The organism is Staphylococcus nepalensis (genome assembly GCF_014635045.1).
GTDB lineage: Bacteria > Bacillota > Bacilli > Staphylococcales > Staphylococcaceae > Staphylococcus > Staphylococcus nepalensis.
On the sequence record NZ_BMCF01000001.1, the window covers coordinates 461,371 to 519,041 of the forward strand.

The window sequence follows — 57,671 nt, forward strand, 5'->3', positions numbered from 1 at the left end:
AGAAAATAAAAGATACTACTTGAAACTTTTTAACTAAAACAAGTGTAACACAGACGTCCATACTTTAATTTCTGTGTTACGCTTGTTATTCTAGCTAATCAAACATATTTATTACGCTTTAAACATATAATAAAGACTTTCTTTGGTAAATGATAGATGTTGGTCATATGATCCACCACGATGGCCGTTCAAATCGATTAAATAGCCAATATTTAAATTCATTAACTGCGCAATTAATGTACGTACAAAATATTCTATTTTAACATCACGCATTTCACCTTGATCAATCAGTCGTTGAACCATTGGTTTTAAATTACTTACAAGACGTTTATTAAATATTTCAAGCACCACAGATTGAAATATTTCGCTCGTCATTGCTTCATTTAATATTACCTTCAGCAGTAACCTATTTTTATACATGAATTCAGAACGATTATCCACGAACGTGTTTATAAACGAACTCAAAGTATTTGTAGCTTTCAACTCATTCATAAATTCCATAGCGACAGTTGGGGCTATATTATCTTTGATTACAGGAAGCAACCCTGCATATAGAAGTGATTCTTTATTTTTAAATTGTTTATATACTGTACCTTCAGCTACACCTGCTCTTTTAGCGATATCACTTGTACTCGTCTTGTTATACCCTTTTTCACTAAAAAGTAAGAGTGCGCTTTCGATAACTGAACGTTGCTTTTCAGTTAAATGATTTAATTTAGGTACAATTTCTTCAACTATAGCTTTAATATTTCGATTCATGTTCATTCCCACCTATACTTAAACTTTTCTATACCGCTTCATACCTAGCACGTTTAAAATCAATAACAACACAAAAATGCCAAATAGTACGCATAAATGGATATAAATATCTTGTATTCCAAAGCCTTTAATCATTACATCTTGAATAGCTTGTCCTGTATAAAACAGCGGCATGACATGTGCGAAGTATTGTAACCCTATATTCATTGATGACACAGGTATTAACCCTGCAAATAGCACTTGAGGAACGATTACAAGTGGTATAAATTGGATCATTTGAAATTCTGAAGATGCGAACGTTGATAAGAGTATACCGAATGTTAATGCTACGAGCGCAGTTAATATAGTTGTAGCTAGCACTAACCAAACCGAGCCCTCTACAGCGATGTTTAATACATATATTGCATATATGACCACTACAAACGTTTGAATCACGCTAAACATGCCGTATCCCATAATATAGCCATAAATAATATGACTCCGTTTAATAGGTGAAGCTAATAAACGTTCTAAGGTGCCTGATGTTCGTTCTTTTAATAAACCAATACCAGAAATTAAAAAAGTAAAGAAGAACACAAAAAATCCTATTAAAATTGGGTTTATCATATCAAAATAAGTAGCATCGTCACTACCATATAAATAATGCGTATTCATTTCTATTGGCTTACCTACATTTTGTTCATTACCTGATAAACTTTGCGCCATTTCAGGGTTATTAGCTGCTTGTGATTTGATATGATTTAAAGCTTCTTTTAATGATTCTGTATTTTCTTTCATTTGATTCATATTATGATTCATAAGCCATTGTTGATTAGCTGAGCTCATTACGCCTCTATCTGTTGGATTATCATTTGCAAAGGTAACTTCTAACTGATCATTTTCCATATAAATAAACCCGGTTAAGTTATCTTCTTTAATTTTGTGTGCAATATTTTGGCTATTGTTAAATGATTCAGTAGTGATATCTTGCCCATGCAATTCATTCACCAGTGATTGCGGGACGTCATGCAGTCCTACCTTGACGCCATTTGTATTATCTGAAACCGTAAATATATAATATAATAGCGTTAATATTAAAAGTGGTGCTACAAGGAGTAACATTAGCGTACGCACATCCCTAATCGTCTGTTTAAAAATACGCTTAGCAATATAAAAGGCATTCATATTTAATCCTCCATTTTCAAGAATACTTCTTCAATCGTATCTGCTTGATATTGATCTTTAATATGCTGTGGTGTACCCATAGCAATAATTTCGCCGTGGTTCATAAGTAAAAGTTTGTCACAGCGCGTTGCTTCATCCAATACATGTGTAGTGACAAGAATACTTTTTCCTTCTAATTTTGCTGCGTTTAAATCTTCCCATACGGCTTGCCTTAGTTTAGGATCGATGCCTACTGTCGGTTCATCTAGAATCAATATCTTAGGATTTTGTAAAAAACTAATAGCTAAAGACAACCTACGTTTCATTCCACCAGAATAGGTTGAAACTTTTTTATCTAATGACGCTTGTAATTTCACCATATCACTACATATTTTCACACGCGCTTTAATGTCTTTTCTTTTTTTGATATAAATACTACCAAAGAATTCCAAATTCTCTCTTCCAGTTAAGTCTTCATAAAGCGCATCACTTTGTGCCATATAACCAATATCCATTAAAGTTTTCCTGTTTGGCATTTCAACACCATCTATTGTCACTCCGCCGCCATCTAGGTTTTCCATGCCCAACATACACTGAATTAAAGTTGTTTTACCAGTCCCAGATGGACCAATCAAACCAACAATTTCACCCTTTTCAAATGAAATATTTATATCTTTGAGCACTTTTTTATCACCAAAATTTTTACTTACGTGATTCACTTCAATCATCATCAACACCCCACTTCTTTCTTAGTGAGTAAACGCTCACTTTGAAAGCATCTTACCTCTTTTTTTACAAAGTGTCAAAATAGCAATGTTTTTCATGACGAATTTAGCATTGACTTTGACAATCAACGATATAATTGTTATTTTTAGATAGAACGGTCATTCTACTAAGAAAGTGTGAGATTATTGTCACAAAAAAGGCAAGATATATTATCAACTGCTGAACGTTTGTTTTATGAATATGGGTTTCGTGGCGTAGGCTTAAAACAAATTATTCAAGAAGCTAATGTCGCCACTATGACTTTATATAATCACTTTGATTCTAAGGACAATTTAGTCGAAGCAGTATTAAAACAACGTGAAGCTAGATATTGGTACTATTTAGACAGTTACGTAGAGAAGCAACCAAATCAGCCTTTTATCTCAGCAGTGAAAGCACATTGCGAATGGCTCAACGACCATTCATATAAGGGTGATATGTTTATGAGAGCGATTGAAGATTATGCATACACAGATAATGAAATCGAAAACATAGCTCGAGGGCATAAACAACGTTTATTAAATTATTTAGAAAAACTTGCGAATGATGCAGGCATCGTTAACGGTTTAGATCTAGCAATTCAATTTACACTATTACTTGAGGGCACAACGTCCATGACAGCCTTACTTGGCTCTAAAAAAGCAACATCACATGCTATAACAATGGCTGATTTATTACTTAACGAGGCTCATAAAGGCGTTTAATTTTTAAACGAGATCGAGAATAATTTATTTTATAACTCATCTCGTATTTTTTAAACCGGAAAATAGAATGAACATTCTATCTAATAAAGGAGGAATTTGTAATGAAGTTTTCTAAACTTGTGTTCCCTGGTATCGCTATGATAGCGACAACATATGGTTTAGGCCGTTTTAGTTTTGGGTTATTTCTACCAGAAGTCACTAATGATTTACATTTAACTGCTTCACAATCTGGTGTTATTTCATCTTTATTTTATTTAGCCTATTGTTTTACTATTATTTATTCTACGCTACAAACAGATAAAATTGGCCCTAAACGTATGATTATGCTTGCCGGTTTTTCTGTATTGATTGGTTTGGTCGGTATTGGATTTTCACCGAACGCAATCATTCTATCCATCGGCGTTATTTTTGCAGGTGCAAGTACAGGATTAATTTCCCCACCTTATGGTTATACCATTTCTTTATGGATTAAAGTCCATGAACAAGGGAAAGCGAATACTTGGATTAATTCAGGTACAAGTATTGGTTTGATGTTCACTGGTATTACAGCAATGTTTGCTTTTATAGATTGGAGACAAACTTACTTTGTTTACGCAATATTAGCGCTCGCTGTTTTAATTTGGAACTACCTTATTATTCCTTCATTAAAAGAAGATATAAATATTCATACCGGTTCATTTAATATACGGGATATATCAGCTAGTACACGTATCGTGATAACCTCCACGTTGTTAGGAATTTCAACAGCTACTTTTTGGACATTTTCTAAATCATTTGTGCAAAATACAGGAAATTATTCTGATTTCGCCCTTTCTATCTTTTGGATTCTAATTGGATTATTTGGCATGATAGGTGGTATATCTGGCGCAATAATTGATAAACGAGGTCTTCATTATGCGTTTAATTTAGGTGTCATTGCACTCGCAATTGCAACGATTGCGCTTGCTTTCACTCCAAACATTTGGTTAATTCCATTTGTATCTGCCTCTTTATTTGGAATGAGCTATATATTCTTAACGGGTGTACTTCTAGTTTGGGGTATTAAAATATTTGTTAAAAACGCTTCTCTTGGTATAGGTATCCCTTTTTTAATGTTAGCTGTTGGACAAGTTATTGGTGCCTCATTGGCAGGGTTATTAATTGATGCATTTAATTTTATGTATACTTTTATTATTTATGGTGTCATTGGATTTATTCCACTTTTCATTTATCCTAAAGTTAAATTAGAAGAAAACCAATTACCAAAAGGAGACTACAGCCAACTCCAACACCAAAACCCCGAAATTATAAACCATGAACATATAGAGGACAGTGAAACGCACCATACAGATCATCAATATTACTAATTAAGCATAACCCAGGAAATATTAATCAATAAATGGTTTTATGGGTCATAGATAACAATATTCTTGTTCCAAGCAACGCGCCTTCATTTGAAATGAAGGCGTATGTTTATATTTGAAACGCTTGATGGATATGTTACTTAGTTTAGTTGCTTGCGCAAAACTACAATCCGATCCTATTACCTGTCAATTTTCCGCTTTTTATGAATTCTGACTTTATGATATTTAATCATTTTTTGTAACATACTTTGAAATAGGCCCAAAATAATTCTTACTTTTTCAGTAAGGATACTTGAAATAGAAGAAGCCCTCTTGTATAGTGTTAATTATCAGAAAATTCAATTTTATAGGAGGACTTATATATGTCTCAAAATAATTGGCATTTAGACACTTTATCTATTCACGCTGGGCAAGAGGTAGATGACTTTTCAAAATCACGTGCAGTACCTATTTACCAGACTTCTAGTTATGTGTTTGATGATACAGAACATGCAAGAAAACTTTTTGCTTTAGAAGAACCAGGAAATATTTACACTAGAATTATGAATCCAACACAAAATGTTTTTGAGGAACGTATCGCCGCACTTGAAGGTGGTATTGGGGCTTTAGCTACCTCATCTGGCCAAGCCGCAATTCATTTAGCATTGCTCAACATTGTAGAAAATGGTGATGAAATTGTCGCATCTTCTAATCTATACGGCGGTACATATAACTTATTAAATGTCACTTTCAAAAAATTAGGGATTAAAGTACACTTCGTAGATCCTAGTAATCCAGATAATTTTAAATCGGCAATTACAGATAAAACTAAAGTTGTATATGCTGAAACAATTGGTAATCCTAGAATAGATGTTTTAGACATTGAGACAGTAGCTGATATCGCACATGCACATAACATTCCGTTAATTGTAGATAATACTTTCCCTACGCCATATTTATTACGTCCTTTTGAATATGGTGCAGATATCATTGTTCATTCTGCAACAAAATTTATAGGCGGTCACGGTACTTCAATTGGTGGCATTATTGTTGATAGTGGGAAGTTTAATTGGAACAATGGAAAATTCCCTGGTTTAGTTGAACCAGATCCAAGTTATCACGGTGTATCATATGCCAATGACGTGGGTGAAGCTGCTTATATCACAAAAGCACGCGTTCAATTATTACGCGATTTAGGTTCTGCAGTTTCGCCTTTTAATGTGCATGAATTTTTAATTGGTTTAGAAACATTACACCTTCGTCTCGAACGCCATTCAGAAAACGCACTTAAAGTAGCTCAATTTTTAGAAAACCATCCAAATGTCTCATGGGTCAATTACCCTGGTTTAGAAAGCAATGCGTACCACGACCTCGCTCAAAAATATTTACCGAATGGTCAAGGCGCTATTTTAACATTTGGTGTAGATGGTTCTGTTGAAGATATTGCTAAATTTGTAGAATCTTTACATTTATTCTCTCATCTAGCAAATGTAGGAGATTCAAAATCATTAGTAATCCATCCGGCGAGCACTACACATTTACAGTTATCACCAGAAGAACAACAAGCTTCTGGAGTACTACCAGAATTAGTCAGACTGTCAGTAGGTACAGAAAATATTGATGATATTATTTCAGATCTTGAACAAGGCTTGTCAGAAGCTCTTGGAAAATAATTTTTAAGTATCCTAATATTTAAAATAAATAGTGTTTAAATGAGGCGAGACATCAATGATGTCTCGCTCTCTTTTAGTATAAAGGCAGTATTTGTAAAGTATCGCCTTTAAATAACTACGTTTAAAGCGCTATTTTTCAAATTATTAGAACAGCCGTGTTTATGCATGAGCATATGCGCATGTTACCCATTTGCCATTATAGTTCTTATACAAAACTGCAACCCTTTCATTTTTTTCCTTATACGTGCGTGACAAGGGACTCTTTTCGAGAAATATTATGGCTATCCCACCTTTTAAGACGTCCTGGTAATATAACCTCACACAAACCGAAGACTACTGGCAGCGTAATATTTCTTATGTATATCTTTTCTGGTTTCTGAAAATTTCTCTTTGAAATTACATATTAATATTGCGATAATAACTATAATTATTTAATGAGTTGGAGGTGCCGTTTGGATAACTATAAAGATAAAGCAACCATGAATGTGATATTACTTGCAGGCAAAATCTTGTTATCTTCTGGAGCAGAGATCGCTCGTATAGAAGATACGATGAGACGTATAGCAATTTGTATGGGTTACTATAACAGTCAAGGATATGTAATTAACGTATTTATTAACTTTTCATTAAGTGAAGCACATGATACTCGCATTTTACGTATTGATAAGAACAGCACTAACTTACTTAAAATATTTCAAGTCAATGCCATTTCACGTAAACTTACAGGCAATCAACTTTCTATCGAAGAAGCGTTTCACTCACTTCAACATATTGATAGATCCAATTTAAGCATTCCTCTATGGAAAAAAGTCATTGCTGCAGGTATTATTTCATTAAGTTTTTTATACTTACAAGGTGGCACGTGGGCTGATGCGCTTACAACCATTGTTGCTGGTGCAGTAGGATTTTTGATAGTCGAATATATGCAAAGTAAATCTTTAACGATGTTTATACCTGAATTTATAGGTTCCTTTATTTTAGGGACGATAGTTATATTTGGCTCTGAATTATTTCATGTGAAGCAATCATTTGGCCCAGCTATGATTGCTTCTGTTATGCCCATCGTACCAGGCGTACTGATAACTACTGCTATTCAAGATTTATTTAGTAGGCATATGTTAATGTTTACTGCAAAATTCTTAGAAGCGTTAGTGATTGCTTTTGCAATTGGCTCTGGCATTGCAATCGCTTATTCCATTTTTTAAGGAGGCCGTATTTTGACGATTTTATTCACATTTTTATGTAGTTTTAGCGCATCCTATTTCTTTAATGTCATATACGACGCGCCTAAAAAATTATTTATTCCTGCTGGCTTTGCTGGTTCAATGGGTTACTTTGTCAGTTATATTTTAGAACAATCATTCGAAATAGATGCTATATATTCAAGTTTAGTTGGTAGTTTAACTTTAGGATTAATTGCGCAAATGATGAGCCGGATTTTTAAAGCGCCTGTTGTACTTTTTATGATTCCAGGCATTATCCCTCTAGTGCCAGGTAGTATTGCTTTTAGGGCTACACAACAACTTGTCACTTTAAATTTTACAGATGCAACAAATACCTTTATAAGAGCTATTTTAATCGCTGGTTCTATTGCCTTAGGCTTATTGCTTTCTGATCAATTATCTAAAACTTTAAATATTAGAAAATACATTTCAATTAAGCGAAATAGGTTATAGTTTTAGCGATTCAATACCACTACGATTCAAAAAAGCGAGACCCCAAAACCTTAATTAAAAATCAGTTGGGTTCTCGCTATCTATATTTAATAATAAGCTTATTTCTTATTGCGGATTAACAAAATAAAGCCCTGTTAATACATTTACTTTTAAATCACTTACTTTAATGTGAAATGGTTTCTTTTGGATTAAATGGTGCTTTTGTGTATAATCTTCAATCATTTCTTTATATGGTAATACACTTTGAGTCACCCCGCCACCAAGCACAATATGATAAACATTAAATATGTTATATAAGTTATTGCACAATTGTTGCGTTAATAATAATACTTCATCCATCATCCTCGTGATATTTTCATCTGCTTTATTCATGAAAATATCGATAGCTTCTCTCGTACTCACCTTTCTTTCTAATATATCACTCGCTTTTCGACTAATAGCTAATCCTGAAAGTTCATTTTCAACACAACCAAATTGATGACAAACAGGACATTGATAATTGCTGTCATTTTTTATAATCGTATGGCCAATCTCACCAAAATTGCCATCAACACCTGTGATAAGCTGGCCATTTCTGATATATGCCATCCCAATGCCAGTGCTTATCGTTAAATAGATGATATCTTTGGTCTCCGATTTGATGTATTGATATTCAGCTAATATAGCAGCATCTGTATCGTTTACAAAATGAGGTGTAAATTCACTGTGTTGTTTTATGTAATCTCCTGCGTTGAAGCCAATATAATCTTGCAAATTGGGTGGATTTAAAAATAATCCCTTCGTATAGTCACACGGCCCTGGCATAGCGATATTTAATGTATTTTGATCGATGTTTTTATAATTTTCTTTATATTTATTTGCGATACTCATAATTTCCGAAAACTCTGCTTCTGGATCATTTATATAGGTATCGAATTTTTGGCTTTCAATCACTACTAAATGTTCATCTATAAGTCCAACAATTGTTTTGGTACCACCTATATCTGTACAAATTTTTAACATTCAGAACAACTCCATCATTCATTTTATAATTTTAATTATGAATAAATAGAGGTGGAGTTAAAACTAATTTGCCTTAAACTAAATCAGTCTTTCCCACCTCTTCATTTTATACGTAACTTATAATCATTGTCATTTCACCGTTAAATATTATGGCTTGATCTGTTGCTGTTAAGATAAAATGGGTCCCCTTTTCTAAAGTATAAACGTCGTTATTGATACTTATCTCACCGTTTCCGTCCACAATTGATACAAGGCAATACGTGTTAGGCTTTTCATAAGTCAACTTACCGTTCATTACCCAACGCTCAACAGTAAAGAAACTGTTCGAAACAAATTGCGTGTAATTTTGACCTTGAATCACTTCGTGTTTAGGCGTTGTGTTAGGCGAATTAGTTGAAAGATTAATCACTGATTTACTTTGTTCTAAATGTAAATCACGTTTATTACCTGCTTTATCTGTACGATCATAATCATATATTCTATATGTTGTATCCGAAGATTGCTGCGTTTCTAATATTAAGATACCTTCTCCAATGGCATGAACTGTACCAGCAGGCACATAGAAAAAATCTCCTGGTTTGACTTTAACTCTATTAAACAACGCATCAAACTGTTGGTGGTCTATCATTTCATCTAATTCCTCTTGGTCTTTCGCATGAACACCGTAAATAATTTCAGCATCTTCTTTAGCATCTAATATATACCAGCATTCTGTCTTACCATATTCACCTTCATATTTTTGTGCGTAAGTATCATCTGGATGAACTTGTACTGATAATTTATCATTTGCATCTAATATTTTGGTTAACAATGGAAACTTTGCATCTCCTGATACACCAAATAACGATTTATCTTCATCCCATACTGCTTCTAACGTCTTCCCTTTATGTTTTCCATTTTCTATTATATTCGTACCATTTGGATGTGCCGAAATCGCCCAACACTCTCCTGTATTCTCATAGGGGATGTGATAATTGAATGCTTTTAGAGCTGTCCCACCCCATATGCGTTCTTGAAATACTGGTTTTAAAAATAATGGCATGTCAATGAACCTCCATCTAAATATCTTTTAATATATTATAAATCTGTTCCTTACGTGTCGCATTTATTAAACTCTGACGAATGTCATCGTCCATTAAGGCTCTTGATAGTCTTTGTAATAATTTTAAGTGTGTGTCACTACTATCACTTGGGACAGTGATTAAAAATATCATTTGTGGTGATGTACCATCTAAACTTTCCCACTCTACACCTTGCTTATTGTTCATCACTGCTACAATAGGTGCTTTAACCGCATCTGACTTGGCATGAGGAATCGCTACATTCATACCAATAGCTGTTGTTGATTCTGATTCTCGTTTTAAAACATCTGTTTTTAATTGTGCTTTATCAGTTATATAACCATGTTCATTTAAATTTTCTATCAGTTGATCAATCGCTTCGTCTCTAGACAATGATTGTTCAGAAATATGAATTACTTTTTCATTAAAGACGCTATTGGCTTCTGATGTTTGCTCCTCTTCTTCTAACTTGTCATCCTCTTTACCTTGAGTTGTTTTATCAGGACTAGCCATGCTTGTTTCTACATTATCAGCCTCAACTGCAAGTGTTGGTGTTTTTCTTCTTAAAATTAAAACTACACTCATTGTAACAATACTACCAATGATTACTGCGATAAAGAACCATAATATTTGATCGATGCCTCCTAAAACTGCAACGATCGGGCCACCGTGTGCCACTCTATCACCTACGCCGCCAATGGCAGCAACTACAGCAGCAACCATAGCACCAATCATATTGGCAGGTATCATTCTAAATGGGTCTTGTGCAGCAAAGGGAATTGCGCCTTCCGTAATACCAAATAATCCCATTGTAAATGAAGCTTTCCCCATTTCTATTTCACCTTGATTGAACTTATGTTTATTTACAAATGTAGCAAGTCCCAGACCAAGGGGCGGCGTACATACCGCTACTGCAACCATTCCCATAACTGCATAATTTCCTTCTGCAATTAAAGCTGAGCCAAATAAAAATGCTACTTTGTTGACTGGGCCGCCCATATCAAAGGCAATCATAGCACCAACAATTAAAGCTAAAATAACAATATTAGTTCCTTGCATACTTTTCAACCAAGTAGTCAGTCCTTCAAAAATACTTGCAATCGGCGCACCAATTAAGAAAATAAAAATCAGTCCGACAATTAATGACGAAATAATAGGTATGATAATGATAGGCATAATCGGCGCCATCGCTTTAGGTACTTTAATATTTTTAACCCACTTCGCAATATAACCTGCAATAAAACCAGCAACGATACCTCCCAAGAAGCCTGCACCTGCATCACTACCATAAAAACTACCATCTGCAGCAATCGCACCACCGATCATACCAGGCACTAAACCAGGCTTATCCGCAATACTAACCGCGATATAGCCTGCTAATATAGGAACCATAAAGCTAAATGCTAAGTTACCAATATTTTCAATAGATTTCCAAAATGAATCTTCTGGTATCACTAAACCTTTAGATGTTGCTTCTCCGCCTAACGTTAATGCAATAGCCATTAACAATCCACCTACTACGATGAAAGGCACCATAAAAGAGACACCATTCATTAAATGTTGATAAAACATTTGCATGCCACTTTTTTGTTCTTCATCTTCTTGATTCGTGTTCCCACTACGATCATGATGAATATGTCCATCTCTATCAATTATACGTTGGATTAATTCTTTTGGCTTATGAATACCTTCTCTCACGCTTTCGTTGATAATTAATTTCCCGTCAAAACGTGATAAATCCACTTGGCGATCTGCCGCTATAATAATACCATCCGCTTCTTTTATTTCTTTTGCTGTTAAAACATTTTCGGCCCCAACGCCGCCTTGGGTCTCTACTTTTATATTGACGCCCATCTCTTCAGCAGCCTGTTCTAGTTTTTCTTGCGCCATATAAGTATGCGCTATGCCGTTTGGACACGATGTAATTGCTAAAATTTTCATAATGTCATCCTCCTTACACCTCATTGTAAACGCTTGCTTATATAGATAAAAAAGCATAATTGCCGTTGCTAGTGGCAATTATGCTTTAATTAATTTTATAATATGTTGTTTTAACTTTTGTGTTTCCATCGTCATTATTTGATCGACATCATGTTCACTTAATTTCGCAATGAGGTGTATTAATTTTTTCATAACAGGCGCATCGTTTTCTGTTATTACTAAAAAGAATACTAATTTAACTTTATGTTGTTTCCATATAAATCCTTGAGGGTTTTTGAATATCAGCACATGAGACTTCATAACTTCTTTTGGATTACCATGTGGGATGCTGATGCCATTACCAATATATGTAGAAGAAAATTGTTCGCGTTCTATTGCGCTCTGCATATAAGTTTCAGTAATCGCATATTGTTGCGTTAAAAATTCCTGAGCCTTTTCAAAAACATGTGAGGCAGCAACTTCACTTGTAATCGTCTGAACATCAAATTGAATATCAGATATTTCACTTTGCTTTAATACAGGATTTCGCTTGTGATTTATAAACGTTTTAATTTCGTTGACGTCACCATCAGAAAGTAACGGAGACACTTCAATTACTTTTAGTGTGTCTGGTAAATTCGTAGTATCTATTGGATGTGTTGTGATAAGTGCATCTATATTTGAAAAATCGTATGTTGCTAGTAACTCCAATCTTAAAGTATCAATAATTTTAATATGATCATCCAGGTTTGCAATCTTCGCTTCTAACAAACTAGATATACCTAATCCGTAATAACATGTAATTACAATATTAATTTCCTCTCTATTATTCCGATCAATAGAGGATTGAAAATGTAAAGCTAAAAAAGCAATTTCATCTTCGACCAAGCTTAATTTTGAATCTTTTTCAAGGTGATAGACTGTTTCATACAAAGCATTAAAAACAAATGGATAATATTTCTTTATTTCGTCCGTTAGTGGGTTGTTGATATATACATTTTTAACAATACGCAAGTAAGTTCTGCTGAAATGTGCATAAACATTTTCTCTTAATATGTCATCGTTTGTAAAGTTAATACCGATATGCTGCTCCATTTGATAAATCATACGATCAATATAACTTTCAACAAAAATGGTTTCTAAACCTAAATCATATTTATTAAAATAATAGCTAATAAAAAATGAAAACAATTGGGCAGTTTCATTAGATAAACGATAGGCTAATTTATAATTGATATCTTTGATACATTGTTCAGCTATTTCTTGCGCCTCTTCATTTACAACCCACGATGTTTCACTTGCCCTTTCTCTTTTTATAATAATAATCAAATGAATGAGCAATTGCTCAATGCGTAAATCAGAAGTCTGAATATCATGTTGCTTTAAAGTTGCTTTAATAATATGGAATATTGTTTTAATATGTGCTTGTGGCATTTCATTAAATATAAGTGCTTCGACTGTTTTATTTTTCGTAGATAACTGATTCAAATGTAATATCGCATTTCTGACATCCATTTCGTTACCGATTATTGTAATACCTTTTTTCTTTTTAATATCTACTTCTATTCCAAATGAACGACACCATGCTTGTATTCTGTTCACATAATCATGAGCTTCTTTTTTGGTAATTGTAAATTCTGTTTCTATTTGTTCAATTGTAATAGGTTTTTGATACATCAATAGCTCATACCCAAGTTTCAATAATATCTCATTTTCCTGAGTCAAAAATGTCTGAATCAACGTTTCTAATGTTTCCTCGCTATAACGATTATAATTGATTTTATATCCTTTTCCTTTAACGCTTGTAATCAAACTATTGATGATTTCACTATTGATGTATTGTATATCGTTTCTCACAGTTCTATTAGAAACATTTAAATAACTTGCAATCTCATCCCCACTTAGATAATAATTTTTGTTACTCATAAACAACTGTATAAGTTTTGTATGTCTTTTTAACATATATACACCACACTTTTCTTTTACTACCTACGTCTTCTGTAGTGATTATCCCTTATAATATCAAGTCAATTGTAGTCATAACTTATCATTTAAGCAAGATATCTTGATATAATTTGGTTTTTAATGATGTATATAAAGACGGGAATATAACATTAAATTTAACGTTATATTCCCGCCCTATAAAAACATATCTTGTTATCGTACGAAACAAGACATTTTTTAAACTATGCTTTCTTTCTACGTACTATAATTACGTCTTCAAAAATTATTCACTTGCTTTAGCAATGGTTTGTTGAATGTATTGATGTGCTTCAGTTAGTTGTTCAAGTTCTACATCACTCAACTGAACTTCAAAACGTTGCTGAATACCATCACGAGTTACTAAAGTGGGTAAACTAAAGGCGCTTTCTGCCAATCCATATTCATTGCTAATTGAAGTTAATGGCATAATTGTTTTTTGGTTTAAATATATGGACTGAATAACATAATTGACTACTTTAGCAATCGCCGCATTCGTCCATCCTTTTTGATAAAAAACATCCATAGATACCTTATCAATAATTTCAATGATTTTCTCTTTATCAATGGGCGGTATACCAGCCAATTTTTCAAACTCATGTAATTCCATGCCATGCACCCTTACTTTACTCCATACTGGTACTGCGTGTACACCATGTTCGCCAATTACAAAAGCTTCAATATTTTTAGGGTCTACTTGATAATATTTTGATATTAACGTTTTAAAACGTGACGTTTCTAAAGCTGTTCCTGTCCCGATTATCTTATGTGTTGGATAATCTACTTGATTGCTTAAATAAGTCATTGTATCTACTGGGTTAGAAACTAAAATAATAATCGCGTCTTGTGTTACTTGACTAATTTGTTCCATGACTGCTTTTATCATTTTACGGTTTCCTTGCGCCAAAGCAACACGGTCACCTACTTCAGGGTCAGTCGGTACACTTGATGTGACTACAATAAATGCCGCGTCAGCTAATGTTTCATATCCTCCGGTATATATGTCAATATGATTGGAATTAGGTAAACCTTGTATATGTTCGTGGTCCAACGCTTCTCCACTCGCTCTTTGTTCATTTGTATCAATTAATACAATTTCTGAAAAAATATTTAAACTCTGCACATCTGTTAAAACTTGACTTCCAACTCTACCAAGTCCAATGATGCCTAATTTTGTCATATATCCTTGCCCCCTATGTCTTTATATCATATATTAATTATCTCACTCTTTGGTTATTTTTCATACGGAACCACATCTTGGTTATACTCTTTTTCAATAAATTGCTTCATATCGTCAGACTGTAAAATTTTCAATAATGTTTGATATTCCTCATCATCTTTATGACCTTTTTGAACTGCAATAATATTTGCAAATGGAGATGATTTCCCTTCAATTGCGATGGCATCTTTATGCGGTGTTAAACCGTTATCAATAGCATAATTCGAGTTCATAATAACAGCTGCGCCTTCTTTGCTCTTATATGTTTTAGGTAAAAATTCTGCGCCTTGCTTATTATTAAATTTAAGGTTCTTTTTATTCTCTACAATATCATCGAATTTAGCGTCTTCAATGTTGACGCCTTTTTTAATTTTAATTAATCCTTTATCTACGAAAAAAGATAAGAAACGCCCTTCTTCTGCCGGATTATTCGAAACATAAATCGTAGACCCATTAGGAATATCTTTGATATCTTTATACTTTTTACTATAAACTCCCATTGGCGTCGTAAATACTTTTCCCACTTCTTCTATATTATAATTGTGATCATTTCTCTCCGCTTTTAAATAAGGGACATGTTGGAAAAAGTTTGCATCTACGTCGCCTTTATCTAAAAGTTTATTAGGTACTTTATAATCATTAACCACTTTAATTTCCAAATCATAACCTTCTTTTTTCATTTCATCTTTAGCATGTTTTAATACTTCTCCATGCGGTGCTGGTGATGTGGCGATTGTAACTTTTTTATTTTCTTTACCATTGGATGAACTACACGCTACGAGTATTATTGTAAAAAACACTAATATAGCTAAGCTGATTAACTTTTTCATAATATTTCTCCTTAATATGTTTTTTTAAAATGAACTCATATGTAAAAAAATACTTCCTCTTAAATAAGAGAAAGTATCCACCTTCTCTCATCTCCGAAAGTAAACATTACTTCCTGTGAATTAGCACCATTTCATTAAACGATGGTTGCTGGGTTTCATCGGGCACATCCCTCCACCACTCTTGATAAGAGTCAAAACTATGTATTTGAGTTGTATTAATCCTAGCATTATACTCATATTTAGTCAATTAAATTTTAGAAAATTCTAATTATTAACCATTTTAAATAAATGGATAGAAATTGTTCCATGTGAAACGGATATATCTACATGATTAGTAATAAATAAATCCATTCAAATTATGTAAAATAATGCTAACTAGTAGGATTTTGGCGGTTTTTCAATAAATATAAACAAACCTGTGACCATCATAATCTATATGATCATTTTAAATATGAGCTATTGATTGATGTTTAATAATAAATCACTTCGTAATCTTGTATGCGTAACTTTAAAGGAATAGTGGTATATAAATAGCAATATTTATTCATTAGAAAAACAAGGAGTGTTTAAGATGCGTATTTTAATCTTGGGAGCAGGCGGCATAGGAGGATACTTTGGTGGTCGTTTAGTAGAAAGCGGTAAAAATGTCACTTTCTTAGTAAGACCGAAACGAAAATCCTATTTAGAAAGAAATGGTTTGGTGATTCATAGTGACAATGGAGATTATAGCTTTAATCCACAGTTGATGACTAAAGAAGCAGAAACGGAATCCTTTGATGTTATCCTGTTGTCTTCAAAATCGTATCATCTTGACCAAGCGATTGAGGACTTAAAACCATTTGTACACGAACAAACTGTGATTATCCCATTACTTAATGGTGTCGCACATATTCCAAAGTTACAATCTATTTTTGGAAAAAATAAAATTATGGGCGGGTATTGCATCATTGAAACTGCCTTAAATACAACTGGTGAAGTCGTACAAACAAGCGATTTTGACAAACTTTTCTTTGGAGAATTGGATGGTACAGTTAGTGATAGAGCTAAACTAATAGAGCAATCTTTTTCCGGTTCCAAATCCGACTTTATGTTAAGTTCTGATATTAACCGTGGTATATGGCAAAAATATTTAATGATCACTGTTTTATCTAGCGTCACAACAATGATGCATGCACCAATCGGTCCTATACGCGACAGTAAAGGTGGCGTGGATTTCGTCCGATCTTTATATGAAGAAGTTGCATCTATTATACGAACTCATAAAGCACCACTGGATGACAATATCGTTGAAAAATATATGAAGGGGTTAACTCAGTTATCTTACCATTTCAAAACTTCTATGCAACGCGACATGGAAAAAGGATTGAATATCGAAGCTGACCATTTACAAGGTTATTTATTAAATCTAGCGAAACAGTATCAACTAAATGCGCCACTACTATATGCTTCATATCAAAACCACAAGGTATATAAAGAAATGATTCAATAATCAATACAAAATGGAGAGACTTGTAAATGACATTCAATATGCAATCACACCCTTTTGATAACGCAACATACTTAAACCAACAAGAAACAGGTGTTTATTTCGGACACACGTCTGCCAATTATGCGAATATGATCGGCCCATTTGGTGGCGTTATTGCTTCAACATTATTACGCTCTATCTTAGAACACCCCGATTGTATTGGAAGCCCTGTTTCACTCACGGTCAACTATGCTGCACCTGTCAAAGATAAAGATTTTAAAATAATAGCAAAACCAACAAGAACAAATCGCTCAACCCAACACTGGTACGTAGAACTCTTGCAAAATGAACAAACAGTTATATCAAGTACTGCCGTGACTGCACTCAAAAGGAACACTTGGTCTTCTACAGAATTAGCAATGCCAGAAGCGCCTCCATTCAAAGAAGTTCCCAAATTACCAATGATAGATGTACCGCCATGGGTACAAAATTATGATATTAGAATCATTAAAGGTGCGCCTCGTGCCTTTACAAACGACAGCGTTACAGATTCTGTTACATTGCAATGGATAGAAGACATGCCAAAGAGAAAATTAGATTACCTATCACTCACATCCATTTGCGATGCTTTTTTCCCTAGAATATACGTCCGTCGCGAACCTTTCGTTCCGATTGGGACAGTATCATTAACAATCTATTTTCACATAGATGCATCAACTTTAGGCAAAGAGAGAGCGCAACCTGTGCTAGGACACACCCGTGCAATTAATTTTAATGAGGGTTTCTACGATCAAACCGGTGAAATTTGGAGTTCTAATGGGGTATTATTAGCTACAACAACTCAGCTTGTTTATTATAAAGCATGAATGTAAATTGGCATTAAAAAGGACGCGTCTACGAAATCATTTTAGAAAAATATGGTTTCTGACTCGTCCCTTGTTTTATTTATGATTGCTGTTCGTTTGCTTCTTTTTGATTTGTACGTTTTTGTAACATGATTGATACAGCTGCAACAATAATAATTAAGATAATGATGCCGATAATCCCTAAGTATTTAGCGATGTTTCCTAATACAACACCTACTACTAAGAAGTCTGTATCAGAGAATGTCGTAGCAGCGCCACCTAATTCACCTAAAAACGGTAGGAATAAAAGTGGCAAGAAAGTAATTAAAAGACCATTTAATGCTGAACCAGCAACTGCGCCTTTTATGCCTCCTCTTGCGTTACCAAATACACCGGCCGTAGCGCCTAAGAAAAAGTGTGCTACTACACCTGGTAAGATAACCACGCCACCGAATAAGAATAATATAAACATGCCAATAACGCCTACAATAAAGCTTACAAAAAAGCCTATTAACACAGCGTTTTGTGCATAAGGAAAGACAATCGGGCAGTCTAATGCTGGTTTGGTGTTAGGAACTAATTTTTCAGAGATGCCTTTAAATGCAGGTACAATTTCTGCAAGAATTAAGCGAACCCCAGTTAAGATAATAAACACACCTGCTGCAAAAGTAACACCTTGGATAAGTGAAAATACAATAAAGTTCTGTCCGTCGCTAATTTCTGCATGTACATAACTTGGTGTAGCAAATAACGCTGCTACAAAATAAAGTAATGTCATTGTTAACGAAATACTAATCGTACTTTCTCTTAAGAAACTCAATCCTTTCGGAAAATTGATATCTTCCGTAGATTTAGACTTTCCTTTAAATAACTTTCCTATTTCGCCCGCAGCCCAGTAACTCATCGTACCGAAATGCCCTAACGCGACTTGGTTATTGCCAGTAATTTTTTTCATTGTCGGTTGTGCTAACGCAGGTAATAATGCCATTATCAAACCTAAAATCACTGCACCAATAATCACAGTCAATGTACCTGTTATATGACCAACTGACAATAATATGGCTAAAAATGCAGCCATATAAAATGTATGATGGCCTGTTAAAAATATATATTTCAAATTTGTAATACGTGCAATAATAATATTTACAATCATACCAAAGACCATAATTAATGCTGCAGTCGTGCCATATTGTTCTAAAGCAATTGAAATGATAGCTTCATTATTCGGTACAACGCCTTGTACACCAAATGCATGTTGGAAAATTTTACCAAATGGTTCTAACGATTGCGTCACCACATTGGCACCTGCACTCAAGACTAAAAATCCTAAAATCGTTTTTATTGTACCTGAAGTAATATCAGTGGCTGATTTTTTTTGGACAATCAATCCAATAAAAGCGATTAAGGCTACTAATATCGCTGGTTGGCTTAACACATCAACGATAAAATCAAGTATTGGCTTCATTGTATTACCTCCTTACTGAATATTAAAGTACGTTTAGATCAGTTAATTTTTCATCTAATTTTTGTTGTAGTTCTTCTTTGTCTAATATGTTATCTAGTACAATCACGTCGCCTAGTTTTTGTGTGTTTTCTTCTAAATCTCTACCGCATATAAATAAATCTGCCATATCTGGACTGGCGCTCATAACATCGCTATGTTCTACTTTAATATCTGATGGCGCATTTAAATTTTTCAATGCCTCTTGCGCATTCATCTCTACCATAAAACTACTTCCTAAACCGTGACCACACACTACTAAAATTTTCATTTTCATCATTCTCCTTTAAATATATTTATAATTTCAACCGGCGTTTGTGCTTTTAACAATACCGAAACGGTCTCTTGATCGCCTAAAGTCGTTGCTAAATGCCTTAGTATTTCTAAATGCCCTTCATTATCTACAGCGCTTAAAACAAAAATTAACGAAGCATAATGCCCTTCTTCTGAAAAGTTAATATGCTGATTTAATTTCAACAAACTTAAACCTATCTTTTTTACATTGTCATTAGGTCGTGCATGTGCGATAGCTATTTCAGGTGCAATGACAATATATGGCCCTAGCTTTTCTACGCTATGAACCATTTCGTCAATATAATCTTGTTTAAAATAATCTTGCTCTTGTAAAGGACGAGCTGCAACACGAATCGCTTCACGCCAGTTTTCCACTTTATCAAGCACTTGCACTTTATCAGTTGATAAAATTTCTAATGTCATTTTTTCCTCCTTAATGTTGACTCACCTCATTGATACAATGCATGATTTCATTCATATCTCCTAAAAACAGTTTGTTTCTATACTGTTCGTCCATCACTAATTCACTAAATTGTCTTAATGCGTTCAAATGGATTTGGGGTTGTGCTGTTGCTAATGTCACTATGATAAAAACAGGATCATATTGGTTATGTTCAAAATGAATACCACCTTTGTAATGTACAATGCTAAACCCTACTGAACCTTTAACATGTGTTGGTTTAGCGTGTAATAACGCGATATGCGGGCTAATAACCATATAGGGTCCGAACGCATCGAGTTGTTCAATAATTTCTTCTGCATAAATATCATCTACAATTTGATCATCAACTAACGCTCCAACGCTTTGCTTAATAGCTTCATTTCTAGAAAGTGAAGGCTGGCATGTTAAAATCCTATTTTCTGGTAAAACGTCTTGCAATGTTGGTCCTAATCCCTTGATATCATTAACGTATTTTTCTCTTGAAATATTAATAATATCGTTCATTTGCTTTCGATCGTTTTTATCTAAAAATGGCGAAACATGAAGTACAGGTATCGATTCATGTTCAAATGGCACGGTTGAAATAATGTAATCGACGCCTTCATGTTTCAATAGGGTTTCGTTAATTTCATATATTGAATAAGCGTCTACAATTTCTAGTTCAGGGTAGATATGCCGTATCCTGCTTTTCAATAATTGCGATGTCCCTACACCAGATCCACAGAGGAGCACTACTTTTATAGCATTTGTTGTAATCGCTGAAATACGTTCAATAGCTGATGCAAAATGCAGCGTAATATATGCCAATTCATCTCTGTTAAAACAAATTTGATAATTCTCTTCAATCCCCCAAATATGATGTTGCAATCTCTCAATCATGTGATGGTACTGTTGGTGTATTTCATCTGTTAGTGGGTTTTTATGTGTCATGTCAAATTTCAATCGATGAATAGCTGGTCTCAAATGAACAATCAATCCATTTAATAATTTGCTATCATTCAATAAATCTAGTCCTAAATCAGCACTGATCCGTTCGATCAATTGTTCCGTCAAAATTTCTAAATCATCTACGTCTTCACTTGCATAGTTCATTTCTGACGTTTTAGCGCCTAATAAATGCAACGTGATAAAACCTGCTTCACTTTTCGGAAAATGTATTTCAAATTTTTCCTCTAAAGATGCTTTTATCAATAATGCCACACGAAATTGGTCTGTTTTTGCTAATTTTTCATATTCTACTTCGGGAATTTCAAAAATAAACTTTTCTTTAGCACGATGTATCGCAATTAATATGTGATACATCAAACCATCTATTGCGCTTTGAACTAATTGATAATTTGCTTCAAATAACACTGACGTTACAGCCAATCGAATATCTTCTAGTTCTTTATTAGAAAAGAGTTTATGTCCTATTTGATGTGTATGATTTTGAAAATATTCGTGTACACATGACGCATATGCCTTGCGGTAATGTGTTTCTTCACCTTCTATAATAAATCCTTTGTTTTTGATATATGTTAACTTCAAATTATATGAGGCTAACCAGATTTGTACACTTTTTAAATCATCTACAATTGTTCTACGTGTGACTGAAACCATGTTAGCTAATGATTGGGAAGATGTCGGAATATTAGACTCAAACAATTTCAGTATGATATAACGTATGCGCTCTTCTTTAGAATAATGAATTGAAGTCGCTGTATATCGATTAGTGATATCATTGAGTGGCATTGTAGTTTCAATCTTGATACCTGTATTTTTATTTCTAAAAATAGTTAAATCTAATTTCTGTGCCATACTTTCTATATATTCTAAATCATATTGTATTGTCCTTTCTGAAACATTAAATTGTGTAGCTAACTGATGAATAGGTATAAACGATTCACGTTCAAGTAAGAATGTTAATATATGATGCTGTCTCTTGCTTAACACACGAGCAACCTCCTTACATATATATTGTAACCGCTTACTATTAATGATAGGTGTGTAATCTCTTTCGTCTCGTAATCCGAAAAGTTGCACATCTATCACAAGCAGTTACTTTTTAAAATTATAAATTAATCATTAAATAATTTGTATATAAATTATGTTAGTAATACAAAAAGTGAGAACATGAGCATCTGATATAGAATATTGTATTTAAAATAAAATATTCATATATTAACAATTGTGGTTATTTAACCCTATTTAATAATTAAAAAAACAGTAATGAAACTCAACGTCATATCTTGGTTTCATTACTGTTCTTAATAAAAAATATTTTCACTGATTTATTTCTTGATGTCACTATAATATTTTTATATCTATTAGCGGTTAATTGACCTTGCAATCATTGATAGCGTATGTCTTTCACCCCGTAACGCTTTACTCAATTCAAATATATTCTCCACCGGTGCTAGTCCACAGGAACTACCATCACCAATGTGTTGGATATCTACACCACATATTTTATTTCTAATCGCAAAATCTCTAATTGTACTGGGATCAGCACTTTCTTGACTTGTACCAATAGCTGACATCACAAGCCCACCATTACGATGTACGACTTTCACAATATCTTTAAGTTGCGTCTCGTCAAAACCTGGGACTGTACCAACTGCAGGTACAAGTATCATATCTGCCCCTGCTTCAATGAATTTTTCTACATATGTTTTTGTAATAACAGGTTCATCTACGCCAGAGCTATGCATTTTTCCAGCAATAATTAAACCTGAAAAATGTGCGCTTGTACTTTCAATTGCTTCTATAATTTTATCATTGGTTACTCCAGTTGCTGGATTGCCTGTCATACAAATAAAATTGACACCTAATTGTTCGAGCGCTCGAACTGTCTCAGAGCTTGCTTGACGCCCTAGTGCAATATCTAAGTGTGCCTCGGTCATATTTGCACGTTTATCAACTGGTTCTAAGTTCACCCCTACAGGTCTACCAACTAAATATCTCAATGTCTCTATCACGTGCGCCCCTTCACCAATGTTTTTTACTTTTGGATTAAATGCATCAAAACCATTTAATAAAATCAAATCTGCACCAAACGCACGGGCTAATTCAGCATTAGAAATATCTGGCACCATAGGCGTTTCAGTAACGATGTTTTCAGATAAAACGACACGTCCAGCGCTAGCTTTAATACTCTGCTTCAATTCTTTGCCTGTCATTTCAATGAGTTCTGATGCGTTGGCGCTCAATAATCTTTTTACCATATGATATCTACTCCTTGTATAAGTTATTTTAGTTCCAACATGCTTTATAATTGAAATTCCAATTAATAAATATATTTCTTTTTACCTTTAAACTAAACGTGCTATATAGTTAATTATTTTACCATATACGCTATCGTCCGCTTATTTTAATTCTTTTTTAATAAAAAGCATTCTATATTCATTATCTGTTTTTAAAATTTTAAATTATTTAATTTTCAAAAACTGTAGCGTTTCATAAATATTAGTGTGATAATATATTTCAATATACATTACAAGGGGGAAGTTATATGCATTGTCCAAATTGCGGAAGTCCTATCGAAACATCAGATTTGTTTTGTGGGGAATGTGGGACAAAACTAACACAACAATCTAATAATACAAAGGTCAATTCGACTGCCACATCCCAACAAACACAGCATCATTCCATTTCAAAACAAGAAACGACACAACCTTCAGCTCAGTCAAATCATAAAAACGAAACATTTTCAACACACACAAATGTTATTTTAAATGAGTCAAAAAATTTCTTTTCAACTGCTTTCAGTCATCCAGATAAAGAACTTGCCAGCCCACACTATTTTTCTTATAAAACATTATTCAGTGTAATTATAGCTGGTTTTATATTGTCAATGATACTACTAGCCATTATTATCCCAGCTGAAATAGCATATATTATGAGCAGCAAAGCAAGTGTAGTTTTTAACATTACATTCTTCTTGCTCATAGCAATTACAGTGCTCTTTGGTATCACATTTGCTCTAATTAAAATTTTAAATATTAAAATAAGCCTACATAAAGCACTTTCAGATTTTGTATTAATAAACACCCTATCAGTGGTGATACTTTTACTAGGTTTACTATTTTCAGCAATCCATGTACCTAGTTTTGCAGTACTACTTATTATTATTTCTATATTATTTACTTTCATAGCACCAATATACTTAATTACCAAATATAGCCATAATCAGAGCATACGTATGCCAGTCATTTATTCTATGCTTATCTATATCGTTATCTTAGGCGTCATTTTACGCATCCTAGTCGAGGGTACTATTTCAAATACATTAAATGACTTAAGTTCATTTTTTAACACAGGTTACTAAGGAGGGAGTCAACCATGAAATATTGTAATAATTGTGGCGCAGAACTCAAACCAGGCCAACGCGTTTGTACACAATGTGGCACACCTGTCCAACAAAGATCAACACACCCAACACCACCAAAAAAATCAAAATTACCTATATATATCATCATTGTAGCCGTCATTGTTATTATAATTGCTTTATTTACTGCCTATAAAATCATCGATGCACAATTATCTCCAACTAAACAAGCAGAAGCAATTTCTAAAGATTTAAAAGACCAAGATACAGATAGCTTGGCCAATCATTTAACATCAAATGGAGATCCCATTTCTAAAGACGAAGCTAAAGCAATTTATAAATATATTGATGAAACAGATAGCGTTGATCGCGTTGCAGATGAATTACAAAATAGTGCTAAAAATGTAAAAAATCACAAACTAAATGATCATACAGTCACTGTAGGTGATACCTCCCTTATTAATATTACTCAAGATGAAAAAAAATGGGGAATATTTAAAAATTACATTTTTAACGTAAGTACTGAACCGGTCTCTATTACATCAAATGAAAACAGTACACTTTCTTATAAACTTAACGGTGAAACAAAACAAGTTAAGTTAAAACAAGATAAAACAAAAACACTTGATGACTTCCCTATCGGTATATACGATTTAAAAGCAACACAAAACGTTGAGGATAAAAAATTCAAAGGCGTGGTTCATATCGATATGTCAGAAAGTAATAGTGCTGATCTACAATTCAAACAAAAACGTTTTACTGTAACTATTGATTCAACATACGCTAATTCAGATACACTCAAACTTTACATTAATGATAAAGAACAACCAAATTTTGATGAATTTGATTCAGAAACATATGGGCCATATGCACCAGATGAAAAAGTCGAAGTTTACGCTACAACAAAAGTTGAAGGTAAGCAATTCAAATCTAGTGTAGAAAACATTTCAAGTCCAAAAGAGGACGAAGATGAAATAGATGTTTCATTATCTTTTGATGACGACGCTATCAGTGATTACGAAGATAAAATTTTGGAAAAAGAGACTAACTCTGAGTCTGAAGATGACGATAGTGATTCTAGTTCTGAAGAGAAAGTAACACGTGAAAATGTTATAGATAAAGTAGAGTCTTATGAAGGGAGCGCATTAGATACAGATAATTATACTTATAAAGAACCTGAAAAAACGGAAGATGGCTGGGGATTCTCATTCACTGATAAAGACGGTGAATTAGCTGGTTCTTATACCATTGATGAAGATGGCTATGTTACCGAATATGATGAAGATGGAGAAGAAGTTGATTCAGGGTATTAAATCCTTTTATACAAGCTAGGGATAGAAATGAGCTACATCCAGTTAAGTAGACAACTCAATAGTTAAAATTGTATCTAGGCTGATTTCATATCATTTATGAGGTCAGCCATTTTTAACGTCATGCTTCCATTATTAAAGAAATATTAAAAAAATTAATGTTTAGACTACATTAGTGGGGTATACACAAAGTACGCAATATTATATTTAAAGAAAATTGAAGGTGAGACAATGAATGACAACCATTCTTTCAGTGATTATCCAAAAATCTTAAAAATTGAAGATGACGGAAAGATAATTGCCCTAGACAAAAATGGAAAAGTGAACACGGATTTAAATATTCACACTGTAAGTGATGAACAACAACAAGCTATTTTTGGAGATATATTATACCAGCCTTACCGTCGTATAACTAAAAGTAACCAGTTATATGATACGAATTCACAAAAAAGCCATAATCAAGAACCACATTATAATCAACAAGACCGTGAACGTGAATTATATTTATTAGATGAAAATAAAAAAGCTAAACGTAAAAACGTTTGGTTAGGTTTGGGGGTCATTGTCTTACTGATCGTTGTCATCATTTTTGCAGTTACCACGTATATAAACAGTGATAATAATGAACAACAGTCTACTAAACAGACAAGCGAGCAGCAGTCTGCTAATCAAAACCAATCAAATGATACTCAAGGTAGTAACGTCAATTTCCAACGCCAAAATAATGAAGTTAAGGAGGATATTCAATCATTAAAAGAGAACATTTCTAATTCTAACAATAACACCGATTCTAAGTTGCAAGCATTACAAGATAAAGTAGATAGTTTAAAACAAGAAGCAGATTCTAATAAAACAAATAATTTAGCAGAGAAATACCAAACTACCGTAGACGATTTAAAACAAGCCAAAAATGAAAAAGACAATGGTAACACTAATCAAATGCAAGCAGAGCTAGACAAAGCAAATCATAAATTAGACGATATAAAATCAAAGTTCTCTTCTTTATTCAATGACAAAGAAGATACAGATCGCACGAACAATAACGAAAGCTAAACGAACAATCTAACTTAAATTGAACACATATACAATTCAAGCTAATCTTTTTATATGCAACACCCATTATGTTTATTGCATACAAACGCGTCTCCATTTTGATTGGAGATGCGTTTTATTTTGATTATGTATATTTATTTACATGACATGTTCAAATCTATAACTTCCTCTTTATACTTCATTAACTACATGAAAAAAATTTTCAATGAGTGCTAATTAATCACCCCAAGCATTTATTTTTAGTATACAGCACACTGATTTTTAAAGGATTTTCCTCCCCTAAATGTTTATATTTAAATATTACAAAATTAGCAACTATCTTTTGTAAGCGTATACAAAACTGAATTTTCATGCTATTATCTTATAAAATTAAACAAAAGTTTATATTTTAAACTTAAGTTTAACTTTTACTTTATAGCAAAGGAGGTTCGTCATATGAATAAAAATGAACAAGCAGTTTTAGATCGCATTCAAGAAAACCCATTCATCTCACAACAAGAATTAGCACAATCTATTGGATTATCAAGGCCTGCCGTTGCAAATATTATTTCTGGCCTTATACGTAAAGAATATGTATTAGGAAAGGCCTACGTTCTAAACGAAGACTATCCTATTGTTTGTATCGGGGCTGCAAACTTAGATAGAAAATTCTACGTCCATACTGATTTGCAGTTAGAAACTTCTAATCCTGTAACCTCAACAAGATCCATAGGTGGTGTTGCAAGAAACATTGCAGAGAATTTAGGACGTATGGGAGAAACTGTTGCATTTTTGTCAGTAAGCGGAAACGATAGTGAGTGGGATATGATTCATAAATTGTCGAGTCCATTTATGAATTTAGATCATGTGCAACAAATCGAAAGCGTTAATACTGGTTCATATACTGCATTAATCAATAATGAAGGTAATATGGAATATGGTTTAGCAGATATGGAAGTCTATGATTATATTTCACCAGAATTTTTAATTAAGCGAACCCATTTATTAATTAAAGCAAAATGTATTATTGCAGATCTTAATATTTCAAAAAACGCAATGGATTTTCTATGCGCTTATTCAGAAAAGCATAATATTAAACTGATTATTATACCTGTGTCGTCTCCAAAAATGAAAAATATGCCTGATTCATTACATGCTATCGATTGGCTCATTATAAATAGAGATGAAACAGAAACTTATTTAAATATGGAAATCACTAATACAGATGATTTAAAAAATGCTGCTAAAAAATGGAATGACTTGGGCGTGACAAATGTCATTATTACTAATGGCATCAAAGAACTTATTTTTAGAAATCATACAGAAGAAGTTATTAAGTCTGTTACACCTTCTAACCATGTTGTTGATGTAACGGGAGCTGGAGACTCTTTCTCTAGTGCTGTGATATTCAGTTGGCTAAATGAACTAGATACTGAAAGCATACTAACAGCAGGAATGATTAATTCACGAAAAACAATTGAAACTGAATATACAGTGAGACAAAACTTAGATAAAAAACAATTATTTAGAGACCTGGAGGAATATAAAAATGAAACAATACATTGATTTTTCTAAAGAAGTGAAACAAGCTAAAGCAGAGAACAAACCCATTGTAGCATTAGAATCAACCATCATTTCACACGGTATGCCTTATCCACAGAATGTTGAAATGGCAACAAAGGTCGAAAATATTATACGCAAGAACGGTGCGATTCCAGCAACGATTGCATTAATCGACGGAAAAATTAAAATTGGTCTTGAAAAAGAGGAATTAGAGTTACTTGCAAACAGTGACAATGTTGCGAAAGTATCACGCCGCGATTTTACAGAAGTGCTTGCCACTAAACGTGTCGGCGCAACTACAGTTGCCTCAACGATGATGTGTGCTGATTTAGCAGCAATTCAATTCTTTGTTACTGGCGGTATCGGAGGTGTACATAGAGGTGTTGAAAGCACTATGGATATTTCAGCTGATTTAGAAGAATTAGGTAAAACGAATGTCACAGTGATTTGTGCGGGCGCTAAATCTATTTTAGATTTGCCAAAAACAATGGAATATCTTGAAACTCAAGGCGTACCAGTAATTGGCTATAAAACTGATGAGTTGCCAGCATTCTTTACGAGAGAGAGCGGTATTAAATTGAACAGCTCATCTGAAAATCCAGAAGATATTGCACGTATTTGTAAAGTTAAAAATGATTTAGATATTGAAGGTGGCGTAGTTATCGCTAACCCAGTACCTAAAGAAGATGAATTATCTAAATCATATATCGATAGTATCATTGAAGAAGCAGTTAAAGAAGCTGAAGCACTAGGTATTAGCGGCAAAGACTCTACGCCATTCTTACTCGGTAAAATCGTTGAAAAATCTGATGGTAAGAGTTTACACACAAATATTAAACTAGTTGAGAACAATGCGATACTAGGAGCTAAAATTGCAGTTGCTTTCAATCAAATGTAGGTGATCCTTATGTCAATCTTATTTGCCTTTACAGGTATAATTTTTGCATTATTTATCGCTTTTCTATTTAGTTACAATAGAAAAGCAATTGATTTTAAAAAACCACTCGTGATGTTAATCGTTCAAATCGTTATCGTGTTATTTATGATGAACACGACTATTGGTTTAACCATATTAACGGGGTTAGGTTCATTTTTTGAAGAATTAATTAATATTAGTAAAGCGGGCATCGACTTTGTATTCGGTGGTTTACAAAATAAAGGCGCTTCAACATTCTTTATTACAGTGTTATTACCTTTAGTATTTATTTCCGTGTTAATCGGAGTATTAAATTATTTTAAAATTCTTCCATTTATTATTAAATATGTAGGTATTATCATTAATAAAATCACACGCATGGGTCGTCTCGAAAGTTACTTTGCTATTTCAACTTCTATGCTAGGACAACCAGAAGTTTACCTAACAATCAAAGAAATGATTCCTAAATTATCTAAAGCTAAATTATATACGATTACAACTTCCGGTATGAGTGCTGTGAGCATGGCTATGTTAGGTTCGTATATGCAAATGATCGAACCTAAATATGTTGTGACTGCTGTTATGTTAAATATTTTCAGTGCCTTAATTATCGCAAGCGTAATCAATCCTTATAAATCAGACGACAGCGATGTAGAAATCTCTAACTTAACCGCTGATGAAAATATTTCCAATAATGCTAAAGCAAAGCCTAAAAAAATACCCTTCTTCCAGATGATTGGTGATAGTGCAACGGATGGTTTTAAAATTGCCGTAAGTGTTGCTATTATGCTGCTTGCATTCATTTCTCTGATGGAAGCAATCACAGTATTATTTAACTTTGTAGGCTTAGATTTTAAACAATTAATCGGTTTTATCTTTGCGCCTATTGCATTTATTATTGGTATACCATGGAGCGAAGCAGTTCAAGCCGGTTCATTGATGGCGACAAAGTTAATCACGAACGAGTTTGTTGCTATGTTAGATTTCCAAAAATTAGCTGGTGATTTAACACAACGTACACAAGGTATCATTTCTGTATACCTTGTTAGTTTCGCTAACTTTGGTACAGTAGGTATTATTGTTGGTGCAATTAAAGGCTTTAGTAATGAACAAGGCAATAAAGTAGCATCGTTTGCCTTACGTCTACTTCTAGGCTCTACACTAGCTTCAATTATCTCTGCATCAATGATTGGTTTAGTTTTATAAAATAAAAGACGATGGGTAGATTGGTTTATCACCAACCGCCCTCGTCTTTTTTTACGAGTTAAAAAAACCTAAGATGAAGTCAGCGCCTTTAGCTAATGCATCAGCAATGCTAGTTCCCATTGTTATCCAATCAGCGTTTAAACCTGCTTTTACCGCTTCACTGATTGCGTTTACGAAATTAGACATTTAATACACCTCTTTCTCTATCACCTTTTATTCAAAGGTTGTTTACTTTCAACTAAATTGTAATACAAAAAAATAATATTGTTGTAGACGTTTCTTAACTTACGCTTTTTTATTCCTAATCGTCAATGCAACTCTTTTTAAATGAATAATATTTCCTATTTGTAACATTGAATCTTTAAAAATAATTATTTCTTTTATCCAAATGCATTATGTAATTTTTTATAGCGAATAAGCATTTAAAAACAATCTTTAATAAATTAACACAAAATAAGAGCGAGACAGAAACCCTAAAAAATTTCACGCCCCGCCCTACTCAAATATTCTTAAAAAAGTTATTATGTCTTAATATAAATATTTATCATTTTATTCTTTATGATTGATTGCTCTCTAACAACGCTTCCACTTCATTTTTAATTGTTGTGACATGGGGACCATAAACGATTTGTACGCCGTTTCCTTTTTGTATGACACCTTTAGCCTCTGTAGAATTAAGTATTTGTTTATCTACTGGGTCATCCGTTTTTAATGTCACTCTTAATCTTGTAGCACAACAATCAACAATATCTATATTTTCTTTTCCTCCTAACCCTTTAATGATTGTTTTAGCACGATCTGTAGCTTGAACTGTTTCTATGGCTGCTTCGTCTTCACGACCAGGGGTTTTAAAATTAAATTTACTAATTAAGAATCTAAAAATAGCATAATAAATCATAAACCAAACGATACCTATAGGGATAACCCATAAGAAGTTTGTCTTAGCATTGCCTTGTAATACACCAAATAATAAAAAGTCTATAAAGCCACCACTAAACGTTTGACCAATCGTAATGTTAAATATGTCAGCCATCATAAATGCTAAGCCATCTAAAAAAGCATGAATGACATATAATACAGGTGCAACAAATAAAAAGCTAAATTCTAAAGGTTCTGTAATGCCTGTTAAAAATGACGTTAATGCAGCTGATAACATTAAACCTCCTACGACTTTTTTATGTTTCGGTTTAGCAGTATGATAAATTGCTAATGCTGCGCCACAGAGACCGAACATCATCGTAATAAAACGCCCTGACATATAACGCGAAACGCCTGAATAATATTTAGTCACGTCTGGGTCGCCTAACTGAGCAAAGAATATATTTTGTGTTCCTTGTACGAGATGGCCTTTGACCTCTAATGAGCCACCTAATGCAGTTTGCCAAAATGGTAAATAGAATATATGGTGTAAGCCAAATGGGCCCAACAACCTCAATATAAAACCAAAGAAGAAAGTGCCAATTACACCTGTTTTATCTACAATACCACCAACACCAAAAATCCATCCTTGTATCGTTGGCCAAATAAAAAACATAATGACTCCAAGTATAATAGAAGCGATAGCTGTAATAATTGGAACAAAGCGAGATCCTCCAAAGAATCCTAAATACGAAGGTAATGCTATTTTATGATATTTGTTATGTAAAAGCGCTGTCATAACACCCGTTATAATACCGCCAAATACACCCGTTTCTACCGTTTGAATACCCAGCACCATACTTTGGCCTTCTTCAGCTAAATTTCCTTTAGCTAAAGTCTCTGTAATGGTTAACAAGCCATTCATAGAAGCATTCATAATTAAGAAACCTAACATCGCAGCTAATCCTGCAGTGCCTTTATCACTTTTAGCCAAGCCTATTGCAACACCAATGGCAAAAATAACAGGTAGGTTTTGAAATACAATATTACCTGCAGAAGACATCAGTACGAATATATTTTGTAATAAAGCAATATCCAACATAGGGTAAGCTTTAATGGTATTAGGATTACTTAATGCACCACCAATGCCTAATAATAATCCAGCTGCTGGTAAGATAGCGATAGGTAACATAAATGATTTACCAAACTGTTGTGCCCTCTCGAACAATTTACTCATATGATTAACCTCCTAATTACCATCAATATACAGTTAAAGAAAATATTAATCAATGGTTTTTTATATTATGAAAAACTTTTTCAAAAAATATTGAAAACGCTTCTTTGAAACATAAAAAATAAGAGAGATAGAAATTATATTTTTAAAATATAATTTCTATCTCTCTGTTTCTACAGTAATGCATCTGCTTATACGTCGCTTTTAAAACTTACTTTGCGCTCATATTATTTAAAATATATCGCCCAAAGTTCCTGCCATTATAGCTTTAATCGAATGTAATCTATTTTCTGCTTGTTCGAATACAACAGAATGTTTACCTTTAAAAACTGCATCTGTTATTTCCATTTCTGTTAATCCATGCGTTTTATAAATTTGTTGTCCTACTTCTGTGTGTACATCATGAAATGCTGGCAAACAATGCATCACAATAACATTTGGATTCATAGTATTGACGAGCATGGCTTCATTAATCTGGTATGGAAGTAAATCATTAATACGTTGCGTTTGAACAGATTCATCTTCTCCCATTGAAAACCATACATCAGTATATATCGCATCCGTTTTATAAACAGCTTGTTGGATATTATCTGTAATTAAGATTTGACTACCTGATTGTAATGCGTAAGTTTCAGCAAGTTTTTGTATATCTTGATGTGGAAATAATGATTCAGGTGCTGCAATATGAATATTTACACCTAATATTGCTCCAGTAACTAACAAATCATGCGCGACGTTGTTTCTTGCATCACCTACATAAGTCAAAGTCTTGCCTTGTAATGTACCTAAACTTTCTTTTAAAGTATAAAAATCTGCAACCATTTGCGTTGGATGCCACTCATTCGTTAAACCATTCCACACTGGCACATTTGCATGTTGTGCTATGTTTTCTACATCACTTTGATGGTGTCCTCTAAATTCAATACCATCATACATACTTCCTAATACTTTTGCAGTATCTTCGGTAGATTCTTTAACGCCTAAATGAATATCACCTTGGCCAAAATGTTCTGGGAAAGCACCTAAATCATTTGCTGCCACACTAAACGCTGCGCGTGTTCTTGTAGATGGCTTTTCAAATAATAAAGCAATATTTTTCCCTTTAAGATATGGATGTGGGATACCTCGTTTTTTCTTCTCTTTAAGTTCTCCAGTAAAATCGATTAAAGTTACGAGCTCATCTAAAGAAAAGTCACATGTTTTCAAAAAACTTTTTCCTTTAAATGATTGTAGTTTTTTTAAATTTGTTGTGTACGCCCCAATGTCATCACTCCAATGTTTTTATAAGGTTAATATACATATTAAACCTAAATAAACTATAAATCAAGAATAAATATACTTTTTATTGCATATTATTTAAAAATGAAGTTAGCTTTTTCTTTTAAAAATATAAATAACCTCCCAAATGGTACATACCATTCTACACTGAAGTCCTATTTTATAACGTTTGAGGGATAAAAATTTTTAAGCATAAACACTGAGGCAGTTATTTTTTAGGTTATGATTTAATGCGCTTATTTTTAAAATTTTATAGTATATTGCATACATAATAGTTAATCCATGGAGGTGAACATCTATGTTAGATTTACTATTGTCTACTTTTAAACAAATTGCTGCTCAATTCGTTTCAGGCGGTTTTCAAGAAAAATAACTACATTTTTAACCACTCTGTCTCAAAAATTTGCGTAATCATATCTTAAAGTAAATACAAAAAACAGGAACACGATATCCAATTTCATCAAATTGATATTGTGTTCCCGCTTTATATACCTTATTTAAAAATAAATAATCCAGTACCGTCTCACTTCAATTACATATTTTTTGAATGCTAAAGCCTATCGCTTTAATTGGTTTATTTTTAATTATGCAAAACATCGGCCTTAGTGCGTGCACGTTCTTCTGGTGTTTTTAAGAAACGTGTCATAATGGCGCTGGCAACATATAATCCAAATATCAAGTACATCATGCCTTGAACACCAATACTACTATAAAATAATGCTACTAAACCTGGACCAGCAAAAACGCAAAGACCTGCGCCTAAATTTAAAATTGCCATAGCTGGCCCTTTATCACCATCATGTACAAGTGACGGAACAAGTGCAGAAATAGGAACAAACCCTGCTAAACACACACCCCATAAAAAGCCTACTGTACCAACAATAAAGACGTTGCCTGTAAATAATTCAGGTACAAAGTAAAGACCTAATGTAAATACTGCACACCCAATACCACCGATATAAGAAATTGTATTTTTCCAACCTATTTTATCGCTTAAAGCGCCAAATATGAGGTTAAATATGATATTAGCTATAAAAATTGTTCCCCAAATATTTAACCAAGTTGTTGTTGCAATGCCTTTAGACGCTAAATAAATTGGTAAGAATAATGGGAAGGCATATTGTGCTGCTTGGTTAATTACTCTGACAACGCATGCCACTGCAACACGTGGTTCTCTTTTTAATATTGTGATACCTGCCAAAATCTCACTGATATGTTCTTTAAACCCGTGCCCTTTTTCTTCAACTATGAACTGATCTCTATTGACAAATACAGCTAAAAACGTACCTAATAGCACCCAAACAATCGCAGTCCACAATGTAAAGAAATGACCGAATAATTGAATCGCTAACGAAGAATAGAATGATCCTAAGACGCTTAATCCCCCTGTAAATACAAACCAGAACCAACCTACAGCTGCACCTAATCTTTTTTGTGGAGAGCGGTAAGCCACCCACACTAAAAAGGAATAAGCAAATAGCGGGTAGCCAAAACCTCTTATAGCGTAAGATGGGATCATGATGTTGTAATCCATTGTCGGAATGGCAAATCCAACAAATATCACATGTCCAATAATATATAATCCCGTACCTAACAACATTACTTTTCTCGGGCCGATAATTTCAACCAACACACCTGATAACCAAGAACCAATCGCTATCGTCACACCATAACATGTAGTCAAAATCGCTGTCTGTTGTACAGATAATCCATTTTCATGTAAATATGGACTAATCCAAGCTAATTCTAACCCATCGCCCATCATAAAAATCAATACACCAATATACCCCCATAACAAAGTTGGTGGCATACCTATTTTAGTCAGTTTATCACTCATTTCACACACCCCTTATATAAAACATCCAATCATTTATATATATTGGATTATCTAAAATTAAAATACTTGGAAACGCTTTCAAATATTATCATTATATTATTACATTTTTTCTATTAATGCAAATTTATTTTCGTTTGTTTTCGTTTATGAATAAATGATTTTCGAATTACGAAAATATCGTTTTATGTCATAGATTAAATACAAAGATACCAATATCTATGCTATCTAAATTGAAATATAAATAATATATTTTTTATAAACAATTGAAAATTCTATTGAAAACGGTTACAATGTATATTATTTAGTCATCATATGACTAGATGATTATTGATTATATGAATAAGGGAGTTTTATATAAAATGATGTTATTAGTCGCTTTCAGTGCAGTAATTGTACCTTTTATATTTCTAGTACTTTTACGCATGTCTGCTTTAAAAGGAATGATTATTAGTGCTGTCGTAGTTACTGTTTTAGGGATATTTGTATGGGGGATGCAAGGTAATGTTGTAATAGCTTCTATACTTCAAGGTACACACAAAACCTTAACTATTCTTTATATTTTATTTGGCGCGCTTGTTTTGCTCAATACATTGCGTCAAACAGGTGCAGTCAATCGCATAAATGCAGGTTTTAAAAAAATCTCTCCAGATATGCGTGTACAAGTTATCATCGTTGCCTTCTTATTTGGTTCACTTATTGAAGGTGCATCAGGATTTGGAACACCTGCTATGGTAACAGCACCATTACTGGTCGCTTTAGGTTTTAGACCTATAGTTGCTGTCGCTACTGCTTTAATCGCTGATAGTATTGCTGTTTCTTTCGGAGCTGTAGGGACGCCAGTTATTGTAGGATTAAGTACTTTAAAAGAAGCAAATCAAGCTTTTTTCCATTCTACTGCTGAACAAATCACGATACTAGACTTACTAAGTGGTATCTTTATACCTATTATCGTTATTGCTACAATGGTTATTTTCTTTGGTAAAAATAAAAAATTAAAATCTATCATTGAAATGCTACCATGGTTAGCATTAATTGGTATTGTATACGCTGTTTCTGCATTTATATATGCACATATCTTTGGTGCAGAGTTTGTAGCTATATTAGGCTCGTTAACAGGACTTGTTATAGCGGTATTAACAGCAAGTAAAGGTTGGCTATTGCCTAAAACAATTTGGAGAGACGCTGCGGATGAAACTTACGAAGCTGATGTGAATGAACACTCTATGAGTTTGTTAACAGCTTGGGCGCCATACGTAATGGTTGTTATTTTACTTCTATTAACAAGAACCATACCAAGTATTGAATATGTCACAACGCATTTTCTTGATTTTTCTTGGAATAATATTTTAAATTTCTCAGAAATATCATCTGAATGGCAGTTCCTTTATTCACCAGGTACGATTCTAATTTTATCTGCACTTTTTGCAATTTTAGTTCAAAGAAAATCCTTTAAAAATATGGCCAATGCAAGTAAAGAATCATTAGCTACCATTAAAATCACAGGTATCACGCTCGTCGCTACGCTTGCGATGGTACATGTTTTTATCAATTCTGGTATTAATATCAATGATTTGAATAGTATGCCAGAATATATTGCCCAAAATATGGCTGCCACTTTAGGGCCAATTTGGTTATTTGTAGCTCCATTCTTAGGTGCACTAGGTTCATTCATTACTGGTAGTGCAACTGTTTCAACGTTGACTTTTTCACCTATCCAGATGAATATAGCAAATTCCATTGGCGCTGACCCATTTATTGTCTTAGCAGCACAGATTATTGGCGCTGCTGCTGGAAATATGATTTGTGTGCATAACGTAGTCGCTGTTTGTGCCGTTGTAAATATGCCAGGCAAGGAAGGCAGCGTTATTAGAAAAACATTAGGTCCTGCGTTAATTTACTGTATATTAGCCGGTATAAGCGCTTATTTGATTGCTCTACTCTTCACGTAATATAAAGACAGCGCAACGTCTAGAATATAAATTCCAAAATTCAGCCCCCAAAAGATTTCTTTTTGGGGGCTGTTTCATATAAATGCTTCGTGTTGTTTTGCTTCATTGATACGAACATATTTTGAGTTTGTAGTCTCAAGACGTTAGCTATTCATGCAAGCTTGTCGCAAGCAATATTATGTTTACATATAATTGCCATAGATTTCTACTATAAATCCAACATTTTTATAGGCAATTTCACAAATATAGATTTAAATTTAGTCTATTTTTGTTTTTAATGTGGTGTTGCTTTTTACATTAAAAAGCAATCATCACTTTAGAAGATAATCGTGAATTGGCTGCTACTTCAAACGCTTCTTTATATGCTTCAATATGATAGGTTTGAGTCACCACATTTCCAATTTTTTCATTTTTTTCTAATACTTTTAATGCGTCTTCTATTTCACTATTAAATCTATAACAGCCACGATATGTAGCTTGTTTAATATTAATAGGGCTTAAGTTAATCGGTGCTGCTTTATCTTGTAAATTACCAACTTGTATAATAACGCCACCAATATTTACGGCTTTAAATGCTGTTGATATAGCTGGTGTTGCACCCGAACATTCTAATATGACATCATATTGGTCTTCAGGTACATCATTTTCCTTAATATTTAGTGTTTTGATATCTCCCATATCTTTTGCACGTGATAATGGTTCTTCTAACATATCTGTAATCGTAACACTTTTAGCACCTAATGTATAAGCAGCACCTGCAGCAAGTAAACCAATCGGCCCTGCGCCAGAAACCAGTACAGATTTATCTTTTACTCCGCCTGCTAAATTAATAGCGTGCATACCTACACTAAGTGGTTCAGCCAATGCTCCTAGCTTTAACGATACCTTATCAGGCAAAGCTAATATTTGAGATTTATCGACCAACATTTTTTCAACCATTGCACCTTGTTGGTGAGGTAAATATCTGGCAGATCCTAAATAAGCACCATTTGGCCAAACTTCAGGGTTATTTGGTAATCTTTCAATTTTTTCACCATAAGTAGCTGGGTGCACTGTAACCTTAGTGCCTTTTGGTAAAGTTTCACCTTGATATTCCATATCTTCAAGTAATATGCCACTGAGCTCATGACCAGGTGTTAATGGTTCACGTATCACTGCTGGCCCACTAGCACCTTCTGCTAAATAATGTAAATCAGATCCACAAATACCCACGTACTTCACTTCAATCAATACTTTAGTATCATCTTCATGACTATTTAAAGTCTCAACATCTCTCAATTCGATATCTTCTTTTCCATTAATAAATACCGCTTTCATACTCACCTTACTCCTTTCAACTTTATAACATTATATTTAAAAGTAATACAAATACTAATCCACAAACTGAAATGGCCGTTTCTAATACAGACCAAGTTAAAAATGTCTCTTTCACAGTTAAACCGAAATATTCTTTGAAAATCCAAAATCCTGTGTCATTAACATGTGAAAAAATGATACTACCTGCCCCGATTGCAAGTGTGACCAATGCTAAATTCGCATCTGTTGCTTGTAGTAATGGTAATACAATACCCGTCGTAGATATTGCTGCAACTGTAGCTGATCCTTGTGCAATACGTAACAATGAAGAAACAATCCACGCTAATAATATGGGAGACATACTAGAACCGACAAACATATGTTCAATTGTCTTACCTACACCGCCATCTATTAAAACTTCTTTAAATGAGCCGCCTGCGCCTAAAATCAGTATCATCATACCTATCGGGATAATTGCAGAAGACGCACTATCCATCACTTGATTCATCGTTCTTCTTCTACGTACTCCCATTGAATAAATAGCAAATAATAATGAAATTAACATTGCTACAGGAGCGTTACCTATAAAATAAACAACACTTTCAAATTGATTTGTAGCACCATCTTGATGTCCTGTTATCATTTGAACAATAGTTGCAAACAACATCAAAATGACCGGTAATAATGCTGTAAACACACTAATACCAAAGCCTGGTTTTTCTTTTTCATTTATTGGAATTTCAGAAATAATATTGGACATATCTACTTCTTTTTTAAAAGCACTTGGCGATAATTTAGGTAACATATGTATCAATAAACCTCCTACAATGACAACTGTAGGGATAGCAATGATAATACCATATAATAATACTTCACCTAAATTAGCATTCAATTCTTTAGCAATAACAACTGGACCTGGATGTGGCGGTAAAAAACCGTGCGTGACAGATAAAGCAATCGCCATTGGAATACCAATTTTCATATGAGAAACACCCAATCGCTTAGCTATCGTAAACGCCAATGGAATTAATAATACAAGTCCTACTTCAAAGAACAGCGCAATACCTATAATAAATGAAGCTAAAATCATAGCCCATTTGATGTATTTTTCACCAAACTTATCAATAAGCGTGTCAGCAATACGATTCGCGCCCCCGCCATCTGCAATAAGTTTTCCCAAAATAGCACCTAGACCAAATATAATAGCAACACTACCTAAAGTGTTTCCCATCCCTTTTTCAACGGTTTCTATAATTTTGTCTAATGGCATACCTAAAATAACACCGGTGAAAATAGATGTAACAATTAATGCAATAAATGCATTTATCTTAAATTTAATAATTAAAATCAAAAGTACAATAACACCTAAAACAACGCCTATAAGTGGCCAAAATTCCCCAAACACCGAAACACTCCCCTCGTTTATTTATGATTAATATATTATGATGGCATAAATTATTTGATGTTTATTCCACATTATGAAATGGTATATCATATAAAGGAATCAACTAACATTATAAAGGGATTATGAAAACGTTGTCAATTCAATATTGAAAACGTTGTTATTTTAAGGAGGTAAATTATGTCAAATGTGCAATCACTTGATCGTGCTTTAAATCTATTAGAATTGATTTCAAAATATAGCCCAGTATCATTAAACCAACTCGTATCATTAAGCGGCCTATCTAAAACAACGATACACCGTTTAGTGCAAGCTTTAATTGAGAACAATTATGTAAAAAAAGATAACTTAACACATCAATATGAACTGACCTTTAAATTATTCCAATTAGGATATGCTAGCATACAAAATATTGATCACTTAAATATTGCTAAAAGTTTAATAAGTAAGCTTGCTATAGACGTTAAAGAAACGTGCCATTTAGTATTAGAAGATAAAAATGAAGTTTTATATATTGAGAAATTTATACCTGATGGGGCACAACAAACAATGTCTTCTAAGATAGGGTTGCGTTCGCCTATGTATTGTACAGCTGTTGGAAAAGCCATTTTATCTACTTATAGTGACGAAGCGATTCACAAGGTGTGGGATGCAACACAAATTAAAGCACATACCGAAAATACGATTACTAATGTAGAGGATTTAATGAGCGAAATAAAAATGATTCGCCAACAAGGTTACGCGGAAGATAAAGAAGAAAATGAAACAGGGATTTTTTGTATTGGTACATATTTTGTAAACTTTAGAAATGAAGTTCAAGGTGCTATCAGTTTATCTTTTCCTACTGCTCAAATTTATAAAAAAGATTTTCTTATATCACAATTAAAAGCCACTGCTCAATCCATTTCAAAGCATTTAGGATTTATTGTAACTTAAAGGGCATTATTTCAAATAAACTTCTTATTATTATCATATTGATTATTATTTTGATAAAGTACAAGTAAATTATTTCTTATATTGATATGTAAACATGAGGATTGGGTGGGATTCGTTTATGAAAATTGAAAGCATTAAATTATTCACTTCAGAATTAGCAGAGACATTCCAATTTTATGAAGAAACTTTAGAATGTCCCGTTCGTATGATTAATGAGGAGACTTTTGTGGTTGAAATTGGGGAGACACATTTGTATTTCCAACAATCTGACGAAGACGTCCAACCCTTCTACCACTTTGCAATTGATATTCCTTACAACCATTTTTATGATATGAAACAACATTACCAAAATATTTTATTCTTGTTGATGGAAGATGGTGCACATGCCACTTATTTTGAGTCTTTCATTGCACATTCGTTTTATTTTCACGATCCATCGGGCAATGTTGTTGAACTGATAGCAAGAATCTCTAATATTACAGATGAGCCTGAATTCTCAAGGATTAGTGAGATTGGATTCGTTTGTAATGAAGCAAATGAAGTGTTCGAAGCATTATCAAAGTATTATTTAAATACATATGAAAATCAGCCATTTATAGCAGAAGATTTGAATTTCATTGGAGACACCCGTGATGATAGCTTTATTTTACTTACTCCAGAAAATAATAAATGGTTATTTTCCGAAAAAATGTCTGAATCCTATCCAATTACGATACAAACGTCAGAGTTTGAATTATCAATGGATCAACAAGATCAATGGCATTTAATTACTTTATAAAACAGCCAAAACAAGTGGGAGAAAGATATCAAAAATCTTAAATTGATATTTTTCTCCCACTTTTTAATGATTATATGTTTAAAAAAGCTGATATAACAGTACACATTAACTGGGTCTGTCTACGTAAGACAAGCCCAATGTCAATCATATAGCTACTGTTTCATTTCTCAACTTCTTAAGCAATCTATTCTTTAACTTGCGACTTGTCACTGACAAATTTCTTTAAAGTTTTATTTAAACCATCTCTTGCTTCTTGGTCATAATTATAACTACCATCATCATTTTGCGTGATATGCTTATCTAATATAAATCTGCCTTTATGAATCGTATCCGCACCTAGTTCTTTAATAACCGGATCAAGACTGTATTGAATTGCTAATACATGCGCAAACGTACCGCCTAAAGCTAATGGCAACACTGTTTTACCAGTAAACGCGCCACGTGGTAATAAATCTAAATATGTTTTGACTATGCCAGAATAAGCTGCTTTAAATACTGGTGATACAATAATGATGCCATCAGCATCTTCAATTATTTTATGTGTCTGATTAATTGATTCATCGGAAAAATCTGCAGTAATTAACGCTTCTGCGTCTAACTGATGGACATGAATAATATCTGTATCAATACCTTCATCATCCAAATACTTTTCTGCGTAATCTATGACACCTGTAAGTCGTGATTTTACTTTATTGCCTCCAGCAATAATTGCTACTTTTGCCAATATGATATTCCCCTTTCTAAATACATTTTTCATATAAATAGCTGACAGCTCAATTTATAATCATTATAAAATAACATTTAAATTCAAAAGCTTTATCCATATCACTATTCCAAGCATGTTTCATGCTTCAGTCAATATATGAAAAACCAAATCGTCGAAACATAATTCCGCTTCTTATAGCGTATCATCAAAAATGGTTTTAATCATAGTAAATGACTCTAATTTTCAATTTATAATCTATTTTGCCTATTGTAGTTAAACTATTCACATTATAAATCACCATGATAACTATTACGATGTTATTCCCATGGAAATAATCGCACCGCTATTCTAATCTACACAATCCATTCATTACTATTGCAAAAACGCTGTATACAAGCAATGCGACTATATTTTATTCTCTTTTCAATACAAATAAATTTATTATATTCTTTTTTAAAAAACCGTTTTACTTTAAAAAACATTTTTTATAGATGTATACTTTATTTAGTAATGCAAAGGAGTGATATGTAATGTGTACATTTTCAGAAAAAGAAAAAGTACAAATTTTATCAGATATTGTAGCAATGAATACGGTAAATGATAATGAAATCGAGGTTTGTAACTATCTTCAAAAATTATTTTCAGAGTATGGTATTGAATCGACTATAGATAAAGTAGATGAGCGACGTGCTAACCTTATTGCTGAAATAGGCGAAGGTAACCCAGTAATTGGTATATCCGGTCACATGGACGTGGTTTCTGAAGGTAACCGTTCTCAATGGACATACGATCCATTCACACTTACTGAAGATAATGGCTTTTTATATGGCAGAGGCGCAGCTGATATGAAATCTGGACTCGCTGCGTTAGCCATTGCACTAATTGATATGAAACAATCTGGGTCACTTAAGCAGGGTCGCATTAAGTTTTTAGCGACAACTGGTGAAGAAATGGAACAACTTGGCTCTCAAAGTTTATATGAAAAAGGTTATATGGATGATGTTGAGGCGTTAATCATTGCTGAACCTTGCCAAGATATGATGGTATACGCCCACAAAGGTTCTATGGATTATCGCATCACTTCATATGGTAAATCAGCCCACAGCTCTATGCCTATTTTAGGGACAAACGCGATTAAACCATTAATTGAATTTATTCAAGATATTGATGATGCTTACGCTAGAATCTCAAAGGAAGTCCAAGGTAAAGCGTTAAATTTCACACAATTCATAGAAAGAATAAAACCTTCATTACCTGCCACAATGGCGCTTGAAGAAGTTGAATCGGCGCTCCAAGGTTTAGTCATTAGTAACACATTAATCAATGGCGGTGTTCAAGTCAACTCTGTACCAGAAGAAGCAGATGCAGATTTTAATATTCGTACAATCCCTGAATATGATAATGAACAAGTCAAAGCATTGTTTTCAAATACAATAGAGAAATATAATAATAAGGGTGCACATTTAGCAAGCAACTTATACTTAGATTTAGACCCAGTCCTCACCACAGGCGACAATAGTTTAATTAATACGGCACAAACTATAGCTAAAACTGCCTTTGATAAAGATTTCATTGCTTCCCCTATTGGTGGCGTGACTGATGCATCAAACTTGCTCAAAGGTAAAGGTGAATCTTTCCCATTCTTAGTATTTGGTCCTGGTGTTAAACCACACCAAATTGATGAATGTGTAGAAAAAGAAAAATATTTAAAATTTATTGATTTTTATATTGAGCTTTTAACAAATTATGCTCATAATCATTAATCTTTAATAAAATATACACATTATAAAAAGGAAGCGAGATAGAAATCTATTTTTAATAGGTTTTGTTGTCCCGCTTCCTTTTTATATTGTCTTACATATAAATTATTTATTTTGTATTGTTGTGCCAACATTATGGCCATTTTGTAACTTTTGAATGATATGTGACTCACTCCCAGCAGCGATGACAACTTTTTGACATCCCATTTCAATTGCTTGAATCGCATCTTGTACTTTGGGAATCATGCCTCCGTATATTAATTTTTGTTCAATATATGCTTCAATGCTTTCCGCGTTTAGAGAAGCTTGGACTTTTTCATTAATTAAAACGCCTGGAATATCGCTCAATAAATAAATAGGTGCATTTAACGCTTGCGCAAGTTTATATGCAAGTGTATCAGCATTAATATTATATATTTGGCCTGTTTGTTTAAGCACGCCTATAGAAGCAATGACTGGAACAAAAGAATCAGTTAATGACTCTATAACAGAAACATCTATATTAGCAGGTTCACCAACAAAACCATATTGGGGATCTAATGGCACAATATCGAATAATTGAGCATCCATACCATTTATGCCAATGCTTTTAATATCAAATCGATTAATTTTATTAACTAAACTCGGGTTGACTTGGCCTATTAAAGTTTGACTTGTTACTGAAAGTACGTCCTCAGTAGTCACTCTTAAACCATCTTTAAATTCCGATGTTACGCCTTGTAATTTTAATGACTGGTTGATGAAAGGCCCACCACCATGAACAATTAATGGCTTATAACCTTGTTTTTTTAATTGAACAATATCCTCAATTGTAGATTCATGTAAATTTGTTAGAGTGCTGCCACCTATTTTTATAATAATATAACTCATTTGATACACCCCTTACGTTCTGTACGATGCATTGATACGTACATATTCATATGATAAATCGCAACCATAAGCTGCTGCTTCACCATCGCCATCTCCAACAGAAACTTCTATGACAATATTATCTTCTGTTAAACGCGCTTTTAACAACTGCTCATCGAATGGTAAATGCATACCATGCTCTAACACTGGTAATTGACATAAAGAAACATTTGTCTCGCTTGGTTCTACATGTTTGGAAGCATATCCTATAGCCGTGACAATTCTACCAAAGTTTGCATCTTCTCCATGAATTGCTGTTTTCACTAAATTAGAAGATACAATACTTTTAGCAATCTTTTTCACCTCTTTATCATGATATGCGCCTATGACTTTAGCTGTTACCAATTTCGTAGCCCCTTCGCCGTCTTTGGCAATCGATTTGGCAAGATATTGACTTACAAAATTGAAGGCATATATAAATTTATGCCATTCAGGATGATTTTCATCTAATGACTGATGATCAACTTGGCCGTTCGCCATGCAAAGTACCATATCATTAGTGCTTGTATCTCCATCAACTGTAATCATATTAAACGATTGATCTGTTGCTTGTTTTAAACAGTTATCTAAAGTACGTGCGTCGACGTTCGCATCTGTGGTGATAAAACCAAGCATTGTTGCCATATTAGGATGCACCATACCTGAACCTTTTGCAGTTCCGCCTATCGTGACCGTCTTACCATCAATTTCAACTTGTACTGATAAGTGTTTGGTTGTTGTATCAGTCGTTAAAATAGATTGGTTGAAAAATTGGCTCTGATTATATTTTTCGTTTAAAATATGCTGAGTTCCGTATTGAATTTTTTCCATAGGTAAAAACGAGCCAATAACGCCTGTAGAGGCAACACCAATTTTATATGGTTCTATATTTAATTGTTCAGCTGCCCATGCTTGAGTATCTTTCGCATCTTGCAAACCTCTTGCTCCAGTACATGAATTTGCATTAGCTGAGTTAACCACAATCGCTTGTAATGATTGATTCATATATATGGTTTCTTCAGTCACTATAAGTGGTGCCGCTTTAAAACGGTTAAGTGTATAAACACCTGCAGCCGAAGCTTCTGTCGTAGAATAAATCCATCCAAAATCTCTTTTCTTTCTTCTTAACCCTACGTGAAGCCCACCAGCAATAAATCCTAATGGCGTGCCTACATCCCCTTGTAAATCTATATTAAGTTGATTAAGCATATCTATCGTTTCAATCTCTTTCATCTCATCTCTCCTTTCATTTTATTAAGGATAAACTGGGAGTTGGTTCAAACCAGTTGTTTCATCCAATCCATAAAGTAGATTTAAATTCTGAATTGCTTGACCGCTTGCGCCTTTAACTAAATTATCAATAACGGAAACAATAATAGCCATTTGATTTATTTCATCTACATATATGCCAATATCGCAGAAATTACTACCATAAACTTCTTTTGTCTTAGGATATATGCCTATATCCCTAACCCTCACAAATGGTTTGTCATCATAATATTGTTTATAAATAGCTTGTAGTTCCTCTGTCGTTGTGTACTCATTTAACTTTACATAAATCGTTGAGAGAATACCACGCGTCATCGGCACAAGATGTGGTGTGAATGTAACATTGATATCTTTCCCTGATAACGTTGAGATATATTGTTCAATTTCAGGTTTATGTTTATGTTTTCCTATAGCATATGCGCTGAAATTTTCATTCATCTCAGCATAATGTACATGTTGTGCTAATGAACGCCCTGCACCTGAAACGCCTGTTTTCGAATCAATAATAATCGACTCAGTATCAATAACTTCTTGAACAACGAGCGGATGCAAAGCTAATAAAATTGAAGTAGGGAAACAACCCGGATTAGCTATTAGCTTTGTATGTTGCCAATCCACTTCGCTCCATTCTGCAATACTATAACTGGCTGCATCTAGTTGCTGTTGCGGAGCGGCTTCCTCTCCGTAAAATGTTTTATACATATGTCGATTTGATAGCCTAAAATCTCCCGATAAATCAATCACTTTAACACCTTTATCCACTAAATCTGGTGCTAAATGTTTACTTACATTGGATGGTGTAGCAAAAAACACAACATCACAAGACACACCCTTTTCATCTAATGCAGTATAATTTAATATTAAATGACTTAAATGAGGGAACGTCTCACTTATCGGTTCATCGTTTTTAGAATGTGAAAATACATATTTAATCGTTACATTTGGATGATGCTGTAATAATCGAATCAGTTCAACCGCACCATAACCGCTTCCTCCAACTATCCCAATTTCTATCATTTCACTCTTCCTTTCTGAAAATTCGGAATTTTTAAGATGTTATTTTATTCTTTTCAAGTACTTCACTAATTACTTCAATCACTTTATTGATTTCCGCTTCATTAATTACTAAAGGCGGTGCAATTCTAATAATATTGCCTTGTGTTTCTTTGCATAGCACACCTTTTTCAATCATTTCTAAACAATAGGGTTGTGCTTGTTCTGTCAATTCAATACCAATAAACAATCCTCTCCCCCTGACATCATAAATAATTGGGCTATCGATAAGCTGTAATTGATTAAGCAATAATTGCCCTAATTTAGCTGAACGTTCAATTAAATTTTCATCAATCAACACATCTAATGCAGCCATCGAAACAGCGCATGCAAGTGGGTTTCCCCCAAATGTAGAACCGTGTGTGCCTGGCGTTAATACGTTCATAACAGCTTCATTTGCTAGTATTGCTGAAATAGGATAAAGTCCGCCACCCAATGATTTACCTAATAAATAAATATCTGGTTCTACGCCTTCCCATTCCATAGCAAACATTTTGCCAGTTCTGCCCAGGCCAACCTGAATTTCATCTGCAACTAATAAAATATTATGTTGATCACATAAATTACGGACTTCCTGTATAAAATAGTCTGGTGGTATATTGACGCCACCCTCACCTTGTATGGGTTCTAAAATAATAGCGGAGGTATGATCATTAATCAATGTTTTTAAATATTCAATATCTCCAAAGTCTATATAATTCACATTACCTAATAATGGGCCAAATCCATCTTTATAACTATCTTGTGCAGACAGAGATAAAGCACCTAATGTACGACCATGAAAGTTACCATTCATAGCAATGATTTCACTTTCATTTTCTTTAATACCTTTAACATCCGAACCCCATTTACGCGCGATCTTAATTGCTGTTTCAACTGCTTCAGTACCAGTGTTCATAGGTAACACTTTGTCTTTATTAGCTAACTTACAAATTTTTTCTTCCCATTGACCTAAGTTGTCACTATATAATGCACGAGACACCATTGTAATCTGTTCACTTTGCGCTTGGAAAGCTTCAATAATTTTAGGATGACAATGTCCTTGATTAACCACTGAAAATCCAGCTATGCAATCAATATAACGCTTGCCTTCCACATCCCAAACTTGAGCGCCTTTACCTTTAGCTAATGCTAATTTCAAAGGGCTATAGTTATTCGAACTGTAATGGTCTGTTAAATCAAATAGATTATTCACTAAATCCACCAACCTCTTATTATTATTCTTATTTTTGAATTAATATTCATAAATAATACACTTTTATATGTAATAAGTCAAAGGTTTATTTCAAAAAAATCTTATGTAATATGCTTTAAAAACTGTTAATACAATAAAAAATGTATCTATTGAAATTTTCTGATTTTTCAATAGATACAAGTAACTAATTGTATACAATTTGCATATATAGAAGGTATGAAATTGTGTTTTTATTTTAATTAACATGATCAAGCATTAAGTTGTTTTAATAATTGTGGTAATTGTGTGATATCTTTTATTATATAGTCTGCATTATTTTGCTTAAATATATGCGTTGCTTCTTCAATATAGGTGTTTCGTTCATGTTCTGTTAAATCATTCCATTGTTGTTCATTCAATCCAACAACGGAACTCCCTTTAATAACACCTACAGCTGTCACCCCTGCGTTGATAGCTTCTTTAATATCAGAAGCCGTATCACCTAATTTAATCACTTCTTTAACAGAGGATAATTTAAGTTGTTGAATATTTTTGAAAATCATGTATGGATATGGTCTACCATAACCATCTACTTGTTCTGCTGTAACTATATTATGAGGTGCATATCCTTTACGTTTAGCTTCAGGAGCAACGACTTCCATCATTTCTTTAGTATACCCTGTAGTAGAACCAATAAGGTAACCTTCTGCTTGCAGTGCACTTATAGTATCATTCACGTCTGGTATAAGATGCGTAAACGATTTAAGTTGCTTCATCAACGCATTTTCAAAATGAGCATATAATTGGTCGATATCTTTTTCTGTCGGCACATTATCAAATTCATCTCTCCAAGCTTGATGAATACGTGGCATTTCAGTCATCGCTTTGATATGGTCACGCTTTAACATTCCCATGGGCTCTCTAGCTTCTTCAATCGTAACCTCAATTCCCGCTTTTTTAAAAATATCAACAAATACATTTACTGGCGCAAAACACCCAAAATCTATCGTCGTCCCCGCCCAATCCATAATAATACCTTTTATTTTAGTCATAAATATTTACTCCTTTAATTTATAATTTTCTATATGCTGAATCATATTTTCAAAATCTTGACGATGTAAATCTCCAATGTTTCCAATCCTAAAGGAAGGCGTTTCCATTAATTTCCCAGGATATAATACAAAATGATGTTTTTTCATATATTCATAAAAGCAATCAAAATCAAAATTTTGATTTGGGTATAAAAAAGTAGTAATGATTGGTGATTGATATTGATTGTCTATATACGGTTCAAACCCCAAACGTTTCATAGATTGAATAACGAATTGATTATTAGAAGCATATCTTTCATTACGAACATGAACGCCGCCTTCATTTTCTAATTCTATAATTGCTTGATAAAATGCTGCCACTACATGTGTTGGAGATGTATAACGCCATTTACCACTGTCTTTCATTACAGACCACTGTTCATATAAATCAAGAGATACACTTCTTGCATTTCCTTTCGTTTGTTCTAAACTTTGTCTTTTAGCAATAACAAATCCAAAGCCAGGCACACCTTGTATGCATTTATTTGCACTACTAACTAAAAAATCTATGTCTAACTCCTCAACCTCAATTGGGATACCGCCAAAACTACTCATAGCATCTATAATTATTTTCTTATCAAACTTTCGTGCCAGCTCACAAATTGCTTCTATAGGGTTCAAAATACCTGTCGTAGTTTCGCAATGCACCACAGCAATATGCGTTAGTGTTGCATCTTTTTCTAAAAGCTGTTTGACTTTTCCAACGGAAGGCGCCTCATTGTATGGTAGGTTTAACTCAGTTACGTTCTTTCCTGTAGCATATGCCATTTCTATCATTCTCTTCCCATACGCACCATTACTTATAATCAGTATATGATCTGTTGGGGACAACGCCGTTTGAATAATACTTTCTACGACAAAACTTCCACTCCCTTGTTGTAAAATAGATGTATAATTTTGAGCGTCTACTTTTGCAATATCTAATAAGCGTTGTTGAATACTTTGTGTTAAATTTTTATAGTCATCATCCCATGTGCAACGGTCTATTAGCATTTCACGTTTCACTGTATCACTCGTTGTCAAAGGTCCTGGCGTTAATAATTTTAATTGTTCCATTTAATCACTCCTATACATTGTTAGTTTTGCGCTTCCTTTTTAGCTTCTTGGAATATTTCTTGATGTTCCCCTAATAAATCTATCGTTAATCTACCATTCCACTTTTTGGGGTAAGTAGGTTGTTGCTGTTTTTCGACTTTCTCCCCTTTATAAAGAGGCACTGGGTATTGTTCTAATAAATCTTTACGCCCGTATTTTTGTATAACACGAATCATTTTCTCAGCTTTCTGTTGCTTTTCACCTCCTTTATTAACAACTGCTGCACCTTCTACTAACGAAAAGTTACCTTCTGTCGGATCAATATAACGAATGGGTTTGCCTTTTTTCTCGGCATCAATAGCTTGTGAACGTAACCCTACACCGATAGCTGCCTCTCCAGATTCAACTTTTTTAAGCGGCCCAGACCCTGAACTTTCTAAATGAGGACCGACATTGTTCAAGAGTTGTGTTAGTATCTTCTGCCCCTCTTTATTGCCATATTCATTTAAGATACTTTGTATCACCAACCATCCTGTGGAAGAGTCAATGACGTTCGGCATTGCTACTTGATTTTTATATTGCGTATTTGTTAATGAATGGATAGATTCCGGTGTTTCTAATCCTTTTTCCTTGATAACCTCTGTATTAACAAATAAAGAACCCATATTACCTAACAGTGGTGTAATATAATCTGGGTAAGTATCTGTTGTCTTTTTATTTGTACCTTCAACATCAGTAAACATGTTATTTTCTCTCTGTGCACTTTCCAAATAATAGGTTGCTTGCGTAATAATATCTGCTTCTATATTTTTTCCTTCCGCCATCATTTTCCCACCTAATTCAGCAGTCGATTGCGGTTGGACGATATATTCTCCTTTAAAACCATTACGGTCTAAAGCTTTTTCCATGACAGTAATAGCCTCTTCGTCTGCATTCGTTGAAATGACTACTTTATCTGTAGATGAACCAAGTCCAAAAAAGGAAAAATATAGGATAATGACAGTGATTAGACCAAGCACAATGATTTTCCACTTACTTTTCATTAGGCTCATCCTTTCTTTTCTAGATAATGTAGCCAACCGCTACTTATACTTCGTATACATACATTGGTAAGGAAAATTAAAATCGACAAAATAAATATATCCGTAAAGCGATTAAAATGTTGTAACTGATTTATTTCAGTCGATACGAGTTGGGTTGAAGTGGAAACTAAAAATATAACACCACTAATCGTAACCATTGCATTGATAAAGTAATAATTCATTATTTCAACGATTGTTATTTTCATATTCGGTAAAATGATTTTAAATATCGTCTCATGCCATTGATCTTGTAAAAGTGTACTCGTTATGTCCCACGAATGATTTAACTTTTCTAACGCACTTTTCGCCATCACATAGGGGGTTGTATAGTAATGAACAATAATACTAAAAACTACAATCAATAACGTGCCTTTAATTGAGCTATTTTGAAAAAACAATAAATAAGAAAGTCCTAATATCATACCTGGCACAGTGTTAGTGATTAGAGAAATCATATTTAACATCTGCCTACCTTTTACTTTTGTTCTCACAGTGATTAATGCACCCGTGAAACTAATGATGCTGCCCAAAAATGCAGTTGCTACCGCTACAAATAGAGATTGTATATAAACATCTAATAAAATTTCATCCTTGATCACATTTATAATATGTTTCAACGTAAACGCTAATTGATATGGATAGTCTTCAGTAAAAGGAACGACAAACATAACTAAGAAAATCAATAAAATAATGGTTGCAATTAAAACGGCAAATAAATTAATTCCCCTATCATGCCATTTTCTTTGAGGTAAACTGGTATGATTTATAGCTTGTTGTTGGACATTCCATCTTTCAATTGCTGTTAGAAATATAAATCCTAGCATTGCAGGTATAAGCATAAGCATTGCAATCACAGCACCTTCAGCAAATTTGGGAATAGATCCTAATATCATTTGATAAAGTGTCGTTGATATCACACTATAATTTGCTCCAATTGAAGCGGGTATGCCAAAATCAGTGAAACTTAAAATAAATGATAAAACAAAAGCATTACCAATTGGTACTAGTAATGGTCTTAATAGCGTATGGTAAAACCTTCTTATCTTGCCATCTTTCATCAGTGATGAAATGTAATAAAAGCGATGATCAACATAATTAAAAGCATTAGAAATGATAAGATAGGCAGCAGGCAACGTATAAATGATATAGCCAATGAACAAACCATTTTTGCCATAAATTGTAAACGGAAGTTCACCCAATATATTTGCTAAAATGCCTTCATCTCCAAATAAATACATTAAAATAAAACCATATGTAATTGTAGGGACAAGCATTGGCATTAACGTCATACGCTTAATATATGACTGTATCCATTTTGGTGAATGTGTCATATGGATGGCGTAAGACATAAAGAATGCAATCATCGTAGTAACGATAGCTGCACTTGAAGATATCTTCAGACTATTAAAAAGTGCATCGACTATTTCGAGATTAGTGAAAATGTTTTTGTAATGATACAGTGTCAATTGGCCTTCTAAAAAAAATGAACGTCCTAATAAATAAATGATGGGTAAAAATAAAAATACAATGAAAAAAAGTAAAATTAAACTAAAGGTAATGCGTTGTGACCATAACTTATGCGCCATGGCGATCACCAAATAAACGATATATATGATCTCTTTTAATTTTCAATTGTTTTAATATAAATCTTTCAACAAATTCGCTCTTAGGATGATTAAGAATATCATTTGGTGTACCAAATTGTGCAACTTCCCCGTTCTCAATCACGACTACTTTATCTGCCATTGTTAATGCCTCTTCTGGGTCATGTGTAACAATAATAGTAGTAAGAGAGAGTGTCTTAGAAATCCTTTGGATCATATCTTTAATGGATTCTTTTATCACGCTATCTAGTGCACTTAAAGGCTCATCCATCAATAAGATTTCAGGCTCCATTACAATCGTACGTGCAATGGATACACGTTGCTTTTGACCACCAGACAATTCATGAACTTTCTTATTTAAATGAGGCCTTAGCGCTAATAGTTCAATTAAATCGGTTACCCTTTTATCATGAATACGCTTTTTTATATTTTTTAAACCATAGACTATATTTTCATAGGCACTCAAATGAGGAAATAAACAAAAATCTTGAAAGACAATATTGAAGTTTCGTTTTTGCATTGGTTTACGTTGTATCTCTCTATTATTGTATAGAATTTGGCCTTGTGTCACCTCTGTTAACCCTAGAATCACATTTAACAACGTCGTCTTTCCACACCCACTGGGTCCCAATAAACTAACTATTTCTCCTTTTTCAATAGATAGGTTAATATCTCTAAGTACGTTATTATCGTTATAGCTTTTGCTAATATTTCGCAATTGCAGCACAGCTAACACCTCCTATTTGTTATACTAAAAGTATAGAATATGTTTATTGATTCAGTATTAATTAATTGTAAAAAATGATTAACTTTTGACCATATTATTACAAACTATTTACTAATTTTCAATTATATAAGGAGGGGAATCTTGTTGTTACCTACAGAAAGAAGAAAAAAAATCCTTGAAAAGCTTGAAAAAGATGAATTTTTAAAATTAAAATCACTTAAAGATGCATTACAAATTTCTATGGAAACATTAAGAAGAGATATTCAACAATTAGTCAAAGATGACTTAATCACGAAAGAGTATGGCGGCATTCGTCTTAAACAGTCGTCCAATGGTGAATCTATTATTGAACAACGTTTAGACTTAAATATAAATAAAAAAAATACAATTGCTTTAAAAGCAATTGCAGAAATATCGGAGGGAGATTGTATATTCTTAGATAGCGGGTCTACCACTTTACAAATCGCTAAACACCTTTATAAACTGAAAAACTTAACAATTATTACAAACTCAATACCTGTTATGTTACAAGCATTAAATCAAGGTCATACAATTATAAGTATCGGAGGGAAAGTGCGACAGTCTGAACATTCTATCACCAGTTTTGATTTTTTATTTAATTTTGACCAATTAAATATCGATAAATCGTTCATTTGTTGCAGCGGGGTATCCCTACACAAAGGGGTTACCGATTATAATTTAGAAGAAGTTGAAACGCGTAGAAAAATTTTAGATATTTCCAAACATACTTATTTAACTGCAGATAGTTCAAAAATAGATAAAATCGTTACAGTAAAAATTTGTGACATAGCTACTTTAGATTATTTTATTAGCGATGGTCTTATTGAAACAGCTAAATTAAATCATTTTAAAGATAAAGTTACGGTACTTTAAACTTACTCCAATGTGGTGCACTTAGTTCCAAATAGTTAATTCTATCTTCATAAGACACAGTATGGCCTATCTTTATAAAATAAAAGAAAGGAGCGGAACAAAAATCATATTTTTATAAAATGATTTCTGCCCGCCCCGGCAATGATGGCTAGAAAAAAGCATGGAAAAGATAAAACGTTTGCGTGAGCGCCATCAACTTAATCAATTAAAAAATACCACTTTAAAAGCTTGATATAAGCGTATTATCATTTCAGTCATCTACTGCCAATATTTAAGGATGAAACATTATCTATGTCTCATCCTCTTACACATGTATGCCTACGAAAAGCATGCAAACCTATTTGCGTTAGCATCGTTTATCGCCGTTATCATAGGAGGATCTAGTACATTGTCCCTCTATTTTTCAACATCATTTTTATATAAATAAATCCAGAATCAATACAACGATCAAACCTACAACAGAGGTTGTTAACAATAAAAGCCCCCATGTTTTAAAGGTATCTTTGATCGATATATTAAAGTATTCTTTAAACAACCAGAATGAAGCATCATTTACATGCGTGATAGTATTACTACCGGCAGCAGTTGCTAAAACCATTAGTACTGGGTTTACATTAAAGGTAGGAATCAGAGGGCCAACAATGCCTGCTGCAGTTATTGCTGAAACAACACCTTGCCCTGTCGCAATACGTATTAACGCTGTAATTAACCAAGCCATAATAAGCGGTGATATAGTCGTATTTTGCATAATACCTGCAATATAGTCACCGACATTTGCTTTTAAAATGATTTCTTTGAAAGCACCACCGGCACCTACAATAAATATGATTGTTGCTACACCTTTTAATCCATTTTCAAATGACTTCATCATTTCATCCATCTTTTTGCCTTTTCTTAACCCAAAGACAATGACAGATGCAATAATGGCTATAATAAGGCTAATTTCTGCGCTCCCAATAAATGATACAATTTCGTGTAACAAAGTATCTTCAGTTACAAACATATTCAATATTGTTGAAATTGAAATTAAAATAGCAGGAATTAATGGTATTAACAAACTCAAACCGAAGTTAGGCATTTCTTCTTCACTAAATTCCTTACTTTTTTTCAACAAAGACGGTACGGGGTAGTCCAATTTTTTCATGATTTTTGGTAAGAGTATACCTGCAATCATTACACCTGGTATAAAAACAATCATCCCTAAAATATAGACCATACCCATATCAGCTTGGTACGCATCTACAAGTGCAGTCGGCCCTGCTTGTGGTGGAAACAGGCTATGAGATAAAGTAGTAGCGGCTACCATAGTAATCGCTAATTTCATAAATGGCATCTTAGCTTCTACGGCAATACTTATAACTAAAGGTGCCAAAATCATAAATGCTACTTCATAAAACACAGAAATACCAAAAACAGCACCTATAATAATAAGTGCCCAATGTACATGTTTAGAACCAAATTTATCTATCAATGTAGAAGCTATGCGTTGGGCCGCGCCTGAATCGACCATTAGTTTTCCTAAAATCGCGCCAAAACCAATAATAAGCGCAAGGCTGCCGAGTGTTGACCCTAGCCCTTCTTTTATTGTGTCTAATATAGCCATGGGTTTCATACCATTGATTAAACCCACAGCAATTGCTGCAAAAATCAAAGAGAAAATACTATTGATTTTTAATTTTATATTTAAAAATAATAATAAAGCTACACCTAACACAAGCGATATTAACGGTAAATTTTCACTCAAAAATGACAACTTAAATCCTCCAAACATACTTTTTCAAAAATGAAAACGAATTCATAGGTATATATTATATCTTTTTTTCTTCAAAATAACAACGTTGTTATTTTATGGTAAGTAAAAAGTATATCGTTATTGACGTATT

The 57,671-nt window shown here is 33.5% G+C and carries 50 protein-coding genes and 1 riboswitch (1 of these 51 running past the window's edge); of the genes, 19 read left to right on the forward strand and 31 right to left on the reverse strand.

The annotated features are described in order from the left end of the window. Positions 1-9, forward strand: partial view of a thioesterase family protein gene (locus IEU88_RS02205; RefSeq protein ID WP_096808320.1) — the end only. It extends 462 nt beyond the left edge of the window; 9 of the gene's 471 nt are visible here — the last part of the coding sequence; its start codon lies off the left edge, out of view; the stop codon is at positions 7-9. A 102-nt stretch (positions 10-111) separates the two neighbouring features. On the opposite strand, the gene IEU88_RS02210 is transcribed toward IEU88_RS02205, so the two are convergent. Genes IEU88_RS02210 through IEU88_RS02220 form a run of 3 tightly spaced genes read right to left on the reverse strand, consistent with a single transcriptional unit; the run spans position 112 to position 2,630 of the window. Further along, the gene (locus IEU88_RS02210) at positions 112-759 is read right to left on the reverse strand and encodes a TetR/AcrR family transcriptional regulator (RefSeq protein WP_103372808.1); all 648 of its coding nucleotides are present in this window, start codon (positions 757-759) and stop codon (positions 112-114) included. An 18-nt stretch (positions 760-777) separates the two neighbouring features. Then, positions 778-1,923: an ABC transporter permease gene (locus tag IEU88_RS02215; protein ID WP_103372809.1), complete on the reverse strand. Its 1,146-nt coding sequence runs from the start codon at positions 1,921-1,923 to the stop codon at positions 778-780. A 2-nt stretch (positions 1,924-1,925) separates the two neighbouring features. After that, a complete protein-coding gene (locus IEU88_RS02220; RefSeq protein WP_096811190.1) occupies positions 1,926-2,630 on the reverse strand; it encodes an ABC transporter ATP-binding protein in 705 nt (234 codons plus the stop codon). A 183-nt stretch (positions 2,631-2,813) separates the two neighbouring features. Between IEU88_RS02220 and IEU88_RS02225 the strand changes: the two genes are divergently transcribed. The 5 genes from IEU88_RS02225 to IEU88_RS02245 all read left to right on the forward strand — a co-directional run bounded on the left by IEU88_RS02225 (position 2,814) and on the right by IEU88_RS02245 (position 8,042). Further along, positions 2,814-3,371 carry a TetR/AcrR family transcriptional regulator gene (locus tag IEU88_RS02225; protein ID WP_096808317.1) on the forward strand — a complete coding sequence of 186 codons (558 nt, stop codon included), beginning with the start codon at positions 2,814-2,816 and terminating at the stop codon, positions 3,369-3,371. Positions 3,372-3,472: 101 nt separating this feature from the next. Further along, positions 3,473-4,717 carry an MFS transporter gene (locus IEU88_RS02230; RefSeq protein WP_096808316.1) on the forward strand — a complete coding sequence of 415 codons (1,245 nt, stop codon included), beginning with the start codon at positions 3,473-3,475 and terminating at the stop codon, positions 4,715-4,717. A gap of 359 nt (positions 4,718-5,076) precedes the next feature. Next, positions 5,077-6,366, forward strand: a complete 1,290-nt coding sequence (locus IEU88_RS02235; RefSeq protein WP_096808315.1) for a homocysteine synthase — start codon at positions 5,077-5,079, stop codon at positions 6,364-6,366. Positions 6,367-6,818: 452 nt separating this feature from the next. After that, positions 6,819-7,571: a threonine/serine exporter family protein gene (locus IEU88_RS02240; RefSeq protein WP_096808314.1), complete on the forward strand. Its 753-nt coding sequence runs from the start codon at positions 6,819-6,821 to the stop codon at positions 7,569-7,571. A gap of 12 nt (positions 7,572-7,583) precedes the next feature. After that, positions 7,584-8,042, forward strand: coding sequence for a threonine/serine exporter family protein (locus IEU88_RS02245; RefSeq protein WP_096808313.1), 459 nt, complete (start codon positions 7,584-7,586; stop codon positions 8,040-8,042). A 105-nt stretch (positions 8,043-8,147) separates the two neighbouring features. On the opposite strand, the gene IEU88_RS02250 is transcribed toward IEU88_RS02245, so the two are convergent. The 6 genes from IEU88_RS02250 to IEU88_RS02275 form a co-directional block, all read right to left on the reverse strand. Then, positions 8,148-9,044 carry an ROK family protein gene (locus IEU88_RS02250; RefSeq protein ID WP_103372810.1) on the reverse strand — a complete coding sequence of 299 codons (897 nt, stop codon included), beginning with the start codon at positions 9,042-9,044 and terminating at the stop codon, positions 8,148-8,150. 106 nt (positions 9,045-9,150) lie between these two features. Then, on the reverse strand, positions 9,151-10,086 hold the full coding sequence (gene manA / locus IEU88_RS02255; protein ID WP_096808311.1) for a mannose-6-phosphate isomerase, class I: 936 nt from the start codon (positions 10,084-10,086) through the stop codon (positions 9,151-9,153). A 16-nt stretch (positions 10,087-10,102) separates the two neighbouring features. Next, positions 10,103-12,046: a PTS fructose transporter subunit IIABC gene (locus IEU88_RS02260; protein WP_096808310.1), complete on the reverse strand. Its 1,944-nt coding sequence runs from the start codon at positions 12,044-12,046 to the stop codon at positions 10,103-10,105. A 78-nt stretch (positions 12,047-12,124) separates the two neighbouring features. Further along, positions 12,125-13,987: a BglG family transcription antiterminator gene (locus tag IEU88_RS02265; protein WP_103372811.1), complete on the reverse strand. Its 1,863-nt coding sequence runs from the start codon at positions 13,985-13,987 to the stop codon at positions 12,125-12,127. 265 nt (positions 13,988-14,252) lie between these two features. Beyond that, entirely contained in the window at positions 14,253-15,185 is a 933-nt protein-coding gene (locus IEU88_RS02270) for a lactate/malate family dehydrogenase (protein ID WP_103372812.1), read from the reverse strand. 53 nt (positions 15,186-15,238) lie between these two features. Further along, complete coding sequence (locus IEU88_RS02275; RefSeq protein WP_103372813.1) at positions 15,239-16,054, reverse strand: MetQ/NlpA family ABC transporter substrate-binding protein; 816 nt, start codon at positions 16,052-16,054, stop codon at positions 15,239-15,241. A gap of 84 nt (positions 16,055-16,138) precedes the next feature. Then, positions 16,139-16,245: riboswitch (SAM riboswitch) on the reverse strand. A 380-nt stretch (positions 16,246-16,625) separates the two neighbouring features. Between IEU88_RS02275 and panE the strand changes: the two genes are divergently transcribed. Beyond that, a complete protein-coding gene (panE, locus tag IEU88_RS02280) occupies positions 16,626-17,543 on the forward strand; it encodes a 2-dehydropantoate 2-reductase (protein ID WP_103373264.1) in 918 nt (305 codons plus the stop codon). Positions 17,544-17,569: 26 nt separating this feature from the next. Beyond that, positions 17,570-18,388: an acyl-CoA thioesterase gene (locus IEU88_RS02285; RefSeq protein WP_103373265.1), complete on the forward strand. Its 819-nt coding sequence runs from the start codon at positions 17,570-17,572 to the stop codon at positions 18,386-18,388. A 79-nt stretch (positions 18,389-18,467) separates the two neighbouring features. Here the strand turns inward: IEU88_RS02285 and ulaA are convergent, their stop codons facing one another. The 5 genes from ulaA to IEU88_RS02310 all read right to left on the reverse strand — a co-directional run bounded on the left by ulaA (position 18,468) and on the right by IEU88_RS02310 (position 23,807). Beyond that, entirely contained in the window at positions 18,468-19,832 is a 1,365-nt protein-coding gene (gene ulaA, locus IEU88_RS02290) for a PTS ascorbate transporter subunit IIC (protein ID WP_096808304.1), read from the reverse strand. A 22-nt stretch (positions 19,833-19,854) separates the two neighbouring features. Beyond that, positions 19,855-20,139, reverse strand: a complete 285-nt coding sequence (locus tag IEU88_RS02295; protein WP_096808303.1) for a PTS sugar transporter subunit IIB — start codon at positions 20,137-20,139, stop codon at positions 19,855-19,857. A gap of 5 nt (positions 20,140-20,144) precedes the next feature. After that, positions 20,145-20,585 (reverse strand): PTS sugar transporter subunit IIA, encoded by a 441-nt coding sequence (locus tag IEU88_RS02300; RefSeq protein ID WP_096808302.1) that lies wholly within the window; start codon positions 20,583-20,585, stop codon positions 20,145-20,147. A gap of 10 nt (positions 20,586-20,595) precedes the next feature. Beyond that, positions 20,596-22,536 carry a BglG family transcription antiterminator gene (locus tag IEU88_RS02305; protein WP_103373266.1) on the reverse strand — a complete coding sequence of 647 codons (1,941 nt, stop codon included), beginning with the start codon at positions 22,534-22,536 and terminating at the stop codon, positions 20,596-20,598. 374 nt (positions 22,537-22,910) lie between these two features. Beyond that, positions 22,911-23,807 (reverse strand): DUF7916 family protein, encoded by an 897-nt coding sequence (locus tag IEU88_RS02310; protein WP_096808300.1) that lies wholly within the window; start codon positions 23,805-23,807, stop codon positions 22,911-22,913. Between the two features lie 287 nt (positions 23,808-24,094). On the opposite strand from IEU88_RS02310, the gene IEU88_RS02315 reads away from it, so the two are divergent. The 6 genes from IEU88_RS02315 to IEU88_RS02340 all read left to right on the forward strand — a co-directional run bounded on the left by IEU88_RS02315 (position 24,095) and on the right by IEU88_RS02340 (position 30,937). Beyond that, positions 24,095-24,910 (forward strand): zinc ribbon domain-containing protein, encoded by an 816-nt coding sequence (locus IEU88_RS02315; protein ID WP_096808299.1) that lies wholly within the window; start codon positions 24,095-24,097, stop codon positions 24,908-24,910. Between the two features lie 14 nt (positions 24,911-24,924). Further along, positions 24,925-26,223, forward strand: coding sequence for a TcaA second domain-containing protein (locus IEU88_RS02320; protein ID WP_103373176.1), 1,299 nt, complete (start codon positions 24,925-24,927; stop codon positions 26,221-26,223). Positions 26,224-26,451: 228 nt separating this feature from the next. Then, a complete protein-coding gene (locus IEU88_RS02325; protein ID WP_103373175.1) occupies positions 26,452-27,273 on the forward strand; it encodes a hypothetical protein in 822 nt (273 codons plus the stop codon). 435 nt (positions 27,274-27,708) lie between these two features. Continuing rightward, positions 27,709-28,818 (forward strand): carbohydrate kinase, encoded by a 1,110-nt coding sequence (locus tag IEU88_RS02330; RefSeq protein WP_103373174.1) that lies wholly within the window; start codon positions 27,709-27,711, stop codon positions 28,816-28,818. Beyond that, positions 28,802-29,713 (forward strand): pseudouridine-5'-phosphate glycosidase, encoded by a 912-nt coding sequence (locus IEU88_RS02335; RefSeq protein ID WP_103373173.1) that lies wholly within the window; start codon positions 28,802-28,804, stop codon positions 29,711-29,713. Before IEU88_RS02330 ends, IEU88_RS02335 begins: the two co-directional genes overlap by 17 nt. 9 nt (positions 29,714-29,722) lie before the next feature. Further along, positions 29,723-30,937: a NupC/NupG family nucleoside CNT transporter gene (locus IEU88_RS02340; RefSeq protein WP_103373172.1), complete on the forward strand. Its 1,215-nt coding sequence runs from the start codon at positions 29,723-29,725 to the stop codon at positions 30,935-30,937. 51 nt (positions 30,938-30,988) lie between these two features. On the opposite strand, the gene IEU88_RS02345 is transcribed toward IEU88_RS02340, so the two are convergent. The 4 genes from IEU88_RS02345 to IEU88_RS02360 all read right to left on the reverse strand — a co-directional run bounded on the left by IEU88_RS02345 (position 30,989) and on the right by IEU88_RS02360 (position 36,144). After that, entirely contained in the window at positions 30,989-31,123 is a 135-nt protein-coding gene (locus IEU88_RS02345; RefSeq protein ID WP_103373171.1) for a beta-class phenol-soluble modulin, read from the reverse strand. A gap of 370 nt (positions 31,124-31,493) precedes the next feature. After that, positions 31,494-33,032, reverse strand: coding sequence for a PTS transporter subunit EIIC (locus tag IEU88_RS02350; RefSeq protein WP_103373170.1), 1,539 nt, complete (start codon positions 33,030-33,032; stop codon positions 31,494-31,496). Between the two features lie 228 nt (positions 33,033-33,260). Beyond that, a complete protein-coding gene (gene argF, locus IEU88_RS02355) occupies positions 33,261-34,292 on the reverse strand; it encodes an ornithine carbamoyltransferase (RefSeq protein ID WP_170006894.1) in 1,032 nt (343 codons plus the stop codon). A gap of 595 nt (positions 34,293-34,887) precedes the next feature. Next, positions 34,888-36,144, reverse strand: coding sequence for an MFS transporter (locus IEU88_RS02360; RefSeq protein ID WP_096808290.1), 1,257 nt, complete (start codon positions 36,142-36,144; stop codon positions 34,888-34,890). A gap of 359 nt (positions 36,145-36,503) precedes the next feature. On the opposite strand from IEU88_RS02360, the gene IEU88_RS02365 reads away from it, so the two are divergent. Further along, a complete protein-coding gene (locus IEU88_RS02365; protein ID WP_103373165.1) occupies positions 36,504-38,093 on the forward strand; it encodes an L-lactate permease in 1,590 nt (529 codons plus the stop codon). A gap of 297 nt (positions 38,094-38,390) precedes the next feature. On the opposite strand, the gene IEU88_RS02370 is transcribed toward IEU88_RS02365, so the two are convergent. After that, positions 38,391-39,410: a zinc-binding dehydrogenase gene (locus IEU88_RS02370; protein WP_103373164.1), complete on the reverse strand. Its 1,020-nt coding sequence runs from the start codon at positions 39,408-39,410 to the stop codon at positions 38,391-38,393. 22 nt (positions 39,411-39,432) lie between these two features. Next, the gene (locus tag IEU88_RS02375) at positions 39,433-40,794 is read right to left on the reverse strand and encodes a gluconate:H+ symporter (RefSeq protein ID WP_103373163.1); all 1,362 of its coding nucleotides are present in this window, start codon (positions 40,792-40,794) and stop codon (positions 39,433-39,435) included. Positions 40,795-40,971: 177 nt separating this feature from the next. Here IEU88_RS02375 and IEU88_RS02380 point away from each other — a divergent pair, with 177 nt between their 5' ends. Continuing rightward, entirely contained in the window at positions 40,972-41,727 is a 756-nt protein-coding gene (locus tag IEU88_RS02380; RefSeq protein ID WP_174221764.1) for an IclR family transcriptional regulator, read from the forward strand. A gap of 118 nt (positions 41,728-41,845) precedes the next feature. Continuing rightward, positions 41,846-42,505: a toxoflavin lyase-like VOC family protein gene (locus IEU88_RS02385; protein WP_096808285.1), complete on the forward strand. Its 660-nt coding sequence runs from the start codon at positions 41,846-41,848 to the stop codon at positions 42,503-42,505. A gap of 184 nt (positions 42,506-42,689) precedes the next feature. Here the strand turns inward: IEU88_RS02385 and ssuE are convergent, their stop codons facing one another. Further along, the gene (ssuE, locus tag IEU88_RS02390) at positions 42,690-43,229 is read right to left on the reverse strand and encodes an NADPH-dependent FMN reductase (protein ID WP_096808284.1); all 540 of its coding nucleotides are present in this window, start codon (positions 43,227-43,229) and stop codon (positions 42,690-42,692) included. A gap of 512 nt (positions 43,230-43,741) precedes the next feature. On the opposite strand from ssuE, the gene IEU88_RS02395 reads away from it, so the two are divergent. After that, positions 43,742-44,974 (forward strand): ArgE/DapE family deacylase, encoded by a 1,233-nt coding sequence (locus IEU88_RS02395; RefSeq protein ID WP_096808283.1) that lies wholly within the window; start codon positions 43,742-43,744, stop codon positions 44,972-44,974. Positions 44,975-45,076: 102 nt separating this feature from the next. Here the strand turns inward: IEU88_RS02395 and argB are convergent, their stop codons facing one another. The 9 genes from argB to IEU88_RS02440 all read right to left on the reverse strand — a co-directional run bounded on the left by argB (position 45,077) and on the right by IEU88_RS02440 (position 54,894). Then, positions 45,077-45,841 (reverse strand): acetylglutamate kinase, encoded by a 765-nt coding sequence (argB, locus tag IEU88_RS02400; protein ID WP_103373162.1) that lies wholly within the window; start codon positions 45,839-45,841, stop codon positions 45,077-45,079. A gap of 12 nt (positions 45,842-45,853) precedes the next feature. Further along, positions 45,854-47,092, reverse strand: coding sequence for a bifunctional glutamate N-acetyltransferase/amino-acid acetyltransferase ArgJ (gene argJ, locus IEU88_RS02405; protein ID WP_103373161.1), 1,239 nt, complete (start codon positions 47,090-47,092; stop codon positions 45,854-45,856). A gap of 21 nt (positions 47,093-47,113) precedes the next feature. Continuing rightward, positions 47,114-48,145 carry an N-acetyl-gamma-glutamyl-phosphate reductase gene (argC, locus tag IEU88_RS02410; RefSeq protein WP_096808280.1) on the reverse strand — a complete coding sequence of 344 codons (1,032 nt, stop codon included), beginning with the start codon at positions 48,143-48,145 and terminating at the stop codon, positions 47,114-47,116. A 31-nt stretch (positions 48,146-48,176) separates the two neighbouring features. Then, on the reverse strand, positions 48,177-49,376 hold the full coding sequence (gene rocD / locus IEU88_RS02415) for an ornithine--oxo-acid transaminase (protein WP_103373166.1): 1,200 nt from the start codon (positions 49,374-49,376) through the stop codon (positions 48,177-48,179). A gap of 248 nt (positions 49,377-49,624) precedes the next feature. Beyond that, positions 49,625-50,407 carry a phosphonoacetaldehyde hydrolase gene (phnX, locus tag IEU88_RS02420; RefSeq protein WP_096808279.1) on the reverse strand — a complete coding sequence of 261 codons (783 nt, stop codon included), beginning with the start codon at positions 50,405-50,407 and terminating at the stop codon, positions 49,625-49,627. A gap of 6 nt (positions 50,408-50,413) precedes the next feature. Next, positions 50,414-51,502: a 2-aminoethylphosphonate--pyruvate transaminase gene (gene phnW / locus IEU88_RS02425; RefSeq protein ID WP_103373083.1), complete on the reverse strand. Its 1,089-nt coding sequence runs from the start codon at positions 51,500-51,502 to the stop codon at positions 50,414-50,416. 20 nt (positions 51,503-51,522) lie between these two features. Continuing rightward, the gene (locus IEU88_RS02430; RefSeq protein WP_103373084.1) at positions 51,523-52,524 is read right to left on the reverse strand and encodes an extracellular solute-binding protein; all 1,002 of its coding nucleotides are present in this window, start codon (positions 52,522-52,524) and stop codon (positions 51,523-51,525) included. A gap of 5 nt (positions 52,525-52,529) precedes the next feature. Next, positions 52,530-54,149, reverse strand: a complete 1,620-nt coding sequence (locus IEU88_RS02435; RefSeq protein ID WP_103373085.1) for an ABC transporter permease subunit — start codon at positions 54,147-54,149, stop codon at positions 52,530-52,532. Beyond that, positions 54,139-54,894 carry an ABC transporter ATP-binding protein gene (locus tag IEU88_RS02440; protein WP_103373086.1) on the reverse strand — a complete coding sequence of 252 codons (756 nt, stop codon included), beginning with the start codon at positions 54,892-54,894 and terminating at the stop codon, positions 54,139-54,141. Before IEU88_RS02440 ends, IEU88_RS02435 begins: the two co-directional genes overlap by 11 nt. A gap of 144 nt (positions 54,895-55,038) precedes the next feature. Between IEU88_RS02440 and IEU88_RS02445 the strand changes: the two genes are divergently transcribed. Then, positions 55,039-55,788, forward strand: a complete 750-nt coding sequence (locus IEU88_RS02445) for a DeoR/GlpR family DNA-binding transcription regulator (protein ID WP_103373087.1) — start codon at positions 55,039-55,041, stop codon at positions 55,786-55,788. A gap of 415 nt (positions 55,789-56,203) precedes the next feature. Here the strand turns inward: IEU88_RS02445 and IEU88_RS02450 are convergent, their stop codons facing one another. Continuing rightward, positions 56,204-57,541: a gluconate:H+ symporter gene (locus IEU88_RS02450; protein ID WP_103373088.1), complete on the reverse strand. Its 1,338-nt coding sequence runs from the start codon at positions 57,539-57,541 to the stop codon at positions 56,204-56,206. Positions 57,542-57,671 lie beyond the last annotated feature (130 nt).

Bases quoted from the DNA above. Each gene is read 5' to 3' on its own strand.
- IEU88_RS02210 (WP_103372808.1), bottom strand. From the start codon at position 759: ATGAATCGAAATATTAAAGCTATAGTTGAAGAAATTGTACCTAAATTA.
- IEU88_RS02215 (WP_103372809.1), bottom strand. From the start codon at position 1,923: ATGAATGCCTTTTATATTGCTAAGCGTATTTTTAAACAGACGATTAGG.
- IEU88_RS02220 (WP_096811190.1), bottom strand. From the start codon at position 2,630: ATGATTGAAGTGAATCACGTAAGTAAAAATTTTGGTGATAAAAAAGTG.
- IEU88_RS02230 (WP_096808316.1), top strand. From the start codon at position 3,473: ATGAAGTTTTCTAAACTTGTGTTCCCTGGTATCGCTATGATAGCGACA.
- IEU88_RS02235 (WP_096808315.1), top strand. From the start codon at position 5,077: ATGTCTCAAAATAATTGGCATTTAGACACTTTATCTATTCACGCTGGG.
- IEU88_RS02250 (WP_103372810.1), bottom strand. From the start codon at position 9,044: ATGTTAAAAATTTGTACAGATATAGGTGGTACCAAAACAATTGTTGGA.
- manA (WP_096808311.1), bottom strand. From the start codon at position 10,086: ATGCCATTATTTTTAAAACCAGTATTTCAAGAACGCATATGGGGTGGG.
- IEU88_RS02260 (WP_096808310.1), bottom strand. From the start codon at position 12,046: ATGAAAATTTTAGCAATTACATCGTGTCCAAACGGCATAGCGCATACT.
- IEU88_RS02265 (WP_103372811.1), bottom strand. From the start codon at position 13,987: ATGTTAAAAAGACATACAAAACTTATACAGTTGTTTATGAGTAACAAA.
- IEU88_RS02270 (WP_103372812.1), bottom strand. From the start codon at position 15,185: ATGACAAAATTAGGCATCATTGGACTTGGTAGAGTTGGAAGTCAAGTT.
- IEU88_RS02275 (WP_103372813.1), bottom strand. From the start codon at position 16,054: ATGAAAAAGTTAATCAGCTTAGCTATATTAGTGTTTTTTACAATAATA.
- panE (WP_103373264.1), top strand. From the start codon at position 16,626: ATGCGTATTTTAATCTTGGGAGCAGGCGGCATAGGAGGATACTTTGGT.
- IEU88_RS02285 (WP_103373265.1), top strand. From the start codon at position 17,570: ATGACATTCAATATGCAATCACACCCTTTTGATAACGCAACATACTTA.
- ulaA (WP_096808304.1), bottom strand. From the start codon at position 19,832: ATGAAGCCAATACTTGATTTTATCGTTGATGTGTTAAGCCAACCAGCG.
- IEU88_RS02295 (WP_096808303.1), bottom strand. From the start codon at position 20,139: ATGAAAATTTTAGTAGTGTGTGGTCACGGTTTAGGAAGTAGTTTTATG.
- IEU88_RS02300 (WP_096808302.1), bottom strand. From the start codon at position 20,585: ATGACATTAGAAATTTTATCAACTGATAAAGTGCAAGTGCTTGATAAA.
- IEU88_RS02310 (WP_096808300.1), bottom strand. From the start codon at position 23,807: ATGGTAAAAAGATTATTGAGCGCCAACGCATCAGAACTCATTGAAATG.
- IEU88_RS02315 (WP_096808299.1), top strand. From the start codon at position 24,095: ATGCATTGTCCAAATTGCGGAAGTCCTATCGAAACATCAGATTTGTTT.
- IEU88_RS02320 (WP_103373176.1), top strand. From the start codon at position 24,925: ATGAAATATTGTAATAATTGTGGCGCAGAACTCAAACCAGGCCAACGC.
- IEU88_RS02325 (WP_103373175.1), top strand. From the start codon at position 26,452: ATGAATGACAACCATTCTTTCAGTGATTATCCAAAAATCTTAAAAATT.
- IEU88_RS02330 (WP_103373174.1), top strand. From the start codon at position 27,709: ATGAATAAAAATGAACAAGCAGTTTTAGATCGCATTCAAGAAAACCCA.
- IEU88_RS02335 (WP_103373173.1), top strand. From the start codon at position 28,802: ATGAAACAATACATTGATTTTTCTAAAGAAGTGAAACAAGCTAAAGCA.
- IEU88_RS02340 (WP_103373172.1), top strand. From the start codon at position 29,723: ATGTCAATCTTATTTGCCTTTACAGGTATAATTTTTGCATTATTTATC.
- IEU88_RS02345 (WP_103373171.1), bottom strand. From the start codon at position 31,123: ATGTCTAATTTCGTAAACGCAATCAGTGAAGCGGTAAAAGCAGGTTTA.
- IEU88_RS02350 (WP_103373170.1), bottom strand. From the start codon at position 33,032: ATGAGTAAATTGTTCGAGAGGGCACAACAGTTTGGTAAATCATTTATG.
- IEU88_RS02360 (WP_096808290.1), bottom strand. From the start codon at position 36,144: ATGAGTGATAAACTGACTAAAATAGGTATGCCACCAACTTTGTTATGG.
- IEU88_RS02365 (WP_103373165.1), top strand. From the start codon at position 36,504: ATGATGTTATTAGTCGCTTTCAGTGCAGTAATTGTACCTTTTATATTT.
- IEU88_RS02370 (WP_103373164.1), bottom strand. From the start codon at position 39,410: ATGAAAGCGGTATTTATTAATGGAAAAGAAGATATCGAATTGAGAGAT.
- IEU88_RS02380 (WP_174221764.1), top strand. From the start codon at position 40,972: ATGTCAAATGTGCAATCACTTGATCGTGCTTTAAATCTATTAGAATTG.
- IEU88_RS02385 (WP_096808285.1), top strand. From the start codon at position 41,846: ATGAAAATTGAAAGCATTAAATTATTCACTTCAGAATTAGCAGAGACA.
- IEU88_RS02395 (WP_096808283.1), top strand. From the start codon at position 43,742: ATGTGTACATTTTCAGAAAAAGAAAAAGTACAAATTTTATCAGATATT.
- argB (WP_103373162.1), bottom strand. From the start codon at position 45,841: ATGAGTTATATTATTATAAAAATAGGTGGCAGCACTCTAACAAATTTA.
- argJ (WP_103373161.1), bottom strand. From the start codon at position 47,092: ATGAAAGAGATTGAAACGATAGATATGCTTAATCAACTTAATATAGAT.
- argC (WP_096808280.1), bottom strand. From the start codon at position 48,145: ATGATAGAAATTGGGATAGTTGGAGGAAGCGGTTATGGTGCGGTTGAA.
- phnX (WP_096808279.1), bottom strand. From the start codon at position 50,407: ATGACTAAAATAAAAGGTATTATTATGGATTGGGCGGGGACGACGATA.
- phnW (WP_103373083.1), bottom strand. From the start codon at position 51,502: ATGGAACAATTAAAATTATTAACGCCAGGACCTTTGACAACGAGTGAT.
- IEU88_RS02430 (WP_103373084.1), bottom strand. From the start codon at position 52,524: ATGAAAAGTAAGTGGAAAATCATTGTGCTTGGTCTAATCACTGTCATT.
- IEU88_RS02435 (WP_103373085.1), bottom strand. From the start codon at position 54,149: ATGGCGCATAAGTTATGGTCACAACGCATTACCTTTAGTTTAATTTTA.